The organism is Pantoea stewartii (assembly GCF_011044475.1).
Taxonomy (GTDB): Bacteria; Pseudomonadota; Gammaproteobacteria; order Enterobacterales; family Enterobacteriaceae; genus Pantoea; species Pantoea stewartii.
In genome coordinates this window covers 3,674,027-3,731,697 of the sequence record NZ_CP049115.1, presented here as the reverse complement: position 1 = coordinate 3,731,697, position 57,671 = coordinate 3,674,027, and the positions used below count along the sequence as shown (strand labels likewise).

Here is a 57,671-nt window from a genome sequence, read left to right as displayed (position 1 = left end):
GAAGCAATGCCGGAGATGGCGATATCGCCATCTCCGTGCAATTCTGCATCCAACTGCTGGGCTAAATCAGCCAGTCGAATTGATGACATCGATTATTTAACCTGCTTCGCAACTTCATCAGTGATGTCTTTCACATCAGAACCAGAATAAAGCACAGCCTGAGAATTCAGGACCAGGTCATATCCGCCGCTTTTGGCAACTGACTGAACGGCAGTCTGGATTTTTTCCAGCAGCTTGTTACGTTCCTGAACCTGACGAGTCTGGTTGTCTTTCTCAAACGCGTCTGCTTTCGCCTGGAAGGCATTGCGCTCAGATTCGATCTGCTTCTCTTTCTTGTTGCGCTCGCTCGCCTTCATGGTCGGCGCATTGCGCTGCAGATCCTGCATTTCCTGCTGAATTTTGTCGTGCTGAGAACGGAGTTCAGTGGCGCGGCCCTGGAACTCACTCTCAAGCTGTTTGGAGATAGCAGCGCGCTGAGGTGATTTCTGGAAAACCTGGCTCAGATCAACAGTTGCGACTTTATCGGCCGCCTGTGCGCCAGCAGAAGCAGCCAATGCAACACCCAGAGTAACTGCACATAACAACTTTTTCACTATAAACTCCTTACCCTCAACATGTATGTTTGCAGTGCGGAGCATAACAATGCTCCACAGCTGCAAGCTATTTTTTTCACATCCCTGTACAGAACGTTACCAGGTTTTACCAATGTTAAACTGGAACTGCTCTGACTTATCTCCATCCACTTTCTTAACCGGCTGGGCGTAGGAGAACACTAACGGCCCCAGCGGTGACATCCACTGTAAAGACACACCGGTCGAGACGCGAATGTTGTTTGGATCGCTGTAGTCAGGAATACCGGCAGCGCGCGTTTCAGCGGTGTTCTGCCATTTGGTATCCCAGACGGTACCGGCGTCGACAAACAGCGATGTACGCACCGAGTTCGAATATTTCTCACTCAGGAACGGCGTGGGCGTAATTAGCTCAAGGCTGGCAATCGCCATCGCGTTACCGCCCACCGCATCACTCGATTTACAGATACCGTTAGGATCGCTCAGGTTACAGTACGACGAGCCATCATTCAGGTAGGCCGCTTTCGGACCGATGGTGTTGGACTGGAAGCCACGCACGGTACTGGAACCACCGGCGTAGAAGTTCTCATAGAACGGCATCTCTTTACCGCCCAGCCCGTCACCATAGCCGACACGGCCACGGCCCAGCACAACCCAGGTGTGATCTTTATTGATCGGCACATACTGTTGGCTGTCCAGGGTGACTTTGTAGAACTCATTATCGGAACCCGGGATCGTCACCTTACCGTTCAGGTTGGTACGGTTACCCGAGGTCGCGAAGAAACCGCGGTCCAGCGTGTTATACGTCCAGCCATAGTTAAAGGTGAAGTCGTCAGCCGAGAAATCGCCATTGCGGTTTAACTGCTGTGGCTTACCGACTGAGTCCAGATAGCGCCACATCGCAACCTGAGGACGCATATCCGACAGGTCGTTGTGCACATAACCCAGACCGACGCGCAGCGAGTTGTTCTCATTGATTGGGAAGCCCAATGTCCCGTCTGTACCGTAACTTCTGTTGGTATAGCCGGAGAGATCGGCGTCGCTGGCCTTAAAGTTGTTGTAGAACACCCGGCCGCCCAGACTCACACCATCAACGGTAAAGTAAGGATCGGTCAGGGAGAACTCTGCATAGGTCTGGTAGTCGTTTTTGGTTCCGCTGATACCGACGGTATTCCCGGTACCCAGCCAGTTATCCTGGGTCACGCCGACCTGGAAGCTGACGCCACTTTCCGTACCGTAGCCGACGCCGAAGTTAAAGGTACCGGTGTTACGCTCTTTAACTTTGTAAACCACGTCAACCTGATCCGGTGAGCCCGGTACACGCTGCGTATCCACGTCAACGGTTTCGAAGTAACCTGTACGATTCAGGCGCTCTTTACCCTGATCGACCAGATCGCTGCCCAGCCAGGCACCTTCCATCTGGCGCATTTCGCGACGCAGTACGGCATCTTTCGAGGTGTCGTTACCTTCAAAGCGCACTTTACGCACGTAGTAGCGGTTGCCCGCATCCACGTTGATATGCAACTTAACGGTTTTATCGGCATCGTTAATTTCAGGCTGCGTCACGACGCGCGGATAGGCATAACCGTAGCGGCCTAACAGCTTCTTGATATCATCTTCCATCGACGTGACTTTTGCGCCGTTATACAGCTCGCCCGCCGGGATTTTGGTCAGGTGTTCGATTTCCGCCGAATGGCCGGCCATGCTGCCGTTAACAATAACGCCGGCAATCTTGTACTGATCGCCTTCGGTGATGTTAACGGTGATGTAGATGCCTTTCTTATCCGGCGTCAGGCTCACCTGCGTCGAATCAATATTGAAACGGGCATAACCGCGATCCAGATAGAAGCTGCGCAGGGTTTCAAGGTCACCCGCCAGTTTCTGTTTCTGGTATTTACGGTCAGCCACCACGTTCCACCACGGCACTTCGTCACGCAGCTGGAAACGGGAAATGAGTTCGTCTGAACTGAAGGCTTTATTACCTACAATGTTGATCTGCTGAATTTTGGCAGAAACACCTTCGGTAAAGACCAGTTTCAGATCGACGCGGTTACGCGGCAGCGGTGTGACAACGGCTTTTACGCTGGCGGTATATTTACCCACGCTGTAGTAGAAGTCTTCCAGTCCCTTCTCGATTGAAGAGATTGTGGTGCGGTCCAGCGCTTCGCCGACGCGCACACCTGAGGCTTCAAGGTTCTGTTTGAGCTGATCGTCCTTAACCGCTTTGTTACCGCTGAAGGTAATGCTGGCGATGGTAGGACGTTCTTTAACCTGAACAATCAGCGTATTACCATCTCGCAGGACCTGAACATCCTCAAAGTTGCCAGTCGCGAACAGGGAGCGAATGGTATTTCTGACGTCATCGTCATTCACCGTATCGCCAACCCGAACTTGCATGCTCAGCAGAGCCGCGCCGACGGCGACTCGCTGCAGCCCTTCGAAATGAATGTCCTTCACCACGAAATCGTCTGCACCGTAAACGGTGGCGCTGCTAAACAGCAGCGACGCTATGAGCAACTTTTTCATCGCCATCGTTATTATGCGTTTTCCTAACACATCCCACGCAAGCTCGCGTTCCAGCGGTTACAGGCGTGAGAAATCATTGAAAAGTGCAAGCCCCATTAACATCACCAGCAGTATTGAGCCGATGCGATAACTAAAGTCTTGAACTCGATCGGACACCGGTCCCCCTTTGATCTTTTCGATCGCCAGGAAGAGCAAGTGCCCACCATCTAAAACCGGCAGCGGGAACAGATTGATGATTCCTAAGTTGACGCTAATCAACGCCAGGAACATCAGGTAGTAAATCATTCCGTACTCGGCTGACAAACCTGCACCTTGCGCAATCGAGATTGGGCCGCTCAGGTTGTTCAACTTCACATCACCGGTTATTAACTTGCCCAACATGGAGACGGTCAGCTTCATCAGTTGCCAGGTTTTTACACTGGCCTCACCAATGGCCGGGAACGCGCCATATTGTCTTACCGTTTTGTACTCGTCTGGCAGAGGAACAACTCGCGGAATGACGCCCGCAAACCCTTCCGCTTTATTTCCAGGTTTCGCTTCCGGCGTCAGGGTCAACTTCACCGCTTCACCGTTGCGATCGACCTCAAGGGCCATACTTTTTCCGGGGTTATCCCGAACCTGAGTCGCAAAAAGCTGCCATTGCGTTAATAACTGACCATCGACTTTAACGATCCTGTCGCCCGCTTGCAAACCGGCTTCACTGGCGGGTGAATTCTTTTGCACTTCAGCCAGTGTCGTTTCGATCTGTGGACCGCGAGGACGTATCCCCAGCGCCACCACCGGATCCTGCTTATCAGGCTCAAACTGCCAGTTCCGCAAATCAACGTGCTTTTGCTGCGTCCCTTGTTCGCCAAAGCGACCCACTGTCAGCGTCGTGCTGCTGTCACCGATTTTACCGACCAGCGCCATGCGCACAGCTTCCCAGTCAGGCGTTTCGATACCGTCGACGGCCTTAAGTTCCGTTCCGGGTGTAATTTGCGCTTCCGCCGCTACCGAACCGTTCAGAATTTCACCAACCACAGGTTTCACACCCGGCACGCCATGAATGAAGACGACCCAGTAGGCAAAGATGGCGAACAGGAAATTGGCGACAGGACCAGCAGCGATAATGGAGGCGCGCTGCCAGATGGCTTTATTGTTAAACGCCTGGTGCCGGAGTTCCGCAGGGACGCTTTCGACCCGCTCATCCAGCATTTTGACGTAACCGCCAAGTGGAATGAGGGCAAGAACAAATTCGGTCCCATGGCGGTCACGGCGTTGCCATAACGCTTTACCAAAACCGATTGAAAAACGTTCGACTCTGACCCCGCAGCGCCGCGCCACCCAAAAATGGCCAAATTCATGCACCGTAATTAATATGCCCAGTGCAATGATGAATGCGGCAAAACTCCAGATTACGCTTAACATCGTCGTTTGCCCTTAGAGTGTCTGAAACACCAACAGTAACAGGCAGGCAAAGACCGGTACGGCTGCTGTCAGGCTGTCAATGCGGTCGAGGATGCCGCCATGTCCCGGGATCAGGTTACCACTGTCTTTGATACCGGCTTCACGTTTAAACATGCTTTCCGTGAGATCGCCCAGGACTGATGCGAGCGTCGAAATCACCGCACACATGACCAGCGTGCCCGTCGGGATGGTCAGCGGCGCAAAGCTGGCAAACAGCACAGCAATAAGCGCGGAAGAGACCAGTCCGCCCAAAAATCCTTCCCAGGTTTTACCGGGTGACACTTTGGGGGCCAGCTTATGCCTGCCAAACAGCTTACCGAACATATAGGCACCTGAATCGGCCCCCCAGACCAGAAACATGACAAACAACAGCCACCATGCACCGGCAAAATGATCAGATTCGTAGTGATACTGGCGGAGCGCCATCATGCCCCAGAAGAAAGGAATAATGGTTAAGACACCGAACAGCAGGCGGAGAAGCCGGGAATGACGCCAGAGTGTCGCAGAGGCTGGATAAAACAGAACCAACAGCAGCGCGCCCGTCCACCAGGCCAGCGAAGCCCACAGCCAGCCTGTAACCTGCGGCAGATAGGCGTTATGTTCGTAAGGGGGAAGGGTAAGGAGCATAAGCGTCAGCACAAGGCCACAGATCACGGCCAGCCAGATACGTTGCTGACGCGATGCCATACCGGACAGTTGCCCCCATTCCCAGGCGGCAAGCATACAGATGATAATCGTAACAATTGCAAAGCCAACAGGCGGTAACCAGAACAATGCAGCGATCACCAGCGGAATAAGGATCAGCGCGGTGATCAGACGAGACTTCAGCAAAGGTTACCCCCAGATTGCTCAGGCGCCGCCTGGTGCAGCGCCGCCAAAGCGTCGCTCCCGCAGAGAGAATGCATTCAGTGCACCTTCAAAAACGTGTTCATCAAAATCCGGCCAGAGCACATCAGTAAAATAGAATTCCGCATAGGCAATCTGCCACAACAGGAAGTTGCTAATCCGATGCTCTCCCCCGGTCCTTATCACTAAATCCACTGGCGCCAGCTGGTTCATACACAGCTGCGACGTCAGACTCTCTTCGGTTATCTGATCAGGGCGTAACAAGCCTTCCTGTACCTGTTCAGCCAACTTTTTAACACCTTCGATGATATCCCAACGTCCGCCGTAATTAGCGGCGATGTTTAACGTCAGGCGATCGTTATTTTCCGTCAGCGCCTCGGCCCGACGGACACGTTCCTGAATACGCGGGCTGAATCGACTGATATCGCCAATAATGCGTAAGCGGACATTGTGTTTATGCAGGCTCTTCACTTCGCTATCCAGCGCCCAGACAAACAGTTCCATTAAGGCTGTCACTTCCTGCGCAGGACGGCTCCAGTTTTCGCTGCTAAAGGCGTAAAGCGTTAACGCTTCCAGATTATTATTGACAGCAAAGCTAACGGCGCGGCGTACTGATTTCACGCCCGCTTTATGGCCGGAAATACGCAGTTTTCCCTGGTTTTTAGCCCAGCGGCCATTGCCATCCATGATGATAGCGACGTGGCGCGGACCGGTACCCTGTTGGTCATCGGTGTTGTTGTGATTTTCAGACGACATAACGCGTAATCAATTCCTTTCATCAGAAATGCTGTGGTTTCTGAATACATTGCGCCCGGTACAAATCCCGACATTGCCTGCCGGGCCACACCGAATTCGGTGACAGACCGTTAAACGCGAGCCAGCGACTATAACATTTTCACCCGAAGCGAACAAATAGCCTCAGCGTAATCGTTATTACGACGTGAAATGGGACAACATTTCTGTTGCCGCCGCGCGTGCGCTTCGGTCAATGTCAATGACCGCATCCACGGAGTCCGGCTCCTGACAGTGATGCGCCGACAGCACTGCGCTGTTCAACGCGGCAATATCCGTAAAACGGATCTGCTTATCCAGGAAAGCCGCCACGGCAATCTCATTGGCCGCATTGAGCGTGGTGGTCGCTGCCTGTCCGGCTTCGCAGGCATCAATCGCGAGTTTGAGACAGGGGTAACGACCAAAATCAGGTGCCGAGAAGGTCAGTGCCGACATGCGGGTAAAGTCCAGCGGTGTGACCCCAGCCTCAATACGTGCGGGCCAGGCCATACTGTGGGCGATTGGTGTCCGCATGTCAGGCGAACCTAACTGGGCCAGCACGCTGCCATCGCAATACCGCACCATGGAGTGGATCACCGATTGTGGGTGCAAAATCACTTCCATCTGCGCTGCGCTGGCATTAAACAGCCAGCGCGCTTCAATGTATTCAAGACCTTTATTCATCATGGTGGCCGAATCAACAGAGATTTTACGCCCCATTGTCCAGTTCGGATGTGCACAAGCCTGATCTGGCGACATATTGCTCAGATCCGCTAAATTTGTGTCACGAAAAGGGCCACCCGATCCCGTAAGAATAATCGACTCAATGCCGTTATTCTGCAGGTCAGCGTAACCTAACTGATGCTGGATGGAAGCGGGCAAACTCTGAAAAATGGCATTGTGCTCGCTATCGACCGGCAACAACTGCGCGTTATGTTGACGTACCGCCTCCATAAATAAACGGCCGCAGGTGACCAGCGATTCTTTGTTCGCCAGCAAGACCGTTTTGCCGGCGCGAATGGCGGCCAGCGTGGGTAATAACCCCGATGCACCCACAATCGCGGCCATCACCTGGTCAACCTCATCCAGCGCGGCCAGTTCACAGGCTGCCTGAACGCCGGAGAGCACTTCAGTCCTGATCTTCAATGCTCTCAGTCGCTCACGTAGCGCGGCGGCAGCGTCTTCATCTGCCATGGCGGCGTAGCGCGGTTGAAACTGTGCACACTGTTCTGCCATCAGGGCTACATTTTTGCCCGCCACCAGCGCCGTGACCTGGTAAAGCGCCGGATTGGCTTTAACAACGGCCAGCGTGCTGGTGCCGATTGATCCGGTCGAACCCAGCAGAGTTAATCGCTTCATAATGCTGTCCCTGTATCGGTAAAAGCGTGGGGCACAACGTAAAACGCCGCCAGAGATGGCATTCAGTCAGAAGGCCTCCCTGTACGGCGTTTTCGTCGGCGAAGATGGAATTAGAAATCCATCAGCTCCGTTTCTTTTTCGGCCAATGCTGCATCGACTTTCTTGATGTGCGCATCGGTCATTTTCTGGATTTCATCCTGCGCGCGACGTTCGTCGTCTTCGCTGATCTCTTTATCTTTCAGCAGCGCTTTGATCTTATCGTTGGCATCGCGACGGACGTTACGTACCGACACACGACCCTGCTCGGCTTCGCCGCGCACGATTTTAATCAGGTCTTTACGACGTTCTTCGGTCAGTGCAGGCAGCGGAACACGAATGTCCGAACCGGCAGAGCTGGGATTCAGCCCAAGATCAGACGCCATAATCGCTTTTTCAACGGCCGGGCCGAGAGAGCGATCAAACACGTTGATTTTCAGCGTGCGGGAATCTTCAACAGTGACGGAAGCCAGCTGACGCAGTGGCGTCGGCGTGCCGTAATATTCAACGATGATGCCGTCGAGCAGTGAAGGTGAAGCACGACCTGTGCGCACCTTGCTGATAGTGGTTTTGAATGCTTCCACGCATTTATCCATGCGCGTATCAGCATCTTTTTTAATGTCGTTAATCACGTTAAAACCCTTGGATTCGGTTTGACCTGGCCAGTTCCGGCATTACCGGAAGCGGGATCGATAAGCATCGATAATCCTGAATGGCGTGCGGCAATACCGCGCCGCACTGACAGAATATACCCTATTTTATCTCGCCTCGGGTATTAATGCGTAATCAGGGTGCCTTCTTTTTCACCCATCACTACGCGACGCAATGCGCCAGGCTTGTTCATGTTGAAAACGCGGATAGGCAGTTTGTGATCGCGCGCCAGCGTAAACGCGGCGAGATCCATCACTTTTAGCTCTTGATCCAGCACTTCCGCATAGGTCAGTTTTTCGTACAGTGTTGCATCGGGGTGCTTCACGGGGTCCGCAGAATAAACGCCGTCAACTTTGGTGGCTTTCAACACCACATCGGCTTCGATTTCGATACCGCGCAGACAGGCGGCAGAATCCGTCGTAAAGAAGGGGTTACCGGTACCTGCGGAGAAGATGACAACGCGGTTATTGCGCAACAGGCTGATGGCTTCTGCCCAGCTGTAGTTGTCGCACACGCCGTTCAGGGGAATCGCCGACATCAGACGGGCGTTAACATAGGCACGATGCAGCGCATCACGCATTGCCAGGCCATTCATTACGGTGGCCAGCATCCCCATGTGGTCGCCGACAACGCGGTTCATGCCCGCCTGTGCCAGCCCCGCTCCACGGAACAGGTTGCCCCCGCCAATCACAACGCCCACCTGGATACCCAGTTCGACCAGCTCTTTAACTTCCTGAGCCATGCGGTCAAGCACACTCGCGTCGATACCAAAACCTTCTGCACCTTGCAGTGCTTCACCGCTGAGTTTTAGCAGGATACGTTGATAAACAGGTTTTGCGTTGGTCGCCATGGTCAGTTCTTCCTGGAAGATATGATGAGTGAGAAGTAATTCCGATCAATCATCCGCTTACAGCAAAAGAATTGCTATTGGGATGAAACTGAAAACGTATCTTTTGCCTGTGACAGACAAAAAAGAACCGCCATCTGGCGGTTCTTTCAGATCATTAAGACTGTTTGGACATCGCTGCAACTTCAGCAGCAAAATCAGTCTCAACTTTCTCGATGCCTTCGCCCACTTCGAAGCGGATGAAGTTGATCACGTCAGCGCCCTGCTCTTTCAGCGCCTGGCCAACGGTTTTGGCTGGATCGATAACGAATGCCTGACCGGTCAGAGAAACTTCACCGGTGAATTTCTTCATGCGGCCTTCAACCATTTTCTCTGCAATTTCTTTTGGCTTGCCAGACTGCATCGCGATATCCAGCTGAACCTGGTACTCTTTCTCAACCACTTCAGCAGAAACGTCTTCTGGCTTAACAAACTCAGGCTTGCTTGCCGCAACGTGCATCGCGATCTGTTTGATCAGATCTTCGTTAGCGCCTTTCGCTGAAACCAGAACGCCGATACGTGCGCCGTGCAGGTAGCTGCCCAGCTCTTCGCCTTCCAGCATTGCAACGCGACGAATGTTGATGTTTTCACCGATTTTGGCAACCAGTGCAACGCGCTCTTCTTCAAACTGTGCTTTCAGCGCTTCAACGTCGGTGATGCGGTTAGCCGCAGCCGCGTCCAGCACTTTGTCAGCAAATGCCTGGAAGCCGCCATCTTTTGCAACGAAGTCAGTCTGGCAGTTTACTTCCAGAATCACACCGTAGTTACCAACGATTTTGGTTTTGATCACGCCGTCAGCAGCAACGTTACCTGCTTTTTTCGCTGCTTTGATTGCGCCAGACTTACGCATGTTTTCAATCGCCAGCTCGATGTCGCCGCTCGCTTCAGTCAGCGCTTTTTTGCAGTCCATCATGCCTGCGCCAGTACGCTCACGCAGTTCTTTTACCAGTGCAGCGGTAATTTCAGCCATTCCAGAATCCTCGGTTCGTACCTGAGCACGGGTGCATCAACAGGTACTTATTTGCGGAAAATTTACTCTGTCCCGCCGGCCTGAACAGGGGCGTTACAGACTTGGATAAAATAAAGGGGCCATGTTTGGCCCCTTACAGATCACATCTGAATGCTAAGGGCTCTTCTACAGAGCAAACCTTAATTAAGCGTTTTCTAAAGACGCTTCTTCAGCCTGCTCAGCCAGATCCTGAGAACGGCCTTCGCGAACGGTAGTCGCAACGGCAGTCAGGTACAGGTTGATAGCACGGATCGCATCGTCGTTACCTGGGATAACGTAATCAACGCCATCCGGATCAGAGTTAGTATCAACGATAGCAAATACTGGGATGCCCAGGTTGTTTGCTTCTTTGATTGCGATGTGTTCGTGGTCAGCATCGACAACAAACAGTGCATCCGGCAAACCGCCCATGTCTTTGATACCGCCCAGGCTGTTTTCCAGCTTGGCCAGCTCACGAGCGCGCATCAACGCTTCTTTCTTGGTCAGTTTGTCGAAAGTGCCGTCCTGAGACTGAGTCTCAAGCTCTTTCAGACGTTTGATAGACTGACGAACGGTTTTCCAGTTAGTCAGCATACCACCCAACCAGCGGTGGTTTACGAAGAACTGGTCGCAGCTCAGTGCAGACTCTTTTACCGCTTCGGCAGCAGCGCGCTTAGTACCAACGAACAGAATCTTACCTTTACGGGAAGAGATTTTGGTCAACTCAGCCAGAGCTTCGTTGAACATTGGTACGGTTTTCTCAAGGTTGATGATGTGAACTTTGTTACGCGCACCGAAAATGAATGGCTTCATTTTTGGGCACCAGTAACGGGTCTGGTGACCGAAGTGAACACCAGCCTTGAGCATATCGCGCATGGAAACAGTTGCCATGATTACTACCTCTAGTTTAATTGGGGTTGGGCCTCCATGTATCCCATACAACCGACCTCTTTCAAGGCACCCCGGCGTATGTGTCGATACATGTGTGTTTTAGTACACATAGTGAGATTATTGCGGTTCCCGCTGACCTTGCAGCCCACAGAGAATCGTCGGCGCGCTTTATACCACAATCAGGCTCTGGACGCCAATAATTGTTCGCTTATGGCGCGCGATGCGTTCTCCGTTTGGCAGCCCTTTTGGCTTGCTGTTAACATGACAGCACAGCGTTCATTATTGCTGAAAATTTCAGCAACAGCGGAATAATTTAATGGCAATCTCAATAAAAACTCCCGAAGAAATCGAAAAAATGCGCGTCGCAGGTCGGCTGGCTGCGGAAGTGCTTGAAATGATCGAACCGCACGTGCAGCCTGGCGTGACGACGGGCGAACTGGATCGCCTTTGTCATGCGCACATTACCGAGAAGCAGCAGGCGGTGTCTGCCTGCCTGGGTTACCACGGTTTCCCTAAATCTGTCTGTATCTCAGTGAATGAAGTGGTTTGCCATGGCATCCCCAGTGACGATCGCCCGTTAAAAGACGGGGATATCGTTAACATTGACGTGACCGTGATTAAAGACGATTACCATGGCGATACGTCCAAAATGTTTATCGTGGGTAAACCCACCATTCAGGGCGAACGTCTGTGCCGCGTGACGCAGGAAAGCCTTTATCTGTCACTGCGTTTAGTTAAGCCGGGCATTCGGCTGCGCGAGCTGGGCCGCGCGATTCAAAAATACGTCGAAGCGAATGACTTCTCTGTCGTGCGGGAATACTGCGGTCACGGCATTGGCAAAGGCTTCCATGAAGAGCCTCAGGTGCTGCATTACGACGCGGATGACGGCGGAGTGGTCCTGCAGGCAGGAATGACCTTTACCGTTGAACCGATGGTGAACGCCGGTGATTACCGCATTCGTACCATGAAAGACGGCTGGACGGTGAAAACCAAAGATCGCAGCTTGTCGGCGCAGTACGAGCATACTATTGTGGTGACGGATAACGGCTGTGAGATTTTAACCCTGCGAAAAGACGACACCCTGCCTGCGGTGTTAGTTAACCAGGAGTAATTCCACCACGAATAAAAAAGCCGGCGCTCTGCCGGTTTTTTTATGGTTAATGATGAGAGCGTTGCATGAGCCTGTCGCAAGAAGTGAAAAACGGCCTGAATGATTCCCCTGGCGAGTGGCAAGACGATACGCTGACACGCGACGTCTTAAAGCAACGTCTGGAGGGCTTCCAGCAGCACCTGGCGGCGGCGTTTGATGCCGGTGAGCCTGTCGAAGATCTGATTCACGCCCGAACGCTGTTTATCGATCGCCTGCTGCGCCGTTTGTGGCGTTTTTTTGGCTTCGACAGCATGAAAGCCATCACGCTTGTCGCCGTCGGCGGTTACGGTCGCGGTGAACTGCATCCCCTTTCCGATATCGATATCTTAATTCTCAGCCGTCAGCCGCTGGATGAGCAGGCGGCGCAGAGCGCCAGCGCGCTACTGACGCTGATGTGGGATCTCAAGCTGGAGGTCGGCCACAGTGTACGTAGCCTCGAAGAGTGCCTGCTGGAAGGGCTGTCCGATCTGACCGTGGCGACCAATCTGATTGAAGCCCGAATGCTGACCGGCGATGTCGCGCTGTTTCTGGAATTACAAAAAAATGTCTTCAGCGATGGCTTCTGGCCATCATCCCGCTTTTTTGCCGCCAAAATCGACGAGCAGCAGGAACGCCATACACGTTATCACGGTACCAGCTATAACCTGGAACCGGATATCAAAAGCAGCCCCGGCGGGTTACGTGACATTCATACCTTACAATGGGTTGCCCGTCGCCACTTTGGCGCGACCACGCTGGATGAGATGTCAGGCTTTGGTTTCCTGACGGACGCAGAGCGCAGCGAGCTGAATGAGTGCCAGGCGTTTCTCTGGCGCATTCGCTTTGCCCTGCACCTGTCTCTGCCACGGTACGATAACCGCCTGCTGTTTGACCGCCAGCTCAGCGTTGCCCGGCGCCTGAATTATGAGGGAGAAGGCAACGAACCGGTCGAACGCATGATGAAAGATTTTTACCGCGTCACGCGGCGCATCGGTGAGCTTAACCAGATGCTGTTGCAACTGTTCGATGAGGCCATTCTGGCGCTCTCCACCAATGAAAAACCCTATGCCATTGATGACGATTTCCAGCTGCGCGGTAACCTGATCGATCTGCGTGATGAAACCCTGTTTGATCGGGAACCCCAGGCGATCTTGCGTATGTTCTATGTCATGGTACGCAATGAAAACATCAAAGGGATCTACTCCACTACACTGCGCCGCCTGCGTCATACACGACGTCATCTTGAGCAACCCTTATGCCAGTTGCCTGAAGCGCGTCGCCTGTTTATGTCGATTCTGCGTCATCCCGGTGCGGTCAGTCGCGCGCTGGTCCCGATGCATCGCCACAGCGTGCTCTGGGCTTATACGCCGCTCTGGGGCCACATTGTCGGGCAGATGCAGTTTGATTTATTTCATGCTTATACCGTCGATGAGCACACTATCCGGGTGTTGCAGAAACTGGAGAGCTTTGCCAATGAAGCAACGCGCCCGCAACATCCGTTGTGCGTTGAACTCTGGCCTCGCCTGCCACAACAGGAATTACTGTTAATGGCTGCGCTGTTACACGACATCGCGAAAGGGCGTAACGGCGATCACTCCGTGCTGGGTGCGCAGGACGCGCTGGCGTTTGCGGAGATGCACGGTCTTAACTCACGTGAAACCCAGTTAGTGGCCTGGCTGGTTCGTCATCATCTGCTGATGTCAGTTACCGCGCAGCGCCGCGACATTCAGGATCCTACGGTCATTCAACAGTTCGCCGAAGTCATGCAGAACGAGAACCGGCTGCGTTATCTGGTTTGCCTGACCGTTGCCGACATCTGCGCCACTAATGAAAGCTTGTGGAACAGCTGGAAGCAAAGTCTGCTACGAGAACTGTTCTTTGCCACTGAAAAACAGCTGCGCCGCGGCATGGAGAACAGCCCGGATCTGCGTGAGCGTGTCCGCCATCACCGTTTACAGGCGCTGGCACTGTTGCGCATGGACAACATCGATGAAGCCCGCCTGCACCACATCTGGAACCGGTGCCGTGCCGACTACTTCCTGCGTCACACGCCGAATCAGATCGCCTGGCATGCGCGCCATTTACTGGAACACGATCTGCGTAAACCGTTGGTGCTGGTAAGCCCACAGGCTACACGAGGCGGTACAGAAATTTTTATCTGGAGCCCGGACCGGCCCCACCTGTTTGCCGCCGTGGCCGGTGAGCTGGATCGCCGCAATCTCAGCGTGCATGATGCGCAGATTTTTACCAGCCGCGATGGTATGGCGATGGATACGTTTATCGTGCTGGAGCCGGATGGCAGCCCGCTGGCTCCCGATCGTCATGCGCTGATCATTCAGGCGCTGGAACAGGCGATTACGCAGTCAGACTGGGTGCCGCCACGTACCCGCCGTCAGGCTGCCCGACTCCGCCATTTCAGCGTGGATACCGAAGTAAACTTTCTGCCGACGCATACCGATCGCCGGAGTTATCTGGAACTGGTGGCGCTCGATCAGCCGGGCTTGCTGGCGCGCGTCGGCGAGGTGTTTGCCGATCTCGGCGTATCACTGCATGGCGCGCGCATCAGTACCATTGGGGAACGTGTCGAAGATTTGTTTATTCTGGCCAATAGCGAACGCCGGGCACTGGATGAGGAAATGCGCCAGACCCTGCAACAACGGTTGACAGAGGCCCTTAATCCAAACGATAAAGTGTGACCCGCTTCAATTTGTGAACTTTCACTTTTTACCTGTGCTGGTCGCTGACCGGCACCACAAATGACAGATCAGGAAAAAATATGCAACAGTTACAGAGTGTTATTGAATCTGCCTTCGAACGTCGCGCTGATATCACCCCGACCAGTGTGGATACTGAAACCCGCGACGCGATTAATCAGGTTATCGCCAAACTGGACAGTGGTGAGCTGCGCGTTTCTGAAAAAATCGACGGTGAATGGGTAACGCATCAGTGGCTGAAAAAAGCCGTTCTGCTCTCTTTCCGCATCAATGACAATCAGGTCATGGAAGGCGCAGAAACACGCTTTTACGACAAAGTGCCAATGAAATTCGCTGACTGGGACGATGCGCGCTTCAAAGCCGCCGGTTTCCGCGTCGTACCGCCCGCCGCCGTGCGTAAAGGTGCCTTTATTGCACGTAATACCGTGTTGATGCCTTCCTATGTGAACATCGGTGCCTTTGTTGACGAAGGAACGATGGTGGACACCTGGGCCACCGTGGGCTCCTGTGCGCAAATTGGTAAAAATGTCCACTTATCTGGTGGCGTAGGCATCGGTGGGGTGCTTGAGCCCCTGCAGGCTAATCCGACCATTATTGAAGATAACTGCTTCATCGGCGCACGTTCTGAAATTGTTGAAGGCGTAATTGTTGAAGAAGGTTCAGTTATTTCAATGGGCGTTTATATTGGTCAAAGCACCAAAATTTATGACCGCGAAACCGGTGAAATTCATTACGGACGCGTACCTGCCGGATCGGTCGTCGTCTCGGGTAATCTGCCGTCAAAAGATGGCAGCTACAGCCTGTATTGCGCGGTTATCGTGAAAAAAGTGGATGCCAAAACACTGGCCAAAACCGGCATTAATGAATTGCTGCGCACGATCGACTAAGCTTGTGGACGGGCTGCCTGACAGCCCGTCATCTTTTGTTTACAGCTGTTACGGGTAATGTTGTTTTTCAACGCGAACCAACGGGTGCGTTTACTTTTCATCCAGGTCATAATTCGCGCCAGTTAAATCCTGTTGCGCACTGATTCATGTTATTTATGTCTACAGTCATTAAGTCATGAACAATTCTGCGCGCTTATCATTTGGTGGAAAAAACGTTATGTATGACAATATTAAGAGCTTAGGCATTAGTAACCCCGACGATATCGATCGCTACAGCCTGCGTCAGGAAGCGAATAACGATATTTTGAAAATTTATTTCCGCAAAGATAAAGGCGAATTTTTCGCTAAAAGCGTGAAATTTAAATACCCTCGTCAGCGTAAAACGGTCGTCGCCGATAATGCGTCGCAGGGCTACCGTGAAGTGCAGGAAATCAGCCCTAACCTGCGCTATGTTATCGATGAGCTGGATCAAATTTGCCAGCGCGATCAGGTTGAAGTCGATCTGAAACGTAAAATTCTGGACGATCTGCGTCATCTGGAAGGCGTGGTGTCACACAAGATCGCGGAAATTGAATCCGATCTGGAAAAACTGACCCGCAGCGGCCGTTAATCCCTTCAAACGCACTATAGCCTGCCGTCCTGAGTGAGCGTCACTTGGTGCGGCGGGACTTTTTTATGCCCTGCTACTCCTGCCGCAGCAACGCCCCTTCACGCAAGACATCTTCAGTCGCCTCACGCCAGTCAAACCGGTCAATCCAGGATTGATAGCGTGCAGAACCCAGCGCATTATCCGCCAGCATAAGCAGGGGAATGACGCGCCCGCTGTTACGGTCGCGCGTCTTCCACGGCCAGCGGCGCGCAGAATCACTAAACGGTGCCATATAATCCAACGCAGCCTGCAGCGAGCCGCCCTGTTTGTCAGAGTAGTGCCAGAGATCGTCCTCACCGCGCTGAGACGACAAGGCCGCTATCGCAGTCAGCGCCTGTAAATTAAAAAAACTGTAGTGAAAAGAGCGGGTGCGGGCCAGTTCAAGCGGCTGCGTGCCATCACGCGCTATCTGCCCACCGATCTTCGTTTTAGCCAGCGCCATCATGTCCCTCATAACGGCGTCGTTATGCAGGTAAGCGGCAATCCCGGCCACCTGAACACAATACCAGCTGCCGTGATTGTTGGCCGCATGCCGCTCCTGGCGCGCCAGCTTACTGGTTTGCAGCCAGGTAAGGTAGTCGTGGAACCAGCGCTGCAGCGCGGCCTCGTCGCCTGCACGCCAGCCAGGTGACTGACGCAGCAATATCAACGCATCAACAATGCGGGTGGCAAAATAACGCCCATCCAGTACGCCATCGTGCCGACCCGTGCTGATGCCCGGCACGCCTTGCGCAAAGTTAAGGTTGGGGTTCATGCGGCTGGCGGGATCGATAAACCAGTGACGGATCATCGATTGGGCTTTACTGGCATAGCGTACATCGCCCGAAAAGAACCAGGCCAGCGTCAGTGCCTGCACATCGGCACTAAAACGCGCAAAACGCAGCCCGTCTGTTTGGTTGTTCTTTGTGTCGGGATTCACCTCGCCATCCCGACGGCTCCACGGAAGCCCCGTTTTCTGCCGGGCGTCCGGCCACCAGTACGCGCTCAGGCTGAGATAATCGTGTCGCGAGCCGCTGGGGGGCACCAGACCTTTGTCCATGACGCTGGGATCGGGCTGCTTAAGCGCCTTATCCGCCTGCTGTTTCAGCTGTTGCCAGGCTTGCTGCGTACGTGGGCTTGCCTGCTGATTCTGGATGGTCTGCCGTGTAGTGAGCAAAGCCTTTGTCGAGAGAAAAATCAGTGTGTCCGCCGCCGCCTGGCAGGTGAACGCAAGTATCAGTAAGCCACATCCCCAACTCAGTGCGCGCATCAGTCTGTCCTCTTCGTTTTTTCGGGCCCTGTCAGCCCTGCTCATCCAGTTGGATCGCGATGTACAACAGCAGGCGATCGTCGACCTTGCCCAGGTTGAGTCCCGTCAATTCAGCAATACGATTTAAACGGTATTCCAGGGTATTTCGATGAATAAAAAGCGCACGCGACGTCGCGCCGGGCTGCACGTTGTTGCTGAACCAGGCACTCAGCGTGCGTCGCAGCAAACCGTTGCTGTCCATGCTTTTTAGCTTTTCCAGCGGACGCGCCAGTTCATTTGACTGCCAGCCACCCCGTAAGCTGTCGAGCAGGACCGGCAGCATCAAATCCTGATAAAAATAGCTGCGAACCTCGGGCATACGCTGCTTTCCCACCGCCATCGTTGTTCGCGCAGTACGATATGAACGTGCAATGCTGCCCATGCCCGTAAAGAAATTGCCCAGCGCAATACGCATGCGCAGATGACCACTTTCCTTCATGCGCTGCATGAGCTGTTCGACCCGCCTGCGGTGATCGTGTTGATCATAACGTCCGTGTGCATTTAATGCCGGTTTCAGCACGACCATTTCGGTTAGTGAGACGATGGCAATCAGGTTATCCCGCGCCGGTGTCGTCAATAACGTCTGCAACTGCTGTAATTCTGACATCGCGCTGTCAACGCCAAGCTGCCCGCTGTCCACTTCGATCACCGCCACGATTCGGGGCTGATTAAGATCGATGCCGAGGCGCTGCGCCCATTCGGTGAGTTGCGGGGAGATCGCGTCACTGCGAATGAGATTGAGCACCAACTCTTCCCGCAGACGGCTGTCCTGCGCCAGCATGTGCAACAGCCGCGCCTGCTCCAGCATCATCTCTGCGGCCATACAGACTAATTCACCATAGTGACGCAGCGCACCCGGCTCGCCCGTCAGACCAATCACTCCAACAATCATCCCGTCGATACGCAACGGCAGATTAATTCCCGGCCTGACTCCATGCAGATGCCGGGCCACCGCATCGTCAATATCCACAATACGTCCCTGAGACAGCACTAACAATGCACCCTCATGTAATTCGCCGATGCGCTCCCGGTCACCGCTGCCAATAATCCGTCCTCTTGCATCCATAACGTTGACATTGCCATCAATGATTTTCATAGTGCGCGCGACAATTTCCTGCGCCAGTCGTGCGTCGAGATGACAGGTTGCCATCCTGTACTCCTGAGTCATAAAGAGGGGGAAAACAGCATAGACGCGCGATACCGGGAGAACATTGTGCATCTGCACAAGGCCCGGCAGGCATTAACAGAAATGCGGCGACCATCACATTTGTGCGCGTCGCCATAAAAAAGGCGGACCGAAGTCCGCCTGATAAACCCCTGCCTGTGATTACTGCGCCAGCAGATACAGTGAACTGTCTCCGCGCTGCACGTTCAACGCCAGTACCGGTGGTTTGGTATCGAGGATTTTACGCAGTTCGCCCAGATTGCTGACGGCCTGCTGGTTGACGCCAAGAATCAGGTCGCCTTTTTTCAGGCCAATTCTGGCCGCCGCGCTGCCCGCTTTCACGCTGTCAACCCGAACGCCTTTCTCTTTACCTGAATTATTGCTCAGATCCGCGCCTTCAATACCGGTGTAAATGGTGGCGGACTGCACCTTGTCCTGCGTGCTCTGCTGCAGCTGAACCGTCACATCCAGCGGTTTACCGTCACGCAGTATGCCAAGTTTCAGCGTGGTTCCTACCGGCAACGAGCCGACTTCGGCACGCAGTGAAGCAAAGCTGGTTAACGGCTTACCGTTCATCGACACAATGACGTCACCCGCTTTGATACCGCCCTTCGCCGCCGCGGAGTTCGGTACGACCTGACTGACGAATGCACCACGTTGCGCATCGACTTTCATCGCCTTCGCCAGCTCAGAGTTAAGCTCGGTCCCCATAATGCCCAGCTCGCCGCGTTTAACCTGACCGTATTCCACCATTTGTGCCGTCAGGTTTTTCACCATGTTGCTCGGGATGGCGAAGCCAATACCAATATTGCCGCCGTCCGGGGCCAGGATAGCGGTGTTGATGCCAATCAGCTCGCCGTTCAGATTTACCAGAGCGCCACCCGAGTTACCCCGGTTGATGGCCGCATCGGTTTGAATAAAGTTCTCATAGTTTTCAACATTCAGGCCACTGCGTCCCAGCGCGGACACGATACCAGACGTAACGGTTTCACCCAGACCATACGGGTTACCAATCGCCACGGCGTAATCGCCCACCCGTAAATTGTCAGAGTCGGCCATCTTAATCGCGGTAAGATTTTTAGCACCTTCCAGCTGAATTAATGCGATATCCGAGCTGGGATCTTTACCAATCACTTTGGCATCGTAACTGCGACCATCGCTCAGTTTTACCTGAATTTTCGTCGCGTCGTTTACCACATGGTTATTGGTGACCACATAGCCTTTTTCAGCGTTAATGATGACACCAGAGCCCAGCGCTCTAAATTTTTGCTGCTGCGTATCTGGCGCGGCAGGGGCACCGCCACCGTCACCGCCCTGGCAAAGCGGTGAGCCCATGAACGGCGAACCGTCCTGGCAGAAAGGCGAATTATCGCCAAAAAATTGCTGAAACTGCTGCGGCATCCGTGGCGTTTTGACCGTCGTACTTCCTTCAACGCTGATACTCACGACTGAAGGCATAACCTTTTCCAGCATTGGCGCAAGGCTCGGCAACTGCTGGCTGTTGGTGGATGACACCGAAGAGGACGTTTCCGCAGCGAAAGCACTCACAGGGGTCAGTGCCATGCCAAGACTAAGCGCCAGGGCGCTTAACATTAACGAGGTTTTTTTCATTTTGGTATCTCACAATGATGGATATACTGACCATTGCTGTGGTCGAATGTTGAGATAAATGTTTTAGCGCGAAGTTCCTCTAAAAGTTTTAGGCAAAAGTAAAAATTTATTCGCGCTCTTTACAATTCTCGGGTTATTCCACCGCCATTAAGCGACGATACTCATCCCAGGCATAGAGATCCGTCATGCCACTAATGTAATCCTGAATCAGGCGAAAACGATAATAACGTTCCCATAACAAACGCTCATATTTATGCTCAACAACCAATGTACGCATTTTATACAAATAGGCTTTTCGGTGTTTGCCAGACAGTTTATGGAACAGTCGGGTCTCTATGGGATGATGGCGTAAAAAGTCTTCATTTATCAGTGTGGTAAACGCTTCATAATTGAGCGACATCAGCGGCTGATATATTTCCAGCAAGCCCTTAATTACCCGATAACCCTGCAGTTCCAGTTGCTCAACTTCGGAATGATTAAACACCTGCTGGCGCGCCACGGTTTTAAAAATCTGTAATAAACGGCCCTCTTCACCTTCGTCTTCTAATAAAGCATGGTTGAAGTGCCCCTCGAATATGGCAGGCAGATTATCAATAAAACGTTTCACCGCGTAGGTGACCAAAACATTCTGAACATTGACCCGCAGCGACATAAAAAACTGATCGCTACGGCTACGGCGTTTTTTACTGCCCGCTTCGCGCCACGCTTCTCCCACTGTACGACTGAAGGCATCGTTATTATTTATTGTTCCCCAGGCCTTGCTGAGATATTCATACAGACTGTCCACGTTAAATATGGCTTTTTCAACGGCATCGTCTAAATCGGCAATACAATAGGAGATGTCGTCAGCGGCTTCCATGATATAGGTCAGCGGAAAGCGATGGTGTTCCGTCAAATTTGTGGCGGTGCGAAGCTCATCAATATATTCCCGCTCAGATAAATAGAAGCCCGGCTTTTTCATTAATACGCTAAACTGAGCCGGTTTTTCCCCCTGCCACCAGGCGGGCGCGGTATATTTCAGGATGCAGGCTACCTGAGAATAGCTCAGGTTGAGTTGCAGCAGCGAATGCACCATGCGAATAGCCTGAGCATTCCCTTCGAAGTGGCACAAATCCTGACGAATCATGGCATTCATGCGATCAAAGTCCGCGCGCTGCGCCTCGTTTTCAACACCCGCAACCAGCGGATCGACCAGTTCAGCGGGCAGGTTATCTTCAAACCAGTCATTAATGGCGGCTTCGCCAAAATGCCCAAACGGTGGGTTACCTACGTCATGTAACAGGCAGGCCATTTCGACGAGGCTTTCGAACGCCCCTTCCATGTCATCCAGACCATATTTCGCCAGTCCGCCCTGCATCTTTAGCGTCTGCAGAATTTCTTTGCTGATATACCGGCCGGTTTGTTGCACTTCAAGCGAATGCGTCAGACGGGAACGTACGGCGGCGTTGCGCTCAAGCGGGAATACCTGGGTTTTTTGTTGCAGTCGACGAATTGCCGCTGAATTAATGATCCGCCCACGATCGCTTTCGAAATGGCGGGTAATAAAATATTCCCCCTGTGGATCTTTACGGTTGCTATAAGGGCGAGTGAAGCTGATCTTCTTCCTGAAATTGATCGTCGCCATAGCTGTCCCCTTATTTTTTCGTGAAATAATCCCGTCACTGCCATGATAGACTATGCCTGATATTGACATCCATTACATTAGCGAGACGTAAAATGAAAGCAGGCATCATTGGCGCAATGGAGCAGGAAGTTACCCTGCTGCGAGACAAAATTGAAAATCGCCAGACCCTGTCTCTGGCTGGTTGTGAAATTTACACTGGCACACTGAATGGTGTGGACGTTGCGTTGCTGAAATCCGGCATTGGTAAGACCTCGGCCGCTATGGGCACCACATTGTTACTGCAATTGTGCAAACCCGATTTGGTGATTAACACCGGCTCAGCGGGCGGCTTAGCCTCTTCGTTAAAGGTAGGCGATATTGTGGTGTCCGATGAAGTGCGCTATCACGATGCCGATGTCACAGCCTTTGGTTATGAACCGGGCCAGATGGCGGGCTGCCCTGCGGCCTTTACCGCAGACAGTAAGCTGATCGCCGCCGCAGAAGCCTGTATTCAGCAGTTGAATCTCAACGCGGTTCGCGGCCTGGTGGTCAGCGGTGACGCGTTTATCAATGGCGCAGCCCCTCTGGCCCGCATTCGCGCCACGTTCCCACAGGCGATTGCCGTTGAGATGGAAGCCACCGCTATCGGCCATGTCTGCCACCAGTTTAACGTGCCGTTTGTGGTCGTCCGCGCGATCTCCGATGTGGCCGATCAGGAATCGCACCTGAGTTTCGATGAGTTCCTGAGCGTTGCCGCTAAGCAGTCCTCCCTGATGGTGGAAAATCTGCTGGCCCGCCTGGCACATGGCTAAATCCCTGCTGTTTTGCTGGCTGCTGCTGTTTTGCAGCAGCCTGCCTGCTGCACCGCCCCGCGTCATCACCCTGGCTCCTCACCTGACTGAACTGGCTTTTGCCGCCGGCATCACGCCGGTTGCGGTCAGTGCCTGGTCGGGTTATCCCGCTGAAGCACAAAAGATTGAGCAGGTCGCGACCTGGCAGGGGATGAACCTTGAGCGCATTTTACAGCTTAAGCCCGATGTTGTGCTGGCATGGCCCGGCGGCACCTCATCCCGTCAGGTGGCGCAGTTAGTGCACTCAGGGATTCATGTGGAATGGGTCGCCACCTCGACACTGGATGACATGATTCATTCGCTGGCTGGATTAGCCCGATGGAGCCCGTCCCCCCAGCGTGCTACACAGGCCGCTACGCAACTACGCCAGCAGGTCGCAGCCTTGCGCCAACGCTACCGTCCGCAACCCCCCGTACGCGTTTTTGTGCAGTTTGGTCTTTCCCCCCTGTATACGGCGGCTAAAGCGACGCTGCAAAATGACATTATCGGCCTGTGTGGCGGGCAAAATATTTTTGCCGCAAGTCCGGTGAGCTGGCCTCAGGTGAGCCGGGAGCAGGTCCTGATGCGCCACCCTCAGGTCATTGTGACAACGGGCGGTTCGCAACAGGCTGAAACGCTTGCGCAGTTCTGGCGGCCACAGCTCAACGTACGCATCATTGCCATTAACGAGGACTGGCTCAGCCGTCCGGGCCCGCGTATCCTGTTAGCCGCAGAGCAGCTCTGTGAGGCACTGCATCCCGCCCCAAAGGCATCTTCAGGCCACTGAATATTGCCCTGCCGATTAAAGTAATCATTTTCACTGCCGTTAACGTTATTTAAGAGACGCGTGCCATGTAAGCCCGCCGTCCTTCTGCGCGATGCGCTTTTGACTACACCAGGAATTCACTATGACTAAAGCCCTGCTTCTGGCCATAGGGCTTGTGATCGCGCAGCAGGCGTGCGCGGGATCCACGACCGGCTCTATCAATGCCAGGCTTGTTATCTATTCACGTTGCGAAGTCAACAGCGTGCGAAGCCCGTCTTCGCCACAGGTTGACTGTGGTCGCCAGAGCAGCGCACAGCCGCGCGTGACGCAAACGGTACTGAAGCGTCAGGGAAGCCGTACAACGAACAACAGACTGGTGACAATAGAATGGTAAGAGGCCGCCCGGAGAGAGCGGCCTGATGATCAGATGCTGAAGGAAGACCCGCAACCGCAGGTGGTTTTGGCGTTCGGGTTGGTTACGATAAAGCGCGACCCTTCCAGACCTTCGGTGTAATCCACCGAACCGCCTACCAGATACTGCAGACTCATTGGATCAACGACCAGCGAAACACCCTGCTTTTCAATGGTCATATCACCGTCGTTCATTTGATCGTCGAAGGTGAAACCATACTGAAAGCCGCTGCAACCACCACCAGTGATATACACACGCAGCTTCAGCGCCGGGTTATCTTCGTCAGCAATCAGATTTTTCACTTTGTTGGCTGCTGCGTCGGTAAACTGCAACGGCAGTGCTACTACTTCATCACTCATGAGTTACTCCGTAAACGTCCGGGTCAGAAAACGACCTCAATGTTGCTATTATCTGCCAGCGACCCGCCGCAATCAAGCGCTCAGCTTCGCACTCTGTGCCGGATTGACGCGGAGAAGTCGTACGCAGGGATATCTGGCTTTCGTCGGCCGCCCCTCTTCCGTAGAATAGCCCGAAATTATATGAACTGCTGGAGCCGAAAATGAGTAAGTCTGAAAAACTGTTCGCCGAAGCACAACGCCTGATCCCCGGCGGTGTGAACTCGCCGGTCCGTGCGTTTACCGGTGTCGGCGGCGTTCCGCTGTTCATTGAGCATGCTGATGGCGCCTGTCTGTATGACGCCGATGGCAAAGCCTATATCGACTATGTTGGCTCATGGGGGCCAATGGTACTGGGACATAACAACGAAGGCATTCGTCAGGCTGTGATTGAGGCAGCCCAGCGCGGCCTGAGCTTTGGTGCGCCGACCGAAATGGAAGTCACCATGGCGCAGCTGGTATGTGACCTGGTACCGAATATGGAAATGGTACGCATGGTCAACTCCGGCACCGAAGCGACCATGAGTGCGATTCGTCTGGCGCGCGGGTTTACCGGACGCGATAAAATCATCAAGTTCGAAGGGTGCTATCACGGCCATGCCGACCACTTGCTGGTGAAAGCCGGATCAGGTGCGCTGACGCTGGGCCAACCCAACTCGCCGGGCGTACCCGCCGATTTTGCTAAGCATACGCTGACCTGCACCTATAACGATCTGGACTCTGTTCGTGCGGCCTTTGAACAGTATCCCGCGGCTGTCGCTGCCATTATCGTTGAGCCTGTTGCCGGCAATATGAACTGTATCCCTCCGCAACCTGACTTCCTGCCGGGCCTGCGTGCCCTGTGCGATGAGTTCGGTGCGCTGCTGATTATTGATGAAGTGATGACAGGCTTCCGTGTGGCGCTGGGCGGCGCACAGGCGCACTATAACGTGAAGCCGGATCTCACCTGCCTGGGCAAAATCATCGGCGGTGGTATGCCAGTGGGTGCGTTCGGTGGCCGTCGCGAGGTCATGTCCGCGCTGGCCCCGACCGGGCCGGTTTACCAGGCCGGTACGTTGTCCGGTAATCCCGTAGCCATGGCCGCCGGTTATGCCTGCCTGACGCAGATTGCGCAGCCAGGTGTGCATGACAGGCTGAACCGTCTGACTGCACAACTGGCTCAGGGGCTGGTTGAGGCAGCCAGACAGGAAAATATTCCCGTGGTGGTAAATCAGGTTGGCGGCATGTTTGGCCTGTTCTTTACCGATGCCGACAGCGTCACCTGCTATCAGGACGTGACACAGTGCGACGTGGAACGCTTCAAGCGCTTCTTCCACCTGATGCTCGAAGAAGGCGTGTATTTTGCGCCGTCCGCCTTCGAGGCAGGGTTTATGTCGCTGGCACACACTGATGAGGATATTCAGCACACCGTCGAGGCGGCCCGGCGCTGTTTCGCGAAGCTCTGATGAGAAAAGACCGGCTGAGCCGGTCTTTTTTTTAACGTGAACGGCGCAGTAGCCAGATAAAATAGGGTGCGCCCAAAAAGGTCGCCATCAGGCCCGCCGGAATCTGACTGGGAAAGGCCAGCATGCGCCCGCACCAGTCCGCGGCCACCATTAACCCGGCCCCCAGCACGCCAGACAATAACACCTGTGGCAGCGCGCGGCGAAAGCCCAACATACGGGCCATATGGGATGCCATTAAGCCGACAAAGCTCAGCGGCCCAATCGTCAGCGTGGCACAAGCCGTTAAGGCCGCCGCTAACAGCAACAGGGCGAGTCGTGAACCCGTCAGTGCCATACCGACAGACCGTGCGGTCATGCTGCCAAGTGGCAGAATGGTTAACCAGCGGCTGGCCAGTGGCGCTAATGCCACTAAAACAGCCGCAAAGCCTGCACTTTGCAGCGCCTGCGTAGCACTGATGTTATAAGTTGATCCGGATATCCAGGTCAGTAACCCCGCCATGCGCGGATCGCCACTTGCCATCAACAGCATCAGAATGGTGACAAAGGCGCTGTTGAGTGCCATACCCGCCAGTAGCATACGTTCCGGTGAGAAACCACCACGACTGGCGACCAGCATAATAACCGCCAGCGTTATCGCCGCCCCCAGCGCACCTGCCGGCAACAGAAATGCCAGCGCGTTGCCGGGAACAAAGAACAGCATCACGACCACACCGCAGGCCGCGCCGGAACTGATGCCCAGCACTTCAGGACTGGCCATGGGATTACCGGTGAGGCGCTGGATCAGGCTGCCCGCCACACCGAGCATCAGGCCGACCTCCAGTGCCGCCAGCACACGCGGCGCGCGCCAGGGTAACAACTGTTGCAGCATGTCGCCAGACGTCCAAATCCAGCCATGCGCATCACGCCCAAAGGCCAGGCACAGCCATGTCAGTCCGCCCAGCATCAGCAATCCCACCAGCGTCCAGCGCCCGTAACGGTATCGCTCGACCGGCACGTTGTCCCCCTGATCCAGCGCAGGCGGAACGGATCCGGTTCGCAGGCGAGGTAACAGCGCCAACAGAATGGGCACGCCCAGCAGCGCCGTCACGGTTCCGGTGGAGATCTCGCGCCAGTGCGCCGTGAGCCAGAGTACGCAGGCATCCGCCAGCCAGAGCAGCAGTGCACCAATCAGGGGTGCCAGCAGCATGCGGCTCAGTAACCGCCGTCCACCCAGCAGCCTTGCCAGCAGCGGTGCAAATAAACCAATAAAGCCAATGATCCCCGCTACGCTCACCAACTGAGCGCTCAGCAAGATGGCCAGAACCAGGACGGCCAGCCGCGTAGCAGACAGCGCTAACCCAAGATTTTTGGCGACGCCATCGTCCAGCCCCATCAGCGTAAGCGGTCTCAGTAGTGCCAGAGACAGCACCAGCGCCAGCACCAGACGTGGCCAGAGTTGGGTAACGCTGTCCCAGCTCATCTGATTCAACGTGCCGGTGCTCCACAGAAACATATTCTGCAGTTGATCGTGGTTAAAGATGGCAAATATTTGGTTCACTGCGCCGCTGTACAGGCTGAGAACCAGCCCTGCCAGAATCAGCGTAACGGGCGACAGACGTTTGCGCCAGGCCACGCTGAACACCAGCGCACCGACCAACAGCGCGCCACCCGACGCGGCGAACTGATGAGCCAGCGCCCCACCCGGCAGGTGCCATAAGGTCGCGACGGTCATTCCTAACTGCGCGCCGGATGAAACGCCTAACGTGCCAGGTTCGGCCAGCGGATTGCGCAACACCTGCTGAAACAGTAATCCGGCTAACCCCAGCCCTGCCCCCACCAGCAGCGCCAGTGACCAGCGCGGCAGTAAGCTGTAGTGAAAGACCATTTGCTCAATGTTGCTGCTGTCCGGTGTCCACAGCGCCTGCAACCACTGGTTCGTGGGCAGCGCCTGTTGCAGATTGATCGCGGTTAACATCAACGCCAGGAAGAACAGCGTACCTGTCACGGCTAACGGGAAAAAACGATGACGCATTACGATTTCTCCAGCGCACGTTCCAGCACGCGAATAAAGTGCAGGGCTGACAAGGTCGCACCGTAGTACCACACCGCCGGAACGCGCTGGAAATGGCCGCTGTGAACAAACGGCATGGACTGCCATAACGGACTTCGCGACAGCTGCTGCATCACGGCATCATTGTCATGATCGAAGCAGATCGCCTCTACGTCATGGAAAACGGCCAGCCGTTCCAGTCCAATCACGGCGCTGCCCCAAAAATTGGTTTCGCCCTGCCAGGCATTTTTCAGATTCAAAAGCGCCATCACTTCCAGGAATAAGCTGTTTTTACCGAAGGTAATAGCGTGGCGGCTGTCGAGTAGCGACATCAGCAAAATGGCCCGACCGGCGTGCGGCGCCAGACGCTGACGCGCCGCCGCAATCTCCGCATCCACCTGTTGCAGATGCGCCTCAGCCTGCGCCTCCCGTCCCAGTCGGGCCGCCAGCGCCCGCAATGAGGCCCGTGCGCGACTCAGCGGTTTGCCATCGCCATTGTGCAGGTCAAACCCCATGATCGGCGCAATGCGCCGCAGCTTATCTTTCGGTGGACCGTAACCGTTCGAGCAGAGAATCAGCGAGGGATGCATCTGGGTCATCAGCTCAAGATTTGGCTCGGTACGTAACCCGACATCCACCACGCCCGCAGGCAATGGCGGCTGTCCGACCCAGACGTTGTAGTTATGCACGTCCGCCACACCCAACGGGTTCACGCCCAGCGCCAGGAGTAACTCGGTGGGCAGCCACTCCAGCGCAATAACGCGGTCGCTGTCAGGCTGTGCCGCAGGCGATGGGAAAGACGGGATGAGAGGCGACAACGCCATTGCCATCAGCAGGCGACGGCGATATAAATCCGGCATTATCGTATCCTTAACACACAAAACTCACCGGCGCGCCGCCGCCAGGATGGGGGAAGATGCCCATTGGGATACCGTAAATCGCCTGCAGCACATCTGCCTGCATAATGTGTTCTGGTCCACCTTCTGCAATCAGTTCGCCGCCGCGCAAGGCGACCAGATGGTCACAATAGCGAGCCGCCATATTAATATCGTGTAAGACGGTAATGACCGTTAAGCCATGTTCATGGCTCAGCGTCTGAATCAGCGCCAGCACATCCACCTGGTGGGCAATATCCAGCGCAGAGGTAGGTTCATCCAGCAACAGGCAGCGGCTGTTCTGAGCGACCATCATTGCCAGCCATGCACGCTGGCGCTCCCCACCGGAGAGGCTGTCGACCAGCCGCGAGGCGAATGGCGTTAGTCCAACCCGCGCGATTGCCTGCGCGACCCGCTCGCGATCGTCCTGCGTAAAGCGCCCCAGCGCACCATGCCAGGGATAACGCCCAATGGCCACCAACTCACGTACCGTCATGCCTTCCGCAGCCGGTAACTGCTGCGGCAAATAGGCGACCTCACGGGCAAACGCTTTGCTACTCCAGCGATCAACAGACTGTTCGTTGAGCAGAACCCGCCCTTCACTGGCCGCGTGATGCCGCCCCAGCATTTTTAACAGCGTGGATTTCCCTGAACCATTGTGCCCAATCAGCGCGGTGACTTTACCTGGCGTAAAAGCGAGAGAAACGGGATGAAGGAGCGTACGGCCCGGTACGCGAAAGCTGGCGTTATCCAGTCGGAAGGCGGTCTGTTGGTACTGCGGAAGCTGCATGGTTATCCCTGTAAACGGGCGCCGAAGCGCCCTCATCGATCAGAACCGGAACGTGGCGGTGCCGACAATTTGTCGCTCTGCGCCCCAGTAGCACGCGTATTCACGGTAGCAACTGGCAACGTAGTCACGGTTAAACAGGTTGTTAACGTTAACGCCAACCGTTGAGCCAGGCAAACCAAAACGGCCTAAATCATATTTCAACGCGGCATCGACGGTAGTGTAACCCGCGACGGTGAAGTTTTGGTTCACGTCGGGACCCGCACTGTATAATCCCTGTGTTTCGCCCACATAACGGATGCCCGCGCCCAACGTTACGCCGGACAGCGCCGTTTCATGGAAGGTATAGTCGCTCCACAGCGAGGCCATGTGCTTAGGCACCTGCACCGGGGTTTTGCCTTTGAGCTGTGTATCTTCCGTATATTCAGCATCGGTGTAGGTATAAGACGCGGTCAGGTTGACGTTGGCATTGAGGGCCGCCTTGGCTTCCAGTTCGACACCGCGAGAACGGATTTCGCCGCTCTGGATGCGGAAAAGGGTATGGTCAGGATCGGCTGTTAAATTTTTAGACTTAGTGAGTTCATAAATCGCAGCCGTAACCACGACAGGACGATCTTTCGGCACATATTTCACTCCCGTTTCGTACTGCTTAGCACGCGATGGGTCGAAAGGTTGCCCGCTCACTGTCGTCCCGGCCGTTGGGATAAAGGATTCGCTATAACTGAAATAAGGCGCGATACCGTTATCAAAAACGTAGTTTACGCCGCCACGCCAGGTGAAGGCCTGATCATGATTTTTGACTTCGGTATTGGTGTCGCGATTTAACGCAGATGTCATCGCGTAATCATAACGGCTGCCTAACGTCAGCACCCAACGATCCCACGCCATTTGATCCTGCGCGTAAAGGCCGGTTTGTTCCTGTTTGTTCAGATAACGATAGGGGAAAGGCGTGCCGTTAAGCGAATCATTACCGTACTGAGGAGCAACCGCATTCAAAGGAAATGCTGAACCAAACGCTGCGTTGATATCATTACGCATACGTTGATAATCCACACCAAGCAAAAGCGTATGGTCGAGTTGACCGGTTGCAAATTTTGCCTGTGCCTGGTTATCGACGGCGAACTCATTCAGTTTTTCGTCTGAAGTGGCATAACCTCGCGTGATTTCCTGGGTGGCGGCGTTAAATCCATTGCCATAAATGCTGCGGTAATCCGTCGTTAACTCGGCATAACGCAGGTTCTGGCGTACCGTCCAGGTCTCATCAAAACGGTGTTCAAAGCTGTAGCCGACCATTTTGGTGTTACGGGAGATGCGATTGCTCTTCTCCCCTTCATCAAAGTTGGTGGGCAGTTTGTACTGACTGCCATCAGGGCGCGTAATGGGCACGACCGTGCCTTCACGCGGTAACCAGCCGTAATAACCCGTGTCCGGTTCATTCTGGAAGTAGGTCAGCAGATCCAGACGGGTGTTTTCGTCTGGTCGCCAGCTGAAGGACGGCGCGATGGTGTAGCGCTTTTGCTTGTTGTTCGCCTGCTGGGCATCCTGGCTGCTCGCCAGGCCTGTCAGACGGTAGCTGTAAACGCCTGCGTCATCGATCGCACCGCCAAAATCAAAGCCGGTGGAGTAAAGATTGTGATTGCCCATCTGGAACTGCACTTCACGCAGCGTTTCCTGGGTGGGACGTTTACTGACCAGCGCGACCACACCGCCCGGGTTGCTCTTACCGTACAGCACCGACACCGGCCCGCGCAGCAGCTCAGCCCGCTCCAGGAAATAGGGATCAATAGCGAATTCCGAGTAGTTGTCGCCCTGCAGCTTCAACCCATCGAGATACTGGTTGGTGTTGGTTTCGCTAAAACCGCGAATTGACAACGCATCATAGACGCCTGAACTGCCGCGGTTACCGGTAAGCACACCCGGCGTGTAATTAAAGGCCTGCTTCACGCTGGTGACGCTGCGCATCTCCATCTCTTCCCGCGTCACCACAGAAACCGACTGCGGATTCTTTTCAATCGGCGTGTCCGTTTTGGTGCCGGTGGCGCTGTGTTTTGCGGCGATGGTGGGCGCCGGGCCCCACGCGTTTTCCTGCGCCACCGCACTACCGCCATTTGCAGATACCACCACCGTTTGTTCAGCGTAAGCCATTACGCTTGCGCCGCTGGTCACCAGGGCAATGATCAAAGCCAGAGGCCGACGCGTAAATACGCCGGATGGAGAAGCAAAAGGGATAGAACGCGCTGTCATGAAGGTGTCTCTCAAATGGGGATGATTAAGCGAATCGAAACGATAATGATTATTATAACGATTGGATAATATGCGAAGTCTCGCAATTTCTGCAAGCAGAATTCCCCGGCGTGGCGTCGTGTCACGGGCGATAACAAGGGGTTTTGATGTGGAATAAAAAAAGGCACCGAAGTGCCTTTTTCATCCGCGTTTGACGGGTTATTTGCCGAACATATCTTTTATCCAGCCGGCAACGCCGTTGCTGTCTTTTTGTTCCTGCTGTTGCTGCTGCTGTAACTGCTGTTGTTGCTGGTCCTGCATCTGCTGCTGTTGTTGCATTTGCTGAACCTGCTGTTGCTGCTGCTGGCAGAGCGCATTTGGATCCAGCGTCCAGACAGGCAGCGTGCGCCATGTGCTGCTTCCTGAACCGCAAACAAAGTTACCCGCAGTATCGATGTTCATCATCGTCACATCTTCCGGCGGTGTAAGCTGCAGCGGCATCGGAGCCTGATTGTCCAGGTAGCGGCGGTAAATCTGCATCGCCCCGCTGGCACCATAGAGTTTGGTCGGCTGGTTGTTATCACGGCCAACCCAGGTGATCGCCACTTCTTTACCATCAATCCCGGCAAACCAGCTGTCGACCAGATCGTTCGTGGTGCCGGTTTTCCCTGCCAGGTGCGCATTCGGGAAACGTGCCCCCAGCGCCCGGGCGGTACCGCGATCGACGACCTGTTGCATGGTATACAGCGTTAAGTAAGCCGCCTGTGCCGGTTCTACGCGCTGCGCCTGCGGGAAGCTCTGGTACAGCACGGTACCGTCTTCCGCGATGACCGAACGCACGGCTGACAGCTCTGCATGATTCCCACCGCTGGCAATGGACTGGAAGGCCTGAGCCACTTCCACAGGCGTCAGGTTGAGTGCGCCCAGTAACATCGCCGGAACCGGATTCAGCTGATCTTTAGGCACACCCAGCTTCGTCCAGGTGTCCACCACCGCATTCAGTCCCAGCGTCATGCCCAGGTTAACCGTTGGCACGTTCATGGAGTTCGTCAGCGCATCGACCAGCATCACTTTGCCACTAAAGCGCCGGTCGTCGTTCATGGGTTTCCAGATGCTGCCATTCGGCTGTTTCAGCGCGATAGGCTCATCCGCAATCCAGCTGTTCAGGCGGTAAGTGTTGGGTTGACTCAGCGCGGTCAGATAGGTGGCCGGTTTCGCCAGCGAGCCGATGGATCGGCGCGCCTGCAACGCGCGGTTATACCCGGCAAACTGCGGATCAGCCCCACCGACCATCGCGCGAACTTCACCCGTAAAGCGGTCAACGACCACCATTGCGGTTTCCAGATCTTTCAGACCGCGCTGTTTTTTCAGGGTGGGAATACCGTCTACAACGGCTTTTTCGGCCGCATCCTGAGAAACCGGATCCAGGGTGGTGAAAATTTTCACGCCCGACAGATCTTTGACTTTGTCGCCCAGTTTTGCCTGAAGCTCATTACGCACCATCTGCATAAAGGCAGGCTGTGGCGTAATCACACCGCCTTTCGGCTGCACGCCCAGCGGACGGGCCGACAGCATGTCGTACAGTTCCTGATCGATCACTTTCTGCTGCTGCAGCAGGCGCAGCACCAGATTACGTCGTTCCAGGGCCAGTTTCGGGTTACGCCATGGGTTATAGAGCGATGCCCCTTTCACCATGCCCACCAGCATCGCCTGCTGATCGAGACTCAGCTCGTCAACCGGGCGGCCAAAATAGTAGAGGCTGGCCAGAGGGAAACCGCGGATCTGATCGTTACCTGCCTGACCGAGATACACCTCGTTCAGGTAAAGCTCCAGAATACGATCTTTGCTGTAACGGGCATCCATGATCACGGCCATATAGGCTTCACGGGCTTTACGCCACAGCGAACGCTCATTAGTCAGGAACAGGTTTTTGACCAGTTGCTGGGTAAGCGTACTGCCGCCCTGCACCGCTTTTCCGGCAGTGATGTTCGCCAGGAAGGCACGGCCAATGGAGTACGGGCTGATGCCGTCGTGCTCATAAAAGTGGCGATCTTCCGTTGCGATTAAGGTATCCACCAACAGATCAGGGAAACCGGCACGGGGAACGAACAAACGCTGTTCACCATTGGGTGACTGCAGCATCGTAATCAGACGAGGATCAAGCCGGAAGAAACCAAAATCACGCCCGGTTTCGACGTTCTTAATCTCACTCAGCTCATCTTTGCTGAATGTCATTCGGGCATGAATCTGCCCTTCTTTGCTGTCCGGGAAATCAAACGGGCGACGCAGCAGTTCAATGGTGTTGCCTTTGACCGAGAATTCTCCCGGACGCGTAATGCGCGAGACTTCGCGGTACTGCGTGCCTTCCAGCAGGGCAATCATTTCGCTTTTATTGTAGGCCATGCCAGGTTCGAGGCTGACCATACGACCGTAGACAGCAGCGGGCAGTTGCCACACTTTACCGTCAATACGGCTGCGAATTTCCGAATCGAGGTATACGCCCCACGCGGCCATGACCACTACAAATACCAGGAACAGCTTAATAAACCATCCCAGCCAACGGCGTTTGCCGCGCGGCGGTTTTCCACCTTTACCTTTACGTGGCACCGGCGCTTCCTCCTCGTAATCATCATCAAAATCGTCCTGAGCGACATCACTATCGATGTCTCTGCGCCGCCCACGGCGGGCGCTGTTGCGCGGTGGCAACGGTTTTCCTTTGCGCCCAATAGGTTCGCGATCGTTCCCAGACATTGGTTTCATTCTCCAGGCATAGCTTACGGCTGCGCCGCTACTCTAACTGCTTTCTTCACTGTCGCATGGCAGAACCCTCTGAATTAAACAGCGGGCCCGCCCTGTGACGTATTCTTTTTCGTCCGCCGGGTCGGTATTGCGGAGGCCGGATCGTCGGGCCAGGGATGTTTGGGATAACGCCCTTTCATTTCTTTTTGCACATCTTTATAGGCACCGCGCCAGAACGCCGCCAGATCGCGGGTGATCTGTAAGGGACGCTGGGCGGGCGATAACAGCTCCAGCACCAGCGGCACGCGACCTTCTGCGACGGCAGGATTACTGGCTTCGCCAAACATTTCCTGAATACGCACCGCCAGTGCGGGCGGTTTATCTGCATCATAGCGAATCGGCAGCCGACTTCCGGTGGGCACAGTGTAATGAGTTGGCAGCACAGTATCCAGCCGCTGACGTTGTGACCATGTGAGCAAATGTAAGAGCGCAGTGACCAGATTGACCGACTGCAGACTCTTCAGATCCCGCACGGCGCTCATCTGCGGTTGCAGCCAGCGATCCAGCGAGTCAAGCAGGCTGGCCTCATCGACGGCGGGCCAGTTCTCTTCGGGCAGCCACTGGGCGGCACACTGGATACGTAACCGCAGTTGCTCAGCCTCCGGCGTCCATCCCAGTACCGATAACCCCTTTTTAGCGACCCAGCGTAGCAGCGCGGCCTGTAACGCCTCCGCATCCGGTCGGGCAAGCGGCTGAGTCTTCAGTATCAGTTCGCCGATCTGCTCACGGCGTAAGGTGCGCAACGTGCCCTTCTCGTCATCCCATTCCACGTCGGTACGCTGTTCGACAAGCTGTGGACAGGCCTGCGTCAATGCCGCAAGCTCGACGGGAAGGGCCAGCAGGATACGTGCATCGGGGGCGCTGCTGCCCTGTAATAAGACAGGCGCAATGAGCCATTCGTAACGCGTGAGCGCCTGCTGTTCGTCCAGCCCTGCCCCCAGTCCGTTGGCTAACTGATAGCGTCCGCTGTTATCGCGTCGGCGCGCCAGACGATCGCGAAATCCCGCCGTTAACAACGCGGGAAAATGCGCGTCATCGACCCGTCCGCCTGTGACGCCAAGGCGTTTTTGCCAGTACTGCGCGCGCCGCAACCAGTGCGGTAAAGGCCGACAGAGAACATCACGTAGATCGACACTGCCCGCGCGGGGCGGATCCTCCAGCACGGCGACGAGTAGTGCCGCGCTGGCCACCGCATCGGCATCACGCCCTGCGGCGCATAATATAGCGCTCAGCCTGGCATCACTGCCGAGCTGCGCCATGCGTCTGCCCTGTGTGTTCAGTCGTCCTGATTCATCCAGCGCTCCAAGGCGCATCAGCTGCTGCTGCGCTGCCCGTAAGTGCTTTTCGGGTGGCCGATCGATCCACTGTAGCTGGTCGATGTCTGTACAGCCCCACTGCAGCAGTTCCAGCCACAATGACGCGAGATCGCTGTGCAGGATTTCGGCTTCGCCCTGTGCAGGCGCCCGTTCCGACTGCTCCTGTGAAGTCAGGTGCAGGCAGATGCCCGGCATCAGTCGTCCGGCACGTCCGGCGCGCTGCGTCATCGACGCCTGGCTGATGCGCTGAGTCTGCAACCGCGTCACGCCGCTGCGTGCATCAAACAGCGCGCGCCGCTCCTGGGCACTGTCCACGACCAGACGAATACCTTCGATCGTTAAGCTGGTTTCGGCAATATTGGTCGCCAGCACCACTTTGCGGCGTCCGGGGGCGGCAGGCAAAATAGCCTGCTGCTGAGCGGCCAGCGGAAGCGCGCCATAAAGCGGCGTTAAATCGACATCCTCATCGACACGGGTTTCCAGCTCGCGTTTTACGCGCGCTATCTCTGCCACGCCGGGCAGAAAAAGCAGCAGCGAGCCGCTTTCCTGTCGAAGCAACTGCGCGACTTCACGCGCTACCGCCTCGTCAAAACGCAGGCTCGGGCTCAACGGAGCATAACGCCGTTCGACCGGATAGCTGCGCCCTTCTGAGGCAATCAGCGGCGCGTCCGGTAGCAGCGTCGCCAGGCGAGTATTATCGAGCGTGGCTGACATCAGCAAAATTTTCAGATCGTCACGCAATCCCTGCTGAACATCCAGCAACAGCGCCAGCGCCAGATCCGCCTGCAGGCTGCGCTCATGAAATTCATCCAGAATCACCAGCGACACGCCATCCAGCATCGGATCCTGCTGCAACATGCGCGTCAGAATACCTTCGGTCACCACCTCAAGCCGGGTCATGGGTCCGCTGCAGTTTTCGCCGCGCATGCGGTAACCCACCGTGGCGCCGGGCTGTTCGCCCAGTAGCTCAGCCAGCCGCTGCGCCACGTTGCGTGCGGCCAGTCGGCGTGGCTCCAGCATGATAATGCGCCCTGACAGCGCCTTGTGCTGTAACAGCTGAAGCGGTAACCAGGTGGATTTACCTGCGCCGGTAGGCGCAGCCAGCAGGACGTTCGAGGCCTGATCAAGGGCGCTCAGCAGGTCAGGCAACACCGCGCTGACGGGGAGATCACTCACCAAAAACTCCGCTAATGGCTGTGTTAAGATGGCGCGCATTGTAGCACTCATCCGTGAGGATTACCGGAGACCGCCATGGCGTTACAGCGCTTATTTTTTGCTATTGCCCCACCCGAAGACCTGCAACAGCAACTGGTGCAGTGGCGAGCTGATACCTTCAGTGAGGAGGCAGGTCGCCCGATTGCGGCCGCGAACCTTCATCTGACGCTGGCTTTTTTGGGCGAGGTCTCAGCGGAGACCTCAAAACAGCTGCAAACCCTGGCCTCGCGCATCCATCAGCCTGCTTTTGATGTGACGTTAGATGATGCGGGGCACTGGCCGCGCCCCGGCGTGGTCTGGCTGGGCTGTCAGCGCCCGCCCCGGGGATTGCTGCAGCTGGCAAGTCTGCTGCGCGCCCAGGCCGCCCGGCACGGCTGTGAGCAGCCCGCTCAGCCTTTTCATCCACACATCACCCTGCTGCGCTCGGCAACGCAACCCGTTGCCCTGCCCCCTCGCGGCTTTCTCTGGCGCTTTACGGCCAGTCAGTTTTCGCTTTTTGCCTCAGAGTACGTAAAAGGGCGGACGCGCTACCGGACACTGGCCACCTGGCCGTTACAGTCATAATCAGGAGCCCTATGCTTTTTTCCCCCGCCCTCAAACCGGCACGTCTGATTACCCGTTACAAACGCTTTCTGGCGGATGTCATTACGCCAGAAGGCGAAACGCTCACCATCCATTGTGCCAACACCGGCGCCATGACCGGCTGTGCAACGCCGGGTGATACCGTGTGGTACTCCACGTCCAACAGCCTGACACGCAAGTACCCGCACAGCTGGGAGATGACCGAGACGCAGCAAGGCCACTGGATTTGCGTGAATACGTTGCGCGCGAATCAACTGGTAAAGGAGGCGTTAAGCGAAAACCGAATTCTGCCGCTGTCGGGCTACGAAGCGTGTCGGGCTGAAGTAAAATACGGCAGCGAAAAAAGTCGAATTGATTTCCTGCTTACAGCACAGGACCGACCTGAGTGCTATATTGAGGTGAAATCCGTAACGCTTTTACAGGAAGGTAAAGGCTATTTTCCGGATGCGGTGACGATTCGAGGACAAAAACACCTGCGCGAGCTGAGTCAGGCTGCGGCAGAAGGTCATCGGGCCGTTTTGTTGTTTGCCGTTCTGCACTCGGGGATTGAGGACGTTTCCCCGGCGCGTCACATCGATGCGGCTTACGCAGAACAACTGGTACAGGCGCGGCTGAGTGGCGTGGAAATTTTGGCGTACCGGGCAGAACTGTCATCAGAAGGCATGTTTATTACAACGGCTGTTGACGTAACGTTGTAATATCAGTGGCATCCTTCTGTGATAGGACTATCTTCTGTCAGGGGCCAACTACGCTGTTCCTCACAGGCTTGTCAAGATGGGCGCAGGAATAATTGCCAACCTTGACAGCTTCTGTTATTTATAGCGGCCTGTTTTTCCCCGTTGGGGGATCGATGTACCCAAGAGTGCGTCATCAATGAAGGTTAGTGTGAATATACTGGCCGATGGCAATCGAAGGGTATAGTGCGTGTTATCCAGGAGAAACAACATGCAAGAAGGGCAAAACCGTAAAACATCGTCCCTGAGTATTCTCGCCATCGCTGGGGTGGAGCCTTATCAGGAGAAGCCGGGCGAAGAGTATATGAATGACGCGCAACTGGACCATTTTCGCAAGATTCTGGAAGCCTGGCGTAATCAATTGCGGGACGAAGTTGATCGCACCGTTACACACATGCAGGATGAAGCCGCTAACTTTCCGGACCCGGTTGACCGTGCCGCTCAGGAAGAGGAATTCAGCCTGGAACTGCGTAACCGCGATCGCGAGCGCAAGCTCATTAAAAAGATCGAAAAAACGCTGAAGAAAGTTGAAGATGACGACTTTGGCTATTGCGATTCCTGTGGCGTTGAGATCGGTATCCGCCGTCTTGAAGCGCGTCCGACGGCCGATCTGTGCATCGACTGTAAGACACTGGCAGAAATTCGTGAGAAGCAAATGGCGGGCTAATGTTGCCGTCTGACTGCAGCCATGCGGCGGGAAAAGGCCCTCTTTTTCCGCCGTCTGGTTCATGAAACCTATGGCATTCTCATCCTGTATCGGGCGCTTTGCGCCGTCTCCCTCTGGTGAACTCCACTTTGGATCGCTGATCGCTGCCTTAGGCAGTTACCTTAGCGCACGCGCGCAGCATGGCCGCTGGCTGGTGCGCATTGAGGATATTGATCCTCCCCGTGAAGTCGCAGGGGCCGCCACGCGTATTCTGCGCCAGTTAGAACAGTACGGTTTGCACTGGGACGGTGAAGTCATGTGGCAGTCACAGCGCCATGACGCTTATCGGGACGCCCTACAGTGGTTAAGAGCGCACCGGCAGAGTTATTACTGCACCTGCAGCCGAAGCCGCATTCAGCAGCTGGGTGGTTTTTACGACGGGCACTGCCGGGATGCAGGTTCAGGTCCGGAGAATGCGGCACTGCGGTTGCGTCAGCATGCGCCGGTTTTCCAGTTTGAAGACCGGTTACGGGGCACGCTTGTGGCCGATCGGCGGCTGGCTGAAGAGGATTTTATTATCCATCGTCGCGACGGCCTGTTTGCCTACAATCTGGCCGTGGTGGTTGATGACCATCATCAGGGCGTCACCGAGATCGTGCGTGGCGCAGACTTAATCGAGCCGACGGTGCGGCAGATTGCCCTTTATCGACAGTTTGGCTGGGCCGTTCCGGATTATCTGCATTTGCCGTTGGCCATCACTGCTGACGGACACAAACTTTCTAAGCAAAATCATGCGCCCGCGCTGCCGGATGGCGATCCGCGCCCGTGCCTGGTGCAGGCCTTACGGTTTCTGGGACAGCCGGTCAGCGAAGGCTGGCAGGACGATTCTCAGGAGAAACTGCTGTCTGATGCTGTGAAGCAGTGGAATATCGCTTTGATACCGCATGATAACGCCCTGAGAGCGGATGCATAGACAACAGCATTCTCAAATGATTCACAACAGGCTATGATTAGCCGCTGATTTTACCTACACCCTAATTGTCACTGTCGAGGTGTCCCATTTTTACCCGAGTCGCTAATTTTTGCCGGAAAGTCCTGAAGCGTGATGACGAGGAAGCACCAGCAGAGGTTGAACCTGAGAGTCATATGACCATCATTCCTCGTGAAAGCCACACCATCTCACGTAAAGACATCAGCGAAAATGCCCTCAAGGTGCTGTATCGTCTGAATAAAGCCGGTTATGAGGCCTACCTGGTGGGCGGTGGCGTTCGCGATTTACTGCTGGGGCAGAAGCCTAAAGACTTCGACGTGACCACAAACGCCACGCCGGAGCAGATGCGTAAACTGTTCCGCAACTGCCGTCTGGTTGGCCGCCGTTTTCGCCTGGCACATGTGATGTTTGGTCCGGAAGTGATCGAAGTGGCTACGTTCCGCGGTCATCATCAGATTGAAGAGAACAGCGAAGATCACAACAATTCCCAGCGTGCCCAGAGCGGTATGCTGCTACGGGACAATATTTTCGGCAGTATTGAAGATGATGCCCAACGGCGTGATTTAACCATTAACAGCCTGTATTACAGCGTGGCCGATTTTTCGGTGCGGGATTATGTTGGCGGCCTGAACGATCTGCAACAAGGCATCATTCGGTTGATCGGCGATCCGGAAACACGCTATCGCGAAGATCCGGTGCGCATGCTGCGCGTCGCGCGCTTCGCGGCCAAACTGAATATGCGCATTGCTCCTGAAACGGCAGAGCCCATTCCCCGCCTGGCATCGCTGTTACGCGATGTACCTGCTGCGCGCCTGTTTGAAGAGTCGCTAAAGCTGCTTCAGGCTGGTTATGGCTACAGCACCTGGCTAAAACTGTGTGAATATCAGTTATTCCAGCCGCTGTTCCCTACGCTGGCACGCAACTTTACCGAACAGGGCGACAGCCATATGGAGCGCATGCTCGCCCAGGTGCTGAAGAATACGGACAACCGCATTCAAAATGATATGCGCGTCAATCCGGCGTTTCTGTTCGCGGCCATGTTCTGGTATCCGCAGCTTGAAGCCGCCGAGCGCATTGCGCAGGAAAGCGGCCTGACTTATTACGATGCGTTTGCCCTGGCGATGAATGATACGCTGGATGAAGCCTGCCGTGCGCTGGCCATTCCTAAGCGCATTACGTCGCTGATTCGTGATATCTGGCAGTTGCAGTTACGCATGTCCCGTCGTCACGGTAAACGCGCCTGGAAGCTGATGGAGCATCCGAAGTTCCGTGCGGCTTATGATCTGCTGGCCCTGCGGGCTGAAGTGGAAAATAACCCGGAGCTGCTGCGCCTGAGTAAGTGGTGGGGAGAGTTCCAGGTCGCTGCGCCGCCGCAGCAGAAAACCATGCTCAACACGCTGGGAGACGATCCGGCACCGCGCAGCCGTACGCGCCGCCCGCGTCGTCGTTCTTCCGCGCCCCGTCGTGATAACTCTAACGCGTCATGACGCGCGTTTATCTGGCATTAGGCAGTAACCTTGCCGATCCGCTGCATCAGATTGATGCAGCGTTGTCAGCGCTGGATGCGCTCACCGGTGTTCAGCGCATCGCCACCTCGTCCTTTTACCGCACGCCACCTTATGGCCCACCCGATCAGCCCGATTATCTCAATGCGGCGGTGGCCCTCGAGACCACGTTGTCGGCTGAGGCCTTACTGGATGAGACGCAGCGCATCGAGCGGGAACATGGCCGGGTGCGTAAAGCCGAGCGCTGGGGGCCACGCACGCTGGATATTGATATTATGCTGTTTGGTTCAGAGCAGATTCACAGCGAACGCCTGATCGTCCCCCATTACGATATGCTGAACCGTGCGTTTATGCTGGTGCCGCTGCTGGAAATTGCGCCCGATCTGCGCCTGCCTGATGGCCGTCCGCTCCAGCCGCTTATGGCAACGCTTGACTGCGCCAGCATCCGTCCCTGGCACAGCTGACAATCTATTCGCGCGTCACAGATTCCGCTCAGCAACGCGATACAGTAAAATGCGTCCATCTGAATTTCTGAGCTGAGATCGTCATGAAACCCACCACCCTTTCTCATCTGCGTCAGTGCAAAGCGAGCGGTAAAAAATTCGCGACGCTGACCGCTTACGATTTTAGTTTTGCCCGCCTGTTTGCTGACGAAGGCATTCAGGTTCTGCTGGTTGGTGACTCGCTTGGCATGACGGTGCAGGGTCATGATTCCACGCTGCCCGTCACGGTAAGTGATATTGCTTACCATACCGCCGCCGTCCGCCGTGGTGCGCCTCACGCGCTCCTGTTAGCCGATTTGCCTTTCATGAGTTATGCCACACCACAGCAAACCTTTGATAACGCGGCGCAGCTCATGCGCGCCGGGGCCAATATGGTGAAGCTGGAAGGCGGCGCATGGCTGGCCGACAGCGTGCGCATGCTGACCGAACGCGCCGTGCCCGTGTGTGGTCATCTGGGCTTAACGCCACAGTCCGTAAATATTTTTGGCGGCTATAAAGTGCAGGGACGTGATGAAGCCGGTGCAGAGCAGCTTATGGCTGACGCGCTGGCGCTTGAGGCCGCAGGCGCACAGCTGATGGTGCTGGAATGCGTACCGGTTGCCCTGGCCCAGCGCGTAACGCAGGCACTGGCGATTCCGGTGATTGGTATTGGCGCAGGCAACGTGACCGATGGACAAATTCTGGTGATGCACGATGCGTTTGGCATTACCGGTGGACATATCCCTAAATTTGCAAAAAATTTCCTGGCGGAGACAGGCGACATCCGTGCCGCCATTCGCCGCTATATTGCTGAGGTTGAAGCAGGAAGCTACCCCGCAGCGGAACACAGTTTCCAGTAATTCAGGAGAATGGCAGTGCTGATCATCGACACTCTGCCCATGCTGCGCCGTGAAGTGCGCCGCTGGCGTCAGCAAGGTAAACGTATTGCGTTAGTGCCCACGATGGGCAATCTGCACGAAGGGCATTTAACGCTGGTAGATGAAGCGCGTGAGCGGGCCGATGTTGTGATCGTGTCGGTTTTCGTTAACCCGATGCAGTTTGATCGGCCTGACGATCTGGCGCGCTACCCGCGCACGCTGCAGGAAGACTGTGAGAAACTGAACCGCCATGCGGTGGATGTCGTCTTTGCGCCCTCGCCTGCTGAGGTGTATCCACACGGGCTGGCTAATCAGACCTTTGTCGAAGTGCCGGTGCTTTCATCTTTACTGGAAGGCGCCAGTCGTCCCGGCCATTTTCGCGGCGTGGCGACCATCGTCAGCAAGTTGTTTAATCTGGTTCAGCCCGATATCGCCTGCTTCGGCGAGAAAGATTTCCAGCAGTTAGCCATCATTCGTAAAATGGTGGCAGACATGGGGTTCGATATCGAGATTGTCGGCGTGCCTACGGTGCGAGCCAGGGACGGTCTGGCCCTGAGTTCACGTAACGGCTACCTCACTGAAGATGAGCGTAAGCTGGCACCTGGCCTGAGCCAGGTGATGAATGCGATGGCCGCCCGACTGGCTAATGGTGAACGGCAGATTGACGATATTATTGAAGACGCAACGCGGTCGCTGCAGGAAAAAGGATTGCGTCCGGATGGCCTGGCCATCTGTGATGCGGAAACGCTGCAGCCTCTGACGGTGGACAGTCAGCGGGCAGTCGTGTTAATGGCCGCCTGGCTGGGGAATGCACGGCTGATCGATAATCAACAGGTAGACCTCACGCAGTAGTCTTGCAGGCTGAGGGTCACTCTTTTTGGCTGTATAACAAGGTTTCTGACTATGATTCGTACGGTTTTACAAGGCAAACTGCATCGCGTTAAAGTCACGCAGGCGGACCTCAACTATGAAGGCTCCTGCGCCATCGATCAGGATTTCCTTGATGCTTCTGGCATCCTGCAATATGAAGCTATCGATATTTATAACGTGACCAACGGTCAGCGTTTCTCTACTTATGCCATTGCCGCTGAACGCGGATCGAAAATCATTTCGGTCAACGGTGCGGCCGCGCGCTGTGCCTGTGAAGGCGACATCCTGATTATCTGCTCGTATGTCCAGGTCGATGATGCAGAAGCGCGCCAGTGGCAGCCTAAAGTGGCCTACTTTGAAGGTGATAACCAGATGAAGCGTCTGGCGAAAGCGCTGCCGGTGCAGCTGGCCTGAGTCTGGTCGCATAAAAAAAAGCAGCGCTAACGCTGCTTTTTTTTCGCCGGTATCAGGTCCGCAATCCGCGGCCCCGCTGAATCAGAAAATACACGGCGATATAAAACACCACGATAAAGGCAATCAGTACCGACATGGTCAAGGTCAGAGGAACATCGTGAATGCCCAGAAAGCCAAAGCGGAAACCGCTGATCATATAAACCACCGGATTAAGTTTTGATACTGCCTGCCAGAAGGGCGGTAACAGCGTCAGCGAATAAAACACGCCGCCCAGATACGTTAGCGGCGTCAGCACAAACGTGGGGATCAGGCTGATATCGTCAAACGTGCGGGCAAACACCGCATTAATCAGTCCCGCCAGCGAGAACAGTACCGCGGTTAGCAGCAGCGTAATGGCCACCATCAGCCATGAATGCACATGAAACGGCACAAAGAACAGCGAAACGGCGGTCACCAGCACACCGACACAGATCCCGCGCGCAACGCCGCCGCCGACATAGCCAGCGATAATAATGTGCGTCGGTACCGGTGCCACCAGCAACTCTTCAATATTGCGCTGAAACTTGGCGCTAAAGAACGACGACGCCACGTTGGCATAGGCATTGGTGATCACCGACATCATAATGAGCCCTGGCACAATGAACTGCATATAGCTGAAGCCGTTCATATCGCCGATGCGCGCACCGATGAGGTTACCGAAGATGATAAAATACAGCGTCATGGTGATCACGGGCGGCACCAGCGTCTGGATCCAGATGCGGGCGAACCGGTTCACCTCTTTGGCCCAGATGCTTTTTAACGCCACCCAGTACAAATGTGTCATGCTTTTGCTCCTGTTTTTCCTTGCGTCAGGCCGACGAACAGCTCTTCCAGACGATTCGCTTTATTACGCATACTGAGAACCTGAACGCCCTGTGCGCTGAGCTGGCTAAACACGCTGTTCAGCCCCTGCTCGCGCAGGACTTCAACTTCGAGCGTCGAGGTATCCACTAACCGGTACTGGAAACCTTCCAGCGACGGTAACGGGCTGCGCGGGGCCAGATCCAGAATGAAGGTTTCGGATTTGAGCTTCGACAGCAGGGATTTCATTGAGGTGTTTTCAACCAGTTCACCATTTTGAATAATGCCGATATTGCGGCACAGCATTTCCGCTTCTTCAAGATAGTGAGTCGTCAAAATGATGGTCGTCCCCTGCGCATTCAAATCTTTCAGGAAAACCCACATCGACCGACGCAGTTCAATATCCACCCCGGCGGTAGGTTCATCCAGAATCAACAGTTTGGGCGCGTGCATCAGAGCACGGGCGATCATCAGACGGCGCTTCATCCCGCCAGACAACATGCGCGCCCTTTCGTGACGTTTCTCCCACAGGTCGAGCTGTTTAAGGTACTTTTCGGCCCGCTGAAGGGCCTCACGGCGCTCAACACCATAGTAACCGGCCTGGTTCACCACGATCTGCATGACCGTCTCGAACGGGTTGAAATTGAACTCCTGCGGCACCAGGCCCAGCTGGCGTTTGGCATTGACGACATCTTTTTCCAGATCGTAACCAAAGACGCGGACGCTGCCTTCCGACTTATTCACCAGCGAACTGATAATCCCGATGGTGGTCGATTTGCCCGCGCCGTTGGGTCCCAGTAGCGCATAAAAATCACCGGCTTCGACGTTAAGATCGATGCCCTTGAGCGCCTGTACGCCGCCGGGATAGGTCTTGGTCAGCCGGGAAAGTTCCAGTGCATAGGTCATTCTGAATACATACCCTGTTTTATGGCATTGTAATGCCGTTTGAATTTAGGAAGCCTTCGCCTATAGTACGCGCACGCAAATGCGCAGTAACAGGTTGCTTAACGCCATGACAGACATTGATACCCTGATCAGTAATAACCGCGAATGGTCCAGATTACTGGTCAAAGAAGATCCTGGTTTTTTTGAGCGACTGGCTCAGGCGCAAAAACCACGTTTCCTTTGGATTGGCTGTTCAGACAGTCGCGTCCCCGCAGAACGTCTGACCGGTCTTGAGCCAGGTGAACTGTTTGTCCACCGTAACGTTGCCAACCTGGTTATCCATACCGATCTTAACTGCCTTTCTGTGGTGCAGTACGCGGTTGAAGTGCTGGAAGTTGAACACATCATTGTGTGCGGCCACTATGGCTGCGGTGGCGTGCAGGCAGCCATGGATAACCCGGAGTTAGGGCTCATTGATAACTGGCTGCTGCACATTCGCGATCTCTGGTACAAGCATAGCGTGTTGCTGGGTGAACTGCCGCCCGATAAACGTCTGGATAAACTCTGCGAAATCAACGTTGTTGAGCAGGTCTACAATCTGGGGCATTCCACCATCTTGCAATCGGCCTGGAAGCGTGGACGTAAAGTCTCGCTACATGGCTGGGTCTACGGTATTCAGGATGGCTGCCTGCGTAACCTGAATGTTACCGCGAACAGCCGCGAAAACCTGGAGCAACGCTATCGTCACGGCATGGCTAACCTGTTAGTCAGTGGCGATTTTCACCGCCCCTGACGCACGCGCGCGACAAGCCTACACGAATCCAGAGGTCAGAGCCTTGGAAGAATGTGCGGTCACTCGCCTGAGGATTCGAGGGGAACCACTTTGCCAATGTAAGGCAGATGGCGATAACGCTGCGCATAATCGATGCCAAAGCCCACCACGAATTCATCAGGGATAGCAAAGCCCACGAATTCAACCTGAACGTCGACTTCACGGCGTTCAGGCTTATCCAGCAGCGTACAGATGGCCAGAGATTTTGGCTCCCGCAGACGCAGGATTTCCCGCACTTTGCTGAGCGTATTGCCTGAATCAATGATGTCTTCAACGATTAACACGTCTTTACCGCGGATATCCTCATCCAGATCTTTGAGAATTTTGACATCGCGACTGCTGGACATCCCGCTGCCGTAACTGGAGGCGGTCATAAAATCCACTTCGTGCGGCACGTCAATCACGCGGCATAAATCCGCCATAAACATAAATGAGCCACGAAGTAGCCCTACCAGCACCATATCGCTGCCGCTGTCGCGGTAGTGGTCGGTAATTTCTTTGCCCAGTTCCGCGATGCGCGCGGCGATTGCCTGCTCAGGGATCATTACGTCAACAGTGTGTTTCATTGCCTTCAGCCCGGTCTCTCACAAAGCCACGCAGTCTACCATAACAGAAGTCCCTACTGACGCCGCGCAGAGAACGCAAACGTTTACGTGCACTAAAAATCTTCACCTGTGTGCAGGCAGTTGCACAAACAGCATTACCTTAGAACAACCCGGCATTTAGCCGCATTAATAGCTGCATGATACGATTTTATCGACATATCGTTATGCAGTTAGCGACCTTATTGGGAGATCTCAATGACTTCACCCTCAAGTAAAAAAACGCACGTCGGCGACCGCCCACTGCATCCCGAAACACAAATGCTGAACTACGGTTATGATCCGCGTCTGTCTGAAGGGGCCGTGAAACCGCCGGTCTTTTTGACCTCCACCTTTGTGTTTGACAGTGCAGAAGAAGGCCGCGATTTTTTTGATTATGTTTCCGGCCGCCGTCAGCCTCCCGAAGGTAAAAGTGGCGGACTGGTGTATTCCCGCTTTAATCATCCCAACAGTGAGATTGTTGAGGACCGCCTCGCTCTCTACGAACAGGCCGAAAGTTGCGCGCTGTTTGCCTCCGGCATGGCGGCCATTTCGACGGCGTTGCTGACCTTTACGCGACCAGGGGAAGTGATTTTGCATTCCCAGCCCCTGTACGGCGGTACGGAAACGCTGCTCAGTAAAACCCTGCACAACCTTGATATTCGTGCGGTGGGTTTCACTGACGGGCATGATGAAGCCAAAGTGCGCGAGGCCGCCCAGCGTGCAATGGCGCAGGGACGCGTCGCCATGATCCTGGTGGAAACGCCGGCAAACCCGACGAACAGCCTTGTGAATATCGCGCTGATGGCCCGTATTGCGGACGAGATCGATCGTCAGCAGGGTTCACGCCCGGTCGTCGCCTGTGATAACACCTTACTGGGGCCGATTTTTCAGCAACCGCTCACGTTGGGCGCGGATTTATCGCTGTATTCCCTGACGAAATATGTGGGCGGTCACTCTGACCTGATTGCGGGTGCGGTGATGGGAAACAAAACACTTATGTCGCCGATCCGCGCTCTGCGTAGCGCTATTGGCACTCAGCTTGATCCGCATTCAAGCTGGATGATTGGCCGTTCGCTGGAAACGCTGTCGCTGCGCATGGAAAAAGCCTGTCATAACGCTGAAACCGTCGCCGCCTTTTTACGTACACATCCTGATGTCGCCGCCCTGCACTGGTTACCGTATCTGGATGCAGACAGCCCGGCAGGCAAAACCTATCGGGAACAATGCACCGGGGCCGGTTCAACCTTCTCTTTTGACATTGTCGGCGGACAACCTGCAGCGTTTCGTTTCCTGAATGCCCTGACGCTGTTTAAACAGGCCGTCAGTCTGGGCGGGACAGAATCGCTTGCCAGCCATCCTGCCACCACCACCCATTCTGGCGTGCCGGATACAGTGCGTCAGCGCATCGGGATCACCGACGCGACGATACGCTTATCCATCGGTATCGAGAACGCCGGGGATCTGGTGGAGGATATCCGTCTGGCGCTGGCGCAGGCCTGATATCAGGTCACGGTGAAGCCCAGCATCATGCCGGTGTCTTCATGCTCCAGTAAATGGCAATGCGCCATATACGCATGATCGGCGGCGGCAAGGTGGTTGAAGCGCACCAGCACTTCGCTACGCCAGCCGTCGACATTGACCATGTCTTTCCAGCCCTGACGGTGTGGCGCAGGTGGCTTGCCATTTTCAGAAAGAATACGGAACTGGGTGCCGTGAATATGGAAAGGATGCAGCATGCTGTCGCCTTCACCGGAAATGGTCCATTTTTCAACGGTGCCCTGCTTCACATCAAAGGCTGGCCGCGTCATATCAAATGGCTGGCCATTGATTTTATTGCCATTGTGAAAATCGTAGGCAGTCGCGGCCATCCCGTCATGGTCCATCTTCTGATGATCCATTCCCTGGGACGCGCTGTCGTGCTGCATCGCATGATCATTACCGCCCATAGCCATATCATGGTGCGCACCGTTCCCCATCGCTTTCGCGCCATAGCGTGCCATCAGCGCCTGCATACCTTGCTGATCCAGTTGGGGATCCATACTGAGTTGTAACCAGCGCGATGGCAGACCGTCCGTTTTCGGTATGGCCGGTAATGTGGCTAGCTGATCCGGTAAAGTCGCGCTGGCCATGATCCGCAGCGGAATGATATTGACCAGCGGCAGGGGCCGATCGAAGGGAGCCAGCGTCATGCCCATTTGCGAAACAGGTAGCGTCACGATATCAAAAGCCTTGCCATCGGACGTATCGACCATGACTTCAAAGCGCTCGCCCGGCAGGAGCGGAAGGGAATCGACCTTTACCGGCTCAGGCAGCAGACCGCCGTCACTGGCAATCACATACAGTGGGCGTTTATCGCTGGCAGCCAGATGCAGCGAACGGGCATTGCAGCCATTAAGCAAACGCAGACGTAACCATCCACGCGGTACGGCATGCTGAGGATACTGCGCACCGTTGGTCAGCATCATGTCGCCGAACCAGCCCACTGCGGCCCGCATAATATCAAGCTCATAATCGATGCGGTCACCGGATGAGGTGAGCTGTTTGTCCTGAAAAATCAGTGGAACATCGTCGGTGCCCCATTGATTAGGCAGACGAAGCGTCCCTGACGGCTGATCCTCTAACACAATCATGCCGGCCAGCCCCTGGGCAACCTGATGACCCGTTTTGCCATGCAGATGAGGATGATACCAGCAGGTGGCGGCAGGCTGGTCCGGCGTAAACGTCACCTGACGCGTGGCGCCCGGCGCAATGATTCCCTGCGGTCCACCGTCCACCTCGCCGGGGATTTCCAGACCGTGCCAGTGCAGGGTCGTCGCTTCACTAAGCCGGTTATGAATATTGATGGTGGCCGCCTTGCCACGCTGGAGCCGAATTGCGGGCCCCAACAGGCTGCCATTGTAGCCCCAGGTGGGTACGTCTTTGCCCTGCCACTGGCTGATGCCCGGCATCGCCGTCAGGCTGTACTCTCCTTTCGCATCCGCGTCCAGCAGGGAAGGAACCGGCAGCAGTGGCCGACTGGCCGCCATCAGGGATCGGCTCCAGAGCGGCAGCGCCCCTGCAGCACCCAGTGCCGCGCTCAGTTTCAGAAAGTGACGACGTTGCATAATTCGCATCCTTGTAACGAAATGACCTCAAGCCTAAACCCTGCCCTTATGGCAAGGTCAAGCATCAGCAGGCAGAATGCCCCAAAAATCGTAAATTGATCGAAAATCTTTACACAACTGTGCTAACGTCTTTCAGACGACTATTACATGAGAATATCTATGAAGAAGAGCATCAGGATCCTGCTACTGGCAGGACTCTTCGGCTTCTCCTCCACCAGCTTTGCCCTGAGCGAATCCGAAGCAGAAGATCTTGCCGATCTGACTGCGGTATTCGTTTATCTCAAGAACGACTGTGGCTATCAGGATTTGCCCGATGCGCAGATCCGCAAGGCGTTGGTGTTTTTTGCCCAGCAAAACCGCTGGGATTTAAGCAATTACAACAACTACAACATGAAAGCCCTGGGTGAAGACAGTTACCGTGATTTGAGCGGTATCGCGATTGCCAACGACAAAAAATGTAAGTCGCTGGCCAGAGATTCTCTCAGCCTGCTTGCCTATGTAAAGTAGCGCCCCAGCCCGCTCTCCCGTCAGACATTTGACCGTGCAACGACTATCATAGTTAGCTATGATGTTTCGCCGATTTTTATGGCAATGTCACGAAGGAGAGCCCCATCATGGCCCAAAACGAGATGTGGTATGAAACACTTCATACCGGCTTTGGCCAGTATTTTACCGTCGATAAAGAGCTTTATCGTGATAAAACGGCCCACCAGGATTTAATCATCTTTGAAAATGCGGCGATGGGCCGCGTTATGGCGCTGGATGGCGTGGTGCAAACGACCGAACGTGATGAATTTATCTATCACGAAATGATGACGCATGTGCCGTTGCTGGCGCATGGTGCCGCCAAAAACGTACTGATTATTGGAGGGGGCGATGGCGCGATGTTGCGCGAAGTGTCCCGCCATACCGGCATTGAGAAAATCACCATGGTCGAGATCGACGCCGGCGTGGTGACCTTCTGTCGTCAGTATCTGCCGAACCACAGCGCTGGTGCGTACGACGATCCGCGTTTTAATCTGGTCATCGATGATGGTGTGAATTTCGTCAACCGCACCACCGAAAAGTTTGACGTTATCATCTCTGACTGTACCGATCCCATTGGGCCTGGCGAAAGCCTGTTTACGTCCGACTTTTATGCGGGCTGTAAAAATGCGCTGAATGAAAATGGGATCTTTGTTGCCCAGAACGGCGTTTGCTTCCTGCAGCAGGATGAAGCGGTTAACAGCCATCGTAAACTCAGCCATTACTTTGCCGATGTCAGTTTTTATCAGGCGGCCATCCCAACCTACTACGGCGGCATCATGACCTTTGCCTGGGCAAGCGATAATCCGGCCCTGCGCCAGCTTGATCCCGCCCTTCTGCAGGCGCGCTTTGCGGCCTCGGGCCTGAACTGCCGTTACTACACACCGGCGATCCACACGGGCAGCTTTGCTCTGCCACAATATCTGTTGAATGCTCTGTCAGAGACGCGCTGATCGATCATTTATAAGGGGGTGAATAAAATTGCAAAAGCTAAAACTGCATGGCTTCAATAATCTGACCAAAAGCCTGAGTTTTTGTATCTACGATATTTGCTATGCGAATACCGAAGCCGAGCGCGATGGTTATATTGCTTATATCGATGAGCAATACAATGCCAATCGCCTGACGGAAATTTTGACCGAAACCTGTTCGATTATTGGTGCGAATGTGCTGAACATTGCGCGCCAGGATTATGAGCCACAGGGTGCCAGCGTCACGATTTTGGTCAGTGAAGAACCTGTTGATCCTAAAGATATTGATACGTCTGAGCATCCCGGCCCGTTGCCTAATTCCGTGGTCGCGCATCTTGATAAAAGCCATATTTGTGTGCACACGTATCCGGAAAGCCATCCTGAAGGCGGCCTCTGTACCTTCCGTGCAGACATTGAGGTCTCAACCTGCGGCGTGATCTCACCGCTTAAGGCGCTCAATTACCTGATTCACCAGCTGGAATCTGACATTGTCACTGTGGATTACCGCGTACGGGGTTTTACACGTGATGTGAACGGCGTTAAACACTTTATCGACCATGAAATTAACTCCATCCAAAACTTCATGTCCGACGATATGAAGCGGATGTACGATATGGTTGATGTGAATGTTTACCAGGAAAACATCTTCCATACCAAGATGTTGCTGAAAGAATTTGATTTAAAACATTATCTCTTTAATACCCGCCCGGAAGATCTGACACCGCAGGAGCACAAACGCATTACTGACCTGCTGTGGAAAGAGATGCGTGAGATTTATTACGGTCGCAATATTCCGTCTGTGGGATTAAAAACCTACTAAGTTATGCCCCCTTTGCGGGGCATTCTCTCTTTCGTCTGCCTGTTATCTGTCACAGCCCGTTCAGGGCCACTTATTGCGCCCTGCGAACCAGGGTAGCCCCGGCTGCCTTTCTTTCGCGGCATGTGGTCTTGCGATGGTGAGACTGGCAGACCCGTTACGACGTTCTTCCGTGAAATAAATCAGCCGCCCCCTGCGTTCTGTTGTGAAGACGCTACTTCCGAGATCGTCCCGTAACGCCCGTCAGTAACAGGCCACAGTGTGGCACTAACACAAACTCACCACAGTAATCCCTGCCGAGCCGTTCGCCCCATGATAAAACATTAATTAAATTTACCATGAATACAGTAAGGATAATAAAGTTTTATGACACTATAAAATAGACCAGCCTCCCTTTCCTCGCCTGGATTTTATGAGGAAAATCACACTTTAACGGCCTGCTAAGTTACTTAATTTTCCATGAAAACTAAGATGATGGAGAAAAACCAGGAGCATTTGATTTATAAACACTTTTAAATCAATAAGATGAAAGATTGCGGATTAAAAACAGCGATAAAACATAAAAATAACTTAATGATTACCATTTGCTGTGATATACATTAGAAAACTTTAATATTTGATGATGTTTCTTGGTGGGGAGAGTGATATGAGTCACGGTTATTCTGTAGTAAACATAAATGAACTTAACATTTATGTGGAGTTAACAAAATGCAGAGTCCCGACCCGTAACAGGACCATCCTGATTAACGGTGCACTGGCAACCTCGTCTTCTTTCCGCAACTGGAAACGCTTCCTGGCGGATAAATCAGATGTCATTACGTTTGATCTTCCGTTCTCAGGCAAATCAAAACCCTTCAACGAACAGGGCTGCCATATCGTCACGCTTGATGATGAAGTCACGATTATTCGCGAGCTGATTTCAATTTATAAGCCCAATATTATTGCCTCAGCCTCCTGGGGCGGTGCATCGACTCTCAAGCTCTTGAATCACGGTGAGGAGGGCCTGGAACATGCCATCATCGCGTCCTATTCCTTTGAATTTAATGACCGTATGCGGACTTACGTGAAGCAAGCCAATCTGTTTTCAAAAGAGAAGAACTTTGTCGAGCTTGCGCATTTGATGAATGACGAAGTGGGTGCATATCTGCCGAATAAAATGAAGTTCTGCAACTTCAGGCATCTGACGTCGCTGGATGAGATTGAATACCGTCAGGGACGTTTCCATCTTGAGCAGATTGCCACGCTGCGCAACCACGACTACAAAAACATTATTGATAACTCGGCCTGCCAGTTTCACTTTATCAACGGCGATCTGGATATTCATACGCCGCAAAAAAACATCGAAGAGATATGCGGCGAGTCGGATAAAACGCGCTTTTATCAAATCAGGGATGCGGGACATTTTCTGGATCTGGAAGGCAAGCGCAGCCGGGAAAGGACCGCAGCCGCCTTCAACACTATTTTTAGTCAGATTGGTGTCTGAGATGAAAGTGATTATTGGCGCACTGGGCTCAGCAGGCGATGTCTTTCCCTGTATTGAGATTGGCTCGCTGTTAAAAGAAAAGAATCATGATGTTTACCTGCTCGCTAACGACTATTTCAGATCTGAGGCAGTAGATCGCGGCCTGTCCTTTGTGGCGGTCGGCGACAAAGAGACTTATGTGAAAGCCGTCCAGGATCGGGCGTTATGGGACAAAAAGCACGCCCTGAAACGGATTTCACATTATATGGCGGAACAGCAGGAGGCGATGTTCGATGCCATGAGCGCTCTTGCCGAAGATGACGCCATCATCATTCACTCTTTATGGTGTTTTGCGGCGAAAGCCGTCAGCGAGAAATACCGGTTAAAGAAATATGCTATCAGCCTGACCAATTCAAATTTAAAATTGCAGCCCGGGCGTGTTATCCATGCGCTGGAAAAAAGCCTGCGTGTCAGTCTGAACTGGAAACTGGCTTTATTTCAACGGGCCCTGGTTTCGCCTGCACTCCAGCGTACCATCGACACGCTGCGACGCGACCATAATCTGCCCGCCTCTCGCAATATTTACGCTGACTGGGTCAATAACGAACCGCAGTCGATTGTGTTATACGAACCCTGGTTTTATCAAAAGAAAGCGCGCGAGGGATTTTATGCCGGTTTTTTACTGAACAAGAGCCGGGCGTCGCTGGATGACGATCGTATTACCGATTTTATTGACTCCCGTACGGTGGTCTTTTTTACCAGTTGGGCCCTGGCTGAACAATCATCCGTGACACGCGTTTTACAGGACTTAAAAACAGAAGGACTGAAGTGCGTGCTTGTTACGCCAACCGCAGCCGCGTTAGCGGTAAACGATGATGTGATGACGCTGCCGCATCTCAATATTGCCCTGACTGAAACCTGCTTATTTGCCATTCATCATGGCGGTATTGGCACCACCGCGCAGTTGCTCAAGAACGGGGTTCCTCAGCTGATTTATCCGTGCGCATTTGATCAGTTTGAAAATGCCCGCGCCCTTGAACGACTGGCCTGCGGCCTCAAGGGAAAAGGGATCAGGGAAATCAGAAAAATGGCGGCACTTGCACGTCAGAAGAAACACAACTGCGACTTTTATGCTGTGCAACTGGCTAATCAAACCCACAGAGGTCTTGAGCTGGAACGCTTTCTGACCCGTTAAACGCGTCTTCAGGCCTGGCATCGGGGTGCATGCCTGGCCTGAAGGCATCAGACCTGGAACGCCGCGGTTAACATGCGCAGACTGCGCGCCTGTTCAGTTAGGGATTGCGATGCCGAAGCCGACTGCTCCACCAGCGCGGCATTGCTTTGTGTGACGCTGTCCATCTGCGTGACGGCAATGCTGACCTGCGAAACGCCCTGCATTTGTTCCACTGATGCCAGCGCCAGACCATCCATATACTGTGCCAGTGACGCGACTTCACTTGCCGCTTTAAGAATACTCTGGGCGGTATGATCGGCCGCCTGTACGCCTTTCGCCACGCCCGCGACCGCTTCTTCAATCAGGTTACCGATTTCACGCGACGATGATGCGCTGCGCTGTGCCAGCGTACGGACTTCCGTTGCGACAACGGCAAAGCCACGACCGTGCTCACCCGCTCTTGCCGCTTCTACCGCCGCATTCAGCGCCAGAATGTTGGTCTGAAAAGCGATACTTTGAATAACCGCGGTAATCTCTTTCACTTTCGCCGCGCTCACCGAAATGCTGTGCATCGTGTGGCTCATTTCATTGACGGCTTTTTCGCTGGCGCGCGTCAGTGATTCCGTCTCCCGGGCCGAAGACGCTGTAGATTCAGCGACAGAGGTGTTATTGCGAACCGTCGCAGTAATTTGTTCCATGCTTGCCGCCGTCTGTTGCAATGCCGCAGCCTGCTCTTCCGTACGGGAGGACAGCTCGGTATTGCCCTGCGCAATTTCACTGGCCGCCAGTTCAACCGATGCCGCAGAATCTTTGATCTGGGTCACCAGGTTCCGCAAATGATTTTGCATGTTCGCCAGGGCCGTCAGCAGCTTTCCGGTTTCATCCTGACGGTTTACGGTAATCACAGAGGTCAGATCGCCCCGGGCAATGGTATCGGCCGTGTGCACCGCGATAGCCAGAGGACGAGAAATACTGCGGGAAATCAGCAGGCCCAGAATCAGGGAAATTCCCGCTGACAGTAGCAGTCCGGCCACCAGGATCACGCGCGTTTTGGTCCGCTCGCTAGTCAGTTCATCTTCACGCGATTTGAGTAATGATTTCTCCGTGACAATCATGGATTCAATCACGTTACGCATCGCATCCATTTGCACTTTACCTTCATCAGTCGCAAAGATGTCTAAAAAGTGTTGCTGGTCGAGGTTCCCCTGATTCAGACGCTCACGCGCCGCCATTACGTTACGGGCATAGCTTTCCAGCCAGTTCTTCTGTCTGCTTTCCAGATCGACTAAGCGTTGCTGCTGCACCGGATTGTCCTGCGTCAGCTGATGTGTACTCGCGGTGTAGTCGCTAAAGGCCTGTTTACCCTGATTAAAGGGTGCCAGCATTTGTGTCTGACCGCTAAGTGCATAACCCCGAAGGCCGGTTTCCATATTCAGCAGACTCTCGGTCACCTTATTCAGGCCTTCAACCACCTGATAGGTATGAACGTTAAGCTTGCTGGCCTGCGTGACGCGATTAAACCCCATATAAAACAGACTGCATACCACAATCATGACAAGCGTCATGGCACCAAACGCCATATAAAGGCGGGTTCTGATAGATGTATTGCTGAGCATAATATCTCCGCGAGTGGAAAGAGAATAATTAAATTCCATTAATTCACGAGAATAATGGCAAGACACATTAATAAATCAGGCATATAAATTTAATGAAAAGCCTGACCACTCAACCGAACGGTGAGTGACGTAGAAGTGAACGCATCAATGTTAAGTTGATTATTAGCGCTCTCGCGGAAATTTCCACTGCGTTACAATTTAAATTAGCGTTAGCGGAAATAACGAGAAAACAGGGGGGATGATAATCCCTGTTATCGCCCTGTTCTCACGGTGCACGTGGCCATAAAAAACTGAAAAATCAAACAGATTAAGCATTCAAAAAGGACAGTGAAGCCTGTTTCGTTTTACCGAACAGTAAATTTGACTTAAGCGAGCAGTTGCATTCAGGTAACGAAATGTAACAGCATCATTGGGGAGTACAGCATTACACATCGAACAGGGAACGTAAGGATTTATTATATTTTAATAATGGAGAATATCGCGCCCTTTATTAAACAGGGCACAGCTATTCTCATCATTCCTCCAAATTTCCCCTGACTTATCCTGTCGAAACGCAATTCTGGCCTGCACATCTGCAGGCTCAGGTTTACTCATTCAGATACAGCTCCTCAATATAATGCAGCGCATCACAGAGCGTATCATCCGTCCCGAA

52 protein-coding genes (2 of these 52 running past the window's edge) are annotated in these 57,671 nt (G+C 54.3%); 24 read left to right on the top strand and 28 right to left on the bottom strand.

What is annotated here, in order from left to right; all coding sequences use genetic code 11:
- The 11 genes from lpxD to rpsB form a co-directional block, all read right to left on the bottom strand.
- Window positions 1–89, bottom strand: the 5' end (the start) of a protein-coding gene (gene lpxD / locus G5574_RS17505; RefSeq protein WP_033740314.1) for a UDP-3-O-(3-hydroxymyristoyl)glucosamine N-acyltransferase. Its footprint begins 937 nt before the window's first position; the window shows 89 of its 1,026 coding nt (coding positions 1–89); its start codon is at window positions 87–89; the stop codon falls past the left edge of the window.
- 3 nt (window positions 90–92) lie between these two features.
- Entirely contained in the window at window positions 93–638 is a 546-nt protein-coding gene (locus tag G5574_RS17500) for an OmpH family outer membrane protein (protein ID WP_191091151.1), read from the bottom strand.
- A gap of 51 nt (window positions 639–689) precedes the next feature.
- Window positions 690–3,101 (bottom strand): outer membrane protein assembly factor BamA, encoded by a 2,412-nt coding sequence (gene bamA / locus G5574_RS17495; protein ID WP_164482972.1) that lies wholly within the window; start codon window positions 3,099–3,101, stop codon window positions 690–692.
- 51 nt (window positions 3,102–3,152) lie between these two features.
- Window positions 3,153–4,502: a sigma E protease regulator RseP gene (rseP, locus tag G5574_RS17490; protein ID WP_033740312.1), complete on the bottom strand. Its 1,350-nt coding sequence runs from the start codon at window positions 4,500–4,502 to the stop codon at window positions 3,153–3,155.
- 12 nt (window positions 4,503–4,514) lie between these two features.
- Window positions 4,515–5,372 (bottom strand): phosphatidate cytidylyltransferase, encoded by an 858-nt coding sequence (gene cdsA / locus G5574_RS17485; RefSeq protein WP_006117764.1) that lies wholly within the window; start codon window positions 5,370–5,372, stop codon window positions 4,515–4,517.
- An 18-nt stretch (window positions 5,373–5,390) separates the two neighbouring features.
- Window positions 5,391–6,143, bottom strand: coding sequence for a (2E,6E)-farnesyl-diphosphate-specific ditrans,polycis-undecaprenyl-diphosphate synthase (gene ispU / locus G5574_RS17480; RefSeq protein ID WP_006117763.1), 753 nt, complete (start codon window positions 6,141–6,143; stop codon window positions 5,391–5,393).
- A gap of 177 nt (window positions 6,144–6,320) precedes the next feature.
- Window positions 6,321–7,517, bottom strand: a complete 1,197-nt coding sequence (gene ispC / locus G5574_RS17475) for a 1-deoxy-D-xylulose-5-phosphate reductoisomerase (RefSeq protein ID WP_006117762.1) — start codon at window positions 7,515–7,517, stop codon at window positions 6,321–6,323.
- A 110-nt stretch (window positions 7,518–7,627) separates the two neighbouring features.
- Entirely contained in the window at window positions 7,628–8,185 is a 558-nt protein-coding gene (gene frr / locus G5574_RS17470) for a ribosome recycling factor (protein WP_006117761.1), read from the bottom strand.
- Between the two features lie 143 nt (window positions 8,186–8,328).
- On the bottom strand, window positions 8,329–9,054 hold the full coding sequence (gene pyrH / locus G5574_RS17465; RefSeq protein ID WP_006117760.1) for a UMP kinase: 726 nt from the start codon (window positions 9,052–9,054) through the stop codon (window positions 8,329–8,331).
- A 154-nt stretch (window positions 9,055–9,208) separates the two neighbouring features.
- A complete protein-coding gene (gene tsf, locus G5574_RS17460) occupies window positions 9,209–10,060 on the bottom strand; it encodes a translation elongation factor Ts (protein WP_164482971.1) in 852 nt (283 codons plus the stop codon).
- A gap of 183 nt (window positions 10,061–10,243) precedes the next feature.
- Window positions 10,244–10,969, bottom strand: coding sequence for a 30S ribosomal protein S2 (gene rpsB / locus G5574_RS17455; protein WP_006117758.1), 726 nt, complete (start codon window positions 10,967–10,969; stop codon window positions 10,244–10,246).
- Window positions 10,970–11,285: 316 nt separating this feature from the next.
- Between rpsB and map the strand changes: the two genes are divergently transcribed.
- The 4 genes from map (at window position 11,286) to G5574_RS17435 (ending at window position 16,309) form a co-directional block, all read left to right on the top strand.
- Window positions 11,286–12,080, top strand: coding sequence for a type I methionyl aminopeptidase (gene map / locus G5574_RS17450; protein WP_033740309.1), 795 nt, complete (start codon window positions 11,286–11,288; stop codon window positions 12,078–12,080).
- Between the two features lie 65 nt (window positions 12,081–12,145).
- A complete protein-coding gene (glnD, locus tag G5574_RS17445; protein ID WP_039338672.1) occupies window positions 12,146–14,794 on the top strand; it encodes a bifunctional uridylyltransferase/uridylyl-removing protein GlnD in 2,649 nt (882 codons plus the stop codon).
- Between the two features lie 80 nt (window positions 14,795–14,874).
- Window positions 14,875–15,699, top strand: coding sequence for a 2,3,4,5-tetrahydropyridine-2,6-dicarboxylate N-succinyltransferase (dapD, locus tag G5574_RS17440; protein WP_033740308.1), 825 nt, complete (start codon window positions 14,875–14,877; stop codon window positions 15,697–15,699).
- A gap of 217 nt (window positions 15,700–15,916) precedes the next feature.
- Window positions 15,917–16,309 (top strand): DUF3461 family protein, encoded by a 393-nt coding sequence (locus G5574_RS17435; RefSeq protein WP_006117754.1) that lies wholly within the window; start codon window positions 15,917–15,919, stop codon window positions 16,307–16,309.
- 73 nt (window positions 16,310–16,382) lie between these two features.
- Here G5574_RS17435 and G5574_RS17430 read toward each other — a convergent pair whose 3' ends face one another.
- The 4 genes from G5574_RS17430 to dgt all read right to left on the bottom strand — a co-directional run bounded on the left by G5574_RS17430 (window position 16,383) and on the right by dgt (window position 22,036).
- Window positions 16,383–17,597, bottom strand: coding sequence for an alginate lyase family protein (locus G5574_RS17430; RefSeq protein ID WP_164482970.1), 1,215 nt, complete (start codon window positions 17,595–17,597; stop codon window positions 16,383–16,385).
- 31 nt (window positions 17,598–17,628) lie between these two features.
- Window positions 17,629–18,786 (bottom strand): CdaR family transcriptional regulator, encoded by a 1,158-nt coding sequence (locus tag G5574_RS17425; RefSeq protein WP_039338678.1) that lies wholly within the window; start codon window positions 18,784–18,786, stop codon window positions 17,629–17,631.
- A gap of 177 nt (window positions 18,787–18,963) precedes the next feature.
- A complete protein-coding gene (gene degP / locus G5574_RS17420; protein ID WP_033740303.1) occupies window positions 18,964–20,412 on the bottom strand; it encodes a serine endoprotease DegP in 1,449 nt (482 codons plus the stop codon).
- A gap of 133 nt (window positions 20,413–20,545) precedes the next feature.
- Window positions 20,546–22,036, bottom strand: a complete 1,491-nt coding sequence (dgt, locus tag G5574_RS17415) for a dGTPase (RefSeq protein WP_006117749.1) — start codon at window positions 22,034–22,036, stop codon at window positions 20,546–20,548.
- A 92-nt stretch (window positions 22,037–22,128) separates the two neighbouring features.
- On the opposite strand from dgt, the gene mtnN reads away from it, so the two are divergent.
- The 3 genes from mtnN (at window position 22,129) to G5574_RS17400 (ending at window position 24,005) form a co-directional block, all read left to right on the top strand.
- Window positions 22,129–22,827 (top strand): 5'-methylthioadenosine/S-adenosylhomocysteine nucleosidase, encoded by a 699-nt coding sequence (mtnN, locus tag G5574_RS17410; protein WP_006117747.1) that lies wholly within the window; start codon window positions 22,129–22,131, stop codon window positions 22,825–22,827.
- Window positions 22,820–23,632, top strand: a complete 813-nt coding sequence (btuF, locus tag G5574_RS17405) for a vitamin B12 ABC transporter substrate-binding protein BtuF (RefSeq protein WP_006117746.1) — start codon at window positions 22,820–22,822, stop codon at window positions 23,630–23,632. Before mtnN ends, btuF begins: the two co-directional genes overlap by 8 nt.
- 121 nt (window positions 23,633–23,753) lie before the next feature.
- Window positions 23,754–24,005 carry a hypothetical protein gene (locus G5574_RS17400; RefSeq protein WP_164482969.1) on the top strand — a complete coding sequence of 84 codons (252 nt, stop codon included), beginning with the start codon at window positions 23,754–23,756 and terminating at the stop codon, window positions 24,003–24,005.
- 29 nt (window positions 24,006–24,034) lie between these two features.
- Here the strand turns inward: G5574_RS17400 and erpA are convergent, their stop codons facing one another.
- Complete coding sequence (gene erpA, locus G5574_RS17395; RefSeq protein ID WP_006117744.1) at window positions 24,035–24,382, bottom strand: iron-sulfur cluster insertion protein ErpA; 348 nt, start codon at window positions 24,380–24,382, stop codon at window positions 24,035–24,037.
- Window positions 24,383–24,582: 200 nt separating this feature from the next.
- Here erpA and hemL point away from each other — a divergent pair, with 200 nt between their 5' ends.
- Complete coding sequence (gene hemL, locus G5574_RS17390) at window positions 24,583–25,863, top strand: glutamate-1-semialdehyde 2,1-aminomutase (protein ID WP_164482968.1); 1,281 nt, start codon at window positions 24,583–24,585, stop codon at window positions 25,861–25,863.
- 31 nt (window positions 25,864–25,894) lie between these two features.
- On the opposite strand, the gene fhuB is transcribed toward hemL, so the two are convergent.
- From fhuB to hrpB, 6 genes are all read right to left on the bottom strand, one after another.
- Window positions 25,895–27,874 carry a Fe(3+)-hydroxamate ABC transporter permease FhuB gene (gene fhuB, locus G5574_RS17385; protein WP_164482967.1) on the bottom strand — a complete coding sequence of 660 codons (1,980 nt, stop codon included), beginning with the start codon at window positions 27,872–27,874 and terminating at the stop codon, window positions 25,895–25,897.
- Window positions 27,874–28,752 (bottom strand): Fe(3+)-hydroxamate ABC transporter substrate-binding protein FhuD, encoded by an 879-nt coding sequence (gene fhuD, locus G5574_RS17380; protein WP_033740297.1) that lies wholly within the window; start codon window positions 28,750–28,752, stop codon window positions 27,874–27,876. The genes fhuB and fhuD overlap by 1 nt, the downstream gene beginning before the upstream one ends.
- A gap of 10 nt (window positions 28,753–28,762) precedes the next feature.
- The gene (gene fhuC, locus G5574_RS17375) at window positions 28,763–29,557 is read right to left on the bottom strand and encodes a Fe3+-hydroxamate ABC transporter ATP-binding protein FhuC (RefSeq protein WP_164482966.1); all 795 of its coding nucleotides are present in this window, start codon (window positions 29,555–29,557) and stop codon (window positions 28,763–28,765) included.
- 39 nt (window positions 29,558–29,596) lie between these two features.
- Window positions 29,597–31,798: a ferrichrome porin FhuA gene (fhuA, locus tag G5574_RS17370; protein ID WP_164482965.1), complete on the bottom strand. Its 2,202-nt coding sequence runs from the start codon at window positions 31,796–31,798 to the stop codon at window positions 29,597–29,599.
- 198 nt (window positions 31,799–31,996) lie between these two features.
- Complete coding sequence (gene mrcB, locus G5574_RS17365; RefSeq protein WP_039338694.1) at window positions 31,997–34,528, bottom strand: bifunctional glycosyl transferase/transpeptidase; 2,532 nt, start codon at window positions 34,526–34,528, stop codon at window positions 31,997–31,999.
- Window positions 34,529–34,611: 83 nt separating this feature from the next.
- Window positions 34,612–37,107 (bottom strand): ATP-dependent helicase HrpB, encoded by a 2,496-nt coding sequence (gene hrpB, locus G5574_RS17360; protein WP_164482964.1) that lies wholly within the window; start codon window positions 37,105–37,107, stop codon window positions 34,612–34,614.
- 36 nt (window positions 37,108–37,143) lie between these two features.
- On the opposite strand from hrpB, the gene thpR reads away from it, so the two are divergent.
- The 9 genes from thpR (at window position 37,144) to panD (ending at window position 44,209) form a co-directional block, all read left to right on the top strand.
- Window positions 37,144–37,671 (top strand): RNA 2',3'-cyclic phosphodiesterase, encoded by a 528-nt coding sequence (thpR, locus tag G5574_RS17355; RefSeq protein WP_033740295.1) that lies wholly within the window; start codon window positions 37,144–37,146, stop codon window positions 37,669–37,671.
- Between the two features lie 11 nt (window positions 37,672–37,682).
- On the top strand, window positions 37,683–38,387 hold the full coding sequence (gene sfsA / locus G5574_RS17350; RefSeq protein ID WP_133745543.1) for a DNA/RNA nuclease SfsA: 705 nt from the start codon (window positions 37,683–37,685) through the stop codon (window positions 38,385–38,387).
- Window positions 38,388–38,634: 247 nt separating this feature from the next.
- On the top strand, window positions 38,635–39,090 hold the full coding sequence (dksA, locus tag G5574_RS17345; RefSeq protein WP_006117731.1) for an RNA polymerase-binding protein DksA: 456 nt from the start codon (window positions 38,635–38,637) through the stop codon (window positions 39,088–39,090).
- 70 nt (window positions 39,091–39,160) lie between these two features.
- Window positions 39,161–40,042, top strand: coding sequence for a tRNA glutamyl-Q(34) synthetase GluQRS (gene gluQRS, locus G5574_RS17340; RefSeq protein ID WP_039338699.1), 882 nt, complete (start codon window positions 39,161–39,163; stop codon window positions 40,040–40,042).
- A gap of 86 nt (window positions 40,043–40,128) precedes the next feature.
- Window positions 40,129–41,547, top strand: a complete 1,419-nt coding sequence (gene pcnB, locus G5574_RS17335; protein ID WP_203232196.1) for a polynucleotide adenylyltransferase PcnB — start codon at window positions 40,129–40,131, stop codon at window positions 41,545–41,547.
- Window positions 41,544–42,029, top strand: coding sequence for a 2-amino-4-hydroxy-6-hydroxymethyldihydropteridine diphosphokinase (folK, locus tag G5574_RS17330; RefSeq protein WP_054634482.1), 486 nt, complete (start codon window positions 41,544–41,546; stop codon window positions 42,027–42,029). Before pcnB ends, folK begins: the two co-directional genes overlap by 4 nt.
- An 83-nt stretch (window positions 42,030–42,112) precedes the next feature.
- Entirely contained in the window at window positions 42,113–42,907 is a 795-nt protein-coding gene (panB, locus tag G5574_RS17325) for a 3-methyl-2-oxobutanoate hydroxymethyltransferase (RefSeq protein WP_033740290.1), read from the top strand.
- Between the two features lie 15 nt (window positions 42,908–42,922).
- Window positions 42,923–43,777 (top strand): pantoate--beta-alanine ligase, encoded by an 855-nt coding sequence (panC, locus tag G5574_RS17320; RefSeq protein WP_033740347.1) that lies wholly within the window; start codon window positions 42,923–42,925, stop codon window positions 43,775–43,777.
- A 51-nt stretch (window positions 43,778–43,828) separates the two neighbouring features.
- The gene (gene panD / locus G5574_RS17315) at window positions 43,829–44,209 is read left to right on the top strand and encodes an aspartate 1-decarboxylase (protein ID WP_033740289.1); all 381 of its coding nucleotides are present in this window, start codon (window positions 43,829–43,831) and stop codon (window positions 44,207–44,209) included.
- Window positions 44,210–44,261: 52 nt separating this feature from the next.
- Here panD and G5574_RS17310 read toward each other — a convergent pair whose 3' ends face one another.
- Together G5574_RS17310 and G5574_RS17305 are read right to left on the bottom strand one after the other, a co-directional pair.
- Complete coding sequence (locus G5574_RS17310) at window positions 44,262–45,032, bottom strand: ABC transporter permease (protein WP_006117722.1); 771 nt, start codon at window positions 45,030–45,032, stop codon at window positions 44,262–44,264.
- Complete coding sequence (locus G5574_RS17305) at window positions 45,029–45,955, bottom strand: ABC transporter ATP-binding protein (RefSeq protein WP_006117721.1); 927 nt, start codon at window positions 45,953–45,955, stop codon at window positions 45,029–45,031. Before G5574_RS17305 ends, G5574_RS17310 begins: the two co-directional genes overlap by 4 nt.
- A gap of 106 nt (window positions 45,956–46,061) precedes the next feature.
- Between G5574_RS17305 and can the strand changes: the two genes are divergently transcribed.
- On the top strand, window positions 46,062–46,727 hold the full coding sequence (gene can, locus G5574_RS17300; RefSeq protein WP_033740288.1) for a carbonate dehydratase: 666 nt from the start codon (window positions 46,062–46,064) through the stop codon (window positions 46,725–46,727).
- Between the two features lie 59 nt (window positions 46,728–46,786).
- Here the strand turns inward: can and hpt are convergent, their stop codons facing one another.
- Complete coding sequence (gene hpt, locus G5574_RS17295; RefSeq protein WP_006117719.1) at window positions 46,787–47,332, bottom strand: hypoxanthine phosphoribosyltransferase; 546 nt, start codon at window positions 47,330–47,332, stop codon at window positions 46,787–46,789.
- 234 nt (window positions 47,333–47,566) lie between these two features.
- Between hpt and G5574_RS17290 the strand changes: the two genes are divergently transcribed.
- The gene (locus G5574_RS17290) at window positions 47,567–48,850 is read left to right on the top strand and encodes a cystathionine gamma-synthase family protein (RefSeq protein ID WP_164482963.1); all 1,284 of its coding nucleotides are present in this window, start codon (window positions 47,567–47,569) and stop codon (window positions 48,848–48,850) included.
- Window positions 48,851–48,852: 2 nt separating this feature from the next.
- On the opposite strand, the gene cueO is transcribed toward G5574_RS17290, so the two are convergent.
- Window positions 48,853–50,454 carry a multicopper oxidase CueO gene (gene cueO / locus G5574_RS17285; RefSeq protein ID WP_164482962.1) on the bottom strand — a complete coding sequence of 534 codons (1,602 nt, stop codon included), beginning with the start codon at window positions 50,452–50,454 and terminating at the stop codon, window positions 48,853–48,855.
- A gap of 159 nt (window positions 50,455–50,613) precedes the next feature.
- Between cueO and G5574_RS17280 the strand changes: the two genes are divergently transcribed.
- The 5 genes from G5574_RS17280 (at window position 50,614) to G5574_RS17260 (ending at window position 55,424) form a co-directional block, all read left to right on the top strand.
- Entirely contained in the window at window positions 50,614–50,961 is a 348-nt protein-coding gene (locus tag G5574_RS17280; RefSeq protein WP_006117717.1) for a YacC family pilotin-like protein, read from the top strand.
- Window positions 50,962–51,068: 107 nt separating this feature from the next.
- Complete coding sequence (gene speE, locus G5574_RS17275; protein ID WP_058702046.1) at window positions 51,069–51,932, top strand: polyamine aminopropyltransferase; 864 nt, start codon at window positions 51,069–51,071, stop codon at window positions 51,930–51,932.
- Between the two features lie 28 nt (window positions 51,933–51,960).
- A complete protein-coding gene (speD, locus tag G5574_RS17270; RefSeq protein WP_033740284.1) occupies window positions 51,961–52,770 on the top strand; it encodes an adenosylmethionine decarboxylase in 810 nt (269 codons plus the stop codon).
- Between the two features lie 643 nt (window positions 52,771–53,413).
- A complete protein-coding gene (locus G5574_RS17265) occupies window positions 53,414–54,250 on the top strand; it encodes an alpha/beta fold hydrolase (RefSeq protein ID WP_164482961.1) in 837 nt (278 codons plus the stop codon).
- A gap of 1 nt (window position 54,251) precedes the next feature.
- Entirely contained in the window at window positions 54,252–55,424 is a 1,173-nt protein-coding gene (locus G5574_RS17260; RefSeq protein WP_164482960.1) for a nucleotide disphospho-sugar-binding domain-containing protein, read from the top strand.
- A gap of 47 nt (window positions 55,425–55,471) precedes the next feature.
- On the opposite strand, the gene G5574_RS17255 is transcribed toward G5574_RS17260, so the two are convergent.
- Complete coding sequence (locus G5574_RS17255) at window positions 55,472–57,019, bottom strand: methyl-accepting chemotaxis protein (RefSeq protein WP_164482959.1); 1,548 nt, start codon at window positions 57,017–57,019, stop codon at window positions 55,472–55,474.
- A gap of 586 nt (window positions 57,020–57,605) precedes the next feature.
- On the bottom strand, window positions 57,606–57,671 hold the 3' portion of the coding sequence (gene dtnK, locus G5574_RS17250) for a D-threonate kinase (protein WP_164482958.1). 1,203 nt of this gene lie beyond the right edge of the window; the window shows 66 of its 1,269 coding nt (coding positions 1,204–1,269); its start codon lies off the right edge, out of view; its stop codon occupies window positions 57,606–57,608.

Coding starts and splice junctions, on each gene's coding strand:
- degP (WP_033740303.1), bottom strand. CDS start 20,412: ATGAAAAAAACCTCGTTAATGTTAAGCGCCCTGGCGCTTAGTCTTGGC.
- fhuA (WP_164482965.1), bottom strand. CDS start 31,798: ATGACAGCGCGTTCTATCCCTTTTGCTTCTCCATCCGGCGTATTTACG.
- pyrH (WP_006117760.1), bottom strand. CDS start 9,054: ATGGCGACCAACGCAAAACCTGTTTATCAACGTATCCTGCTAAAACTC.
- map (WP_033740309.1), top strand. CDS start 11,286: ATGGCAATCTCAATAAAAACTCCCGAAGAAATCGAAAAAATGCGCGTC.
- dksA (WP_006117731.1), top strand. CDS start 38,635: ATGCAAGAAGGGCAAAACCGTAAAACATCGTCCCTGAGTATTCTCGCC.
- glnD (WP_039338672.1), top strand. CDS start 12,146: ATGAGCCTGTCGCAAGAAGTGAAAAACGGCCTGAATGATTCCCCTGGC.
- hemL (WP_164482968.1), top strand. CDS start 24,583: ATGAGTAAGTCTGAAAAACTGTTCGCCGAAGCACAACGCCTGATCCCC.
- G5574_RS17435 (WP_006117754.1), top strand. CDS start 15,917: ATGTATGACAATATTAAGAGCTTAGGCATTAGTAACCCCGACGATATC.
- G5574_RS17310 (WP_006117722.1), bottom strand. CDS start 45,032: ATGACACATTTGTACTGGGTGGCGTTAAAAAGCATCTGGGCCAAAGAG.
- can (WP_033740288.1), top strand. CDS start 46,062: ATGACAGACATTGATACCCTGATCAGTAATAACCGCGAATGGTCCAGA.
- dgt (WP_006117749.1), bottom strand. CDS start 22,036: ATGGCGACGATCAATTTCAGGAAGAAGATCAGCTTCACTCGCCCTTAT.
- rseP (WP_033740312.1), bottom strand. CDS start 4,502: ATGTTAAGCGTAATCTGGAGTTTTGCCGCATTCATCATTGCACTGGGC.
- dapD (WP_033740308.1), top strand. CDS start 14,875: ATGCAACAGTTACAGAGTGTTATTGAATCTGCCTTCGAACGTCGCGCT.
- G5574_RS17500 (WP_191091151.1), bottom strand. CDS start 638: ATGCTCCGCACTGCAAACATACATGTTGAGGGTAAGGAGTTTATAGTG.
- fhuC (WP_164482966.1), bottom strand. CDS start 29,557: ATGCAGCTTCCGCAGTACCAACAGACCGCCTTCCGACTGGATAACGCC.
- bamA (WP_164482972.1), bottom strand. CDS start 3,101: ATGGCGATGAAAAAGTTGCTCATAGCGTCGCTGCTGTTTAGCAGCGCC.
- thpR (WP_033740295.1), top strand. CDS start 37,144: ATGGCGTTACAGCGCTTATTTTTTGCTATTGCCCCACCCGAAGACCTG.
- hpt (WP_006117719.1), bottom strand. CDS start 47,332: ATGAAACACACTGTTGACGTAATGATCCCTGAGCAGGCAATCGCCGCG.
- rpsB (WP_006117758.1), bottom strand. CDS start 10,969: ATGGCAACTGTTTCCATGCGCGATATGCTCAAGGCTGGTGTTCACTTC.
- panB (WP_033740290.1), top strand. CDS start 42,113: ATGAAACCCACCACCCTTTCTCATCTGCGTCAGTGCAAAGCGAGCGGT.
- sfsA (WP_133745543.1), top strand. CDS start 37,683: ATGCTTTTTTCCCCCGCCCTCAAACCGGCACGTCTGATTACCCGTTAC.
- G5574_RS17255 (WP_164482959.1), bottom strand. CDS start 57,019: ATGCTCAGCAATACATCTATCAGAACCCGCCTTTATATGGCGTTTGGT.
- ispU (WP_006117763.1), bottom strand. CDS start 6,143: ATGTCGTCTGAAAATCACAACAACACCGATGACCAACAGGGTACCGGT.
- btuF (WP_006117746.1), top strand. CDS start 22,820: ATGGCTAAATCCCTGCTGTTTTGCTGGCTGCTGCTGTTTTGCAGCAGC.
- G5574_RS17430 (WP_164482970.1), bottom strand. CDS start 17,597: ATGCGCGCACTGAGTTGGGGATGTGGCTTACTGATACTTGCGTTCACC.
- G5574_RS17290 (WP_164482963.1), top strand. CDS start 47,567: ATGACTTCACCCTCAAGTAAAAAAACGCACGTCGGCGACCGCCCACTG.
- folK (WP_054634482.1), top strand. CDS start 41,544: ATGACGCGCGTTTATCTGGCATTAGGCAGTAACCTTGCCGATCCGCTG.
- G5574_RS17265 (WP_164482961.1), top strand. CDS start 53,414: ATGAGTCACGGTTATTCTGTAGTAAACATAAATGAACTTAACATTTAT.
- cueO (WP_164482962.1), bottom strand. CDS start 50,454: ATGCAACGTCGTCACTTTCTGAAACTGAGCGCGGCACTGGGTGCTGCA.
- fhuD (WP_033740297.1), bottom strand. CDS start 28,752: ATGCCGGATTTATATCGCCGTCGCCTGCTGATGGCAATGGCGTTGTCG.
- mrcB (WP_039338694.1), bottom strand. CDS start 34,528: ATGTCTGGGAACGATCGCGAACCTATTGGGCGCAAAGGAAAACCGTTG.
- tsf (WP_164482971.1), bottom strand. CDS start 10,060: ATGGCTGAAATTACCGCTGCACTGGTAAAAGAACTGCGTGAGCGTACT.
- fhuB (WP_164482967.1), bottom strand. CDS start 27,874: ATGCGTCATCGTTTTTTCCCGTTAGCCGTGACAGGTACGCTGTTCTTC.
- panD (WP_033740289.1), top strand. CDS start 43,829: ATGATTCGTACGGTTTTACAAGGCAAACTGCATCGCGTTAAAGTCACG.
- mtnN (WP_006117747.1), top strand. CDS start 22,129: ATGAAAGCAGGCATCATTGGCGCAATGGAGCAGGAAGTTACCCTGCTG.
- G5574_RS17400 (WP_164482969.1), top strand. CDS start 23,754: ATGACTAAAGCCCTGCTTCTGGCCATAGGGCTTGTGATCGCGCAGCAG.
- gluQRS (WP_039338699.1), top strand. CDS start 39,161: ATGGCATTCTCATCCTGTATCGGGCGCTTTGCGCCGTCTCCCTCTGGT.
- speE (WP_058702046.1), top strand. CDS start 51,069: ATGGCCCAAAACGAGATGTGGTATGAAACACTTCATACCGGCTTTGGC.
- G5574_RS17280 (WP_006117717.1), top strand. CDS start 50,614: ATGAAGAAGAGCATCAGGATCCTGCTACTGGCAGGACTCTTCGGCTTC.
- erpA (WP_006117744.1), bottom strand. CDS start 24,382: ATGAGTGATGAAGTAGTAGCACTGCCGTTGCAGTTTACCGACGCAGCA.
- ispC (WP_006117762.1), bottom strand. CDS start 7,517: ATGAAGCGATTAACTCTGCTGGGTTCGACCGGATCAATCGGCACCAGC.
- G5574_RS17260 (WP_164482960.1), top strand. CDS start 54,252: ATGAAAGTGATTATTGGCGCACTGGGCTCAGCAGGCGATGTCTTTCCC.
- G5574_RS17425 (WP_039338678.1), bottom strand. CDS start 18,786: ATGGCAACCTGTCATCTCGACGCACGACTGGCGCAGGAAATTGTCGCG.
- hrpB (WP_164482964.1), bottom strand. CDS start 37,107: ATGCGCGCCATCTTAACACAGCCATTAGCGGAGTTTTTGGTGAGTGAT.
- G5574_RS17305 (WP_006117721.1), bottom strand. CDS start 45,955: ATGACCTATGCACTGGAACTTTCCCGGCTGACCAAGACCTATCCCGGC.